The sequence below is a fragment of the Saccharomonospora sp. CUA-673 genome (assembly GCF_001942305.1).
GTDB lineage: Bacteria > Actinomycetota > Actinomycetes > Mycobacteriales > Pseudonocardiaceae > Prauserella.
Genome location: NZ_MKKE01000005.1, coordinates 57,672 through 115,342 on the forward strand (window position 1 = coordinate 57,672; position 57,671 = coordinate 115,342).

General features: G+C 70.9%; 44 protein-coding genes and 10 pseudogenes (1 of these 54 only partly in view). 19 read left to right on the forward strand and 35 right to left on the reverse strand.

The genetic code is table 11. The features are described 5' to 3' along the window. Positions 1-16 precede the first annotated feature (16 nt). The 4 genes and pseudogenes from BJF85_RS03175 to topA all read right to left on the reverse strand — a co-directional run bounded on the left by BJF85_RS03175 (position 17) and on the right by topA (position 7,246). Positions 17-1,207: a DNA polymerase III subunit delta' gene (locus tag BJF85_RS03175; RefSeq protein WP_075845687.1), complete on the reverse strand. Its 1,191-nt coding sequence runs from the start codon at positions 1,205-1,207 to the stop codon at positions 17-19. Continuing rightward, positions 1,204-3,372, reverse strand: a complete 2,169-nt coding sequence (locus BJF85_RS03180; protein WP_083665887.1) for a dTMP kinase — start codon at positions 3,370-3,372, stop codon at positions 1,204-1,206. Before BJF85_RS03180 ends, BJF85_RS03175 begins: the two co-directional genes overlap by 4 nt. A 275-nt stretch (positions 3,373-3,647) precedes the next feature. After that, positions 3,648-4,172 carry a hypothetical protein gene (locus BJF85_RS03185; RefSeq protein WP_075845688.1) on the reverse strand — a complete coding sequence of 175 codons (525 nt, stop codon included), beginning with the start codon at positions 4,170-4,172 and terminating at the stop codon, positions 3,648-3,650. A 185-nt stretch (positions 4,173-4,357) separates the two neighbouring features. Continuing rightward, positions 4,358-7,246 (reverse strand): annotated as a pseudogene (topA, locus tag BJF85_RS03190) (type I DNA topoisomerase). Positions 7,247-7,686: 440 nt separating this feature from the next. Here topA and BJF85_RS03195 point away from each other — a divergent pair. Next, positions 7,687-8,439, forward strand: a complete 753-nt coding sequence (locus tag BJF85_RS03195) for a MerR family transcriptional regulator (RefSeq protein ID WP_075845689.1) — start codon at positions 7,687-7,689, stop codon at positions 8,437-8,439. A gap of 120 nt (positions 8,440-8,559) precedes the next feature. On the opposite strand, the gene BJF85_RS03200 is transcribed toward BJF85_RS03195, so the two are convergent. The 5 genes and pseudogenes from BJF85_RS03200 to BJF85_RS03220 all read right to left on the reverse strand — a co-directional run bounded on the left by BJF85_RS03200 (position 8,560) and on the right by BJF85_RS03220 (position 13,655). Continuing rightward, the gene (locus BJF85_RS03200) at positions 8,560-9,774 is read right to left on the reverse strand and encodes a DUF418 domain-containing protein (RefSeq protein WP_075845690.1); all 1,215 of its coding nucleotides are present in this window, start codon (positions 9,772-9,774) and stop codon (positions 8,560-8,562) included. A 73-nt stretch (positions 9,775-9,847) separates the two neighbouring features. Then, positions 9,848-10,456, reverse strand: a complete 609-nt coding sequence (locus tag BJF85_RS03205) for a TetR/AcrR family transcriptional regulator (protein WP_075845691.1) — start codon at positions 10,454-10,456, stop codon at positions 9,848-9,850. 119 nt (positions 10,457-10,575) lie between these two features. After that, a complete protein-coding gene (locus BJF85_RS03210) occupies positions 10,576-10,788 on the reverse strand; it encodes a hypothetical protein (RefSeq protein WP_075845692.1) in 213 nt (70 codons plus the stop codon). Next, entirely contained in the window at positions 10,781-11,212 is a 432-nt protein-coding gene (locus tag BJF85_RS03215; protein WP_075845693.1) for a hypothetical protein, read from the reverse strand. The genes BJF85_RS03210 and BJF85_RS03215 overlap by 8 nt, the downstream gene beginning before the upstream one ends. A gap of 162 nt (positions 11,213-11,374) precedes the next feature. After that, positions 11,375-13,655, reverse strand: a pseudogene (locus BJF85_RS03220) (sodium-translocating pyrophosphatase). Positions 13,656-13,973: 318 nt separating this feature from the next. Here BJF85_RS03220 and BJF85_RS03225 point away from each other — a divergent pair. After that, a pseudogene (locus BJF85_RS03225) lies at positions 13,974-16,447 on the forward strand (DEAD/DEAH box helicase). On the opposite strand, the gene BJF85_RS03230 reads toward BJF85_RS03225, so the two are convergent. From BJF85_RS03230 to ssd, 8 genes and pseudogenes are all read right to left on the reverse strand, one after another. After that, positions 16,417-17,103, reverse strand: a complete 687-nt coding sequence (locus BJF85_RS03230; RefSeq protein ID WP_075845694.1) for a bifunctional DNA primase/polymerase — start codon at positions 17,101-17,103, stop codon at positions 16,417-16,419. The pseudogene BJF85_RS03225 and the gene BJF85_RS03230 sit on opposite strands and share 31 nt — an antisense overlap. A 290-nt stretch (positions 17,104-17,393) precedes the next feature. Next, entirely contained in the window at positions 17,394-17,900 is a 507-nt protein-coding gene (locus tag BJF85_RS03235; protein ID WP_083665878.1) for an Rv3654c family TadE-like protein, read from the reverse strand. Between the two features lie 6 nt (positions 17,901-17,906). Beyond that, the gene (locus tag BJF85_RS03240; RefSeq protein ID WP_369822059.1) at positions 17,907-18,296 is read right to left on the reverse strand and encodes a TadE family type IV pilus minor pilin; all 390 of its coding nucleotides are present in this window, start codon (positions 18,294-18,296) and stop codon (positions 17,907-17,909) included. Continuing rightward, positions 18,296-18,451 (reverse strand): DUF4244 domain-containing protein, encoded by a 156-nt coding sequence (locus BJF85_RS03245; protein ID WP_075845696.1) that lies wholly within the window; start codon positions 18,449-18,451, stop codon positions 18,296-18,298. Before BJF85_RS03245 ends, BJF85_RS03240 begins: the two co-directional genes overlap by 1 nt. Positions 18,452-18,600: 149 nt before the next feature. After that, complete coding sequence (locus BJF85_RS03250) at positions 18,601-19,215, reverse strand: type II secretion system F family protein (RefSeq protein ID WP_075845697.1); 615 nt, start codon at positions 19,213-19,215, stop codon at positions 18,601-18,603. Further along, positions 19,212-20,135: a type II secretion system F family protein gene (locus BJF85_RS03255; RefSeq protein WP_075845698.1), complete on the reverse strand. Its 924-nt coding sequence runs from the start codon at positions 20,133-20,135 to the stop codon at positions 19,212-19,214. Before BJF85_RS03255 ends, BJF85_RS03250 begins: the two co-directional genes overlap by 4 nt. Beyond that, a pseudogene (locus tag BJF85_RS03260) lies at positions 20,129-21,327 on the reverse strand (TadA family conjugal transfer-associated ATPase). Before BJF85_RS03260 ends, BJF85_RS03255 begins: the two are co-directional and overlap by 7 nt. Beyond that, positions 21,324-22,397, reverse strand: coding sequence for a septum site-determining protein Ssd (gene ssd, locus BJF85_RS03265; protein ID WP_075845699.1), 1,074 nt, complete (start codon positions 22,395-22,397; stop codon positions 21,324-21,326). Before ssd ends, BJF85_RS03260 begins: the two are co-directional and overlap by 4 nt. 383 nt (positions 22,398-22,780) lie before the next feature. Here ssd and BJF85_RS03270 point away from each other — a divergent pair. The 6 genes and pseudogenes from BJF85_RS03270 to BJF85_RS03295 all read left to right on the forward strand — a co-directional run bounded on the left by BJF85_RS03270 (position 22,781) and on the right by BJF85_RS03295 (position 31,213). After that, positions 22,781-23,625, forward strand: a pseudogene (locus BJF85_RS03270) (HAD family hydrolase). A gap of 668 nt (positions 23,626-24,293) precedes the next feature. Next, positions 24,294-26,171, forward strand: a complete 1,878-nt coding sequence (locus tag BJF85_RS03275; RefSeq protein ID WP_075845700.1) for a glycoside hydrolase family 3 protein — start codon at positions 24,294-24,296, stop codon at positions 26,169-26,171. Between the two features lie 5 nt (positions 26,172-26,176). After that, entirely contained in the window at positions 26,177-27,460 is a 1,284-nt protein-coding gene (locus BJF85_RS03280; RefSeq protein WP_075845732.1) for an exo-beta-N-acetylmuramidase NamZ domain-containing protein, read from the forward strand. 10 nt (positions 27,461-27,470) lie between these two features. After that, the gene (locus tag BJF85_RS03285; protein WP_369822061.1) at positions 27,471-28,847 is read left to right on the forward strand and encodes a serine hydrolase domain-containing protein; all 1,377 of its coding nucleotides are present in this window, start codon (positions 27,471-27,473) and stop codon (positions 28,845-28,847) included. Positions 28,848-29,183: 336 nt separating this feature from the next. Further along, complete coding sequence (locus tag BJF85_RS03290) at positions 29,184-30,203, forward strand: MurR/RpiR family transcriptional regulator (RefSeq protein WP_083665880.1); 1,020 nt, start codon at positions 29,184-29,186, stop codon at positions 30,201-30,203. 59 nt (positions 30,204-30,262) lie between these two features. Further along, positions 30,263-31,213: pseudogene (locus BJF85_RS03295) on the forward strand (N-acetylmuramic acid 6-phosphate etherase). A gap of 37 nt (positions 31,214-31,250) precedes the next feature. Here the strand turns inward: BJF85_RS03295 and BJF85_RS03300 are convergent. Together BJF85_RS03300 and BJF85_RS03305 are read right to left on the reverse strand one after the other, a co-directional pair. After that, complete coding sequence (locus BJF85_RS03300; RefSeq protein WP_075845702.1) at positions 31,251-31,982, reverse strand: oxidoreductase; 732 nt, start codon at positions 31,980-31,982, stop codon at positions 31,251-31,253. Beyond that, positions 31,979-32,485, reverse strand: coding sequence for a phosphoribosyltransferase (locus tag BJF85_RS03305; protein WP_255375357.1), 507 nt, complete (start codon positions 32,483-32,485; stop codon positions 31,979-31,981). The genes BJF85_RS03300 and BJF85_RS03305 overlap by 4 nt, the downstream gene beginning before the upstream one ends. A gap of 219 nt (positions 32,486-32,704) precedes the next feature. Here BJF85_RS03305 and acs point away from each other — a divergent pair, with 219 nt between their 5' ends. Then, positions 32,705-34,687, forward strand: a complete 1,983-nt coding sequence (gene acs, locus BJF85_RS03310; protein ID WP_075845704.1) for an acetate--CoA ligase — start codon at positions 32,705-32,707, stop codon at positions 34,685-34,687. Between the two features lie 111 nt (positions 34,688-34,798). On the opposite strand, the gene BJF85_RS03315 is transcribed toward acs, so the two are convergent. Beyond that, a complete protein-coding gene (locus BJF85_RS03315; RefSeq protein WP_083665881.1) occupies positions 34,799-35,377 on the reverse strand; it encodes a hypothetical protein in 579 nt (192 codons plus the stop codon). A 285-nt stretch (positions 35,378-35,662) separates the two neighbouring features. Next, positions 35,663-36,487: a L,D-transpeptidase gene (locus BJF85_RS03320; protein ID WP_139320437.1), complete on the reverse strand. Its 825-nt coding sequence runs from the start codon at positions 36,485-36,487 to the stop codon at positions 35,663-35,665. Positions 36,488-37,011: 524 nt separating this feature from the next. On the opposite strand from BJF85_RS03320, the gene BJF85_RS27040 reads away from it, so the two are divergent. Further along, positions 37,012-37,542: a DUF6319 family protein gene (locus tag BJF85_RS27040; RefSeq protein ID WP_222844430.1), complete on the forward strand. Its 531-nt coding sequence runs from the start codon at positions 37,012-37,014 to the stop codon at positions 37,540-37,542. Positions 37,543-37,555: 13 nt separating this feature from the next. On the opposite strand, the gene BJF85_RS03330 is transcribed toward BJF85_RS27040, so the two are convergent. Continuing rightward, positions 37,556-38,032 (reverse strand): OsmC family protein, encoded by a 477-nt coding sequence (locus BJF85_RS03330; RefSeq protein ID WP_075845706.1) that lies wholly within the window; start codon positions 38,030-38,032, stop codon positions 37,556-37,558. A gap of 29 nt (positions 38,033-38,061) precedes the next feature. On the opposite strand from BJF85_RS03330, the pseudogene BJF85_RS03335 reads away from it, so the two are divergent. Beyond that, positions 38,062-38,780, forward strand: a pseudogene (locus tag BJF85_RS03335) (VIT family protein). A gap of 9 nt (positions 38,781-38,789) precedes the next feature. Here the strand turns inward: BJF85_RS03335 and BJF85_RS03340 are convergent. Next, positions 38,790-40,297, reverse strand: a pseudogene (locus BJF85_RS03340) (peptide MFS transporter). 196 nt (positions 40,298-40,493) lie between these two features. Here BJF85_RS03340 and BJF85_RS03345 point away from each other — a divergent pair. The 5 genes from BJF85_RS03345 to BJF85_RS03365 all read left to right on the forward strand — a co-directional run bounded on the left by BJF85_RS03345 (position 40,494) and on the right by BJF85_RS03365 (position 45,628). Next, complete coding sequence (locus tag BJF85_RS03345; RefSeq protein WP_187346855.1) at positions 40,494-41,018, forward strand: phage holin family protein; 525 nt, start codon at positions 40,494-40,496, stop codon at positions 41,016-41,018. Positions 41,019-41,051: 33 nt separating this feature from the next. After that, complete coding sequence (locus BJF85_RS03350; protein WP_075845708.1) at positions 41,052-41,987, forward strand: alpha/beta fold hydrolase; 936 nt, start codon at positions 41,052-41,054, stop codon at positions 41,985-41,987. Between the two features lie 129 nt (positions 41,988-42,116). Beyond that, complete coding sequence (locus BJF85_RS03355; protein WP_075845709.1) at positions 42,117-42,836, forward strand: TetR/AcrR family transcriptional regulator; 720 nt, start codon at positions 42,117-42,119, stop codon at positions 42,834-42,836. A gap of 99 nt (positions 42,837-42,935) precedes the next feature. Then, positions 42,936-43,952: an ABC transporter ATP-binding protein gene (locus tag BJF85_RS03360; protein WP_083665883.1), complete on the forward strand. Its 1,017-nt coding sequence runs from the start codon at positions 42,936-42,938 to the stop codon at positions 43,950-43,952. Further along, positions 43,949-45,628 carry an ABC transporter permease gene (locus tag BJF85_RS03365; RefSeq protein WP_075845710.1) on the forward strand — a complete coding sequence of 560 codons (1,680 nt, stop codon included), beginning with the start codon at positions 43,949-43,951 and terminating at the stop codon, positions 45,626-45,628. The genes BJF85_RS03360 and BJF85_RS03365 overlap by 4 nt, the downstream gene beginning before the upstream one ends. A 49-nt stretch (positions 45,629-45,677) precedes the next feature. On the opposite strand, the gene BJF85_RS03370 is transcribed toward BJF85_RS03365, so the two are convergent. The 6 genes and pseudogenes from BJF85_RS03370 to nth form a co-directional block, all read right to left on the reverse strand. Further along, positions 45,678-46,538: an alpha/beta fold hydrolase gene (locus tag BJF85_RS03370; RefSeq protein WP_075845711.1), complete on the reverse strand. Its 861-nt coding sequence runs from the start codon at positions 46,536-46,538 to the stop codon at positions 45,678-45,680. Positions 46,539-46,575: 37 nt separating this feature from the next. Beyond that, positions 46,576-47,760, reverse strand: a complete 1,185-nt coding sequence (locus tag BJF85_RS03375) for a MarP family serine protease (RefSeq protein ID WP_075845735.1) — start codon at positions 47,758-47,760, stop codon at positions 46,576-46,578. 2 nt (positions 47,761-47,762) lie between these two features. Next, positions 47,763-48,470 (reverse strand): CoA pyrophosphatase, encoded by a 708-nt coding sequence (locus BJF85_RS03380; protein WP_075845712.1) that lies wholly within the window; start codon positions 48,468-48,470, stop codon positions 47,763-47,765. Next, the gene (locus tag BJF85_RS31035) at positions 48,467-48,862 is read right to left on the reverse strand and encodes a TlpA family protein disulfide reductase (RefSeq protein ID WP_369822063.1); all 396 of its coding nucleotides are present in this window, start codon (positions 48,860-48,862) and stop codon (positions 48,467-48,469) included. The genes BJF85_RS03380 and BJF85_RS31035 overlap by 4 nt, the downstream gene beginning before the upstream one ends. Further along, positions 48,859-49,122, reverse strand: coding sequence for a hypothetical protein (locus BJF85_RS31040; protein WP_369822064.1), 264 nt, complete (start codon positions 49,120-49,122; stop codon positions 48,859-48,861). Before BJF85_RS31040 ends, BJF85_RS31035 begins: the two co-directional genes overlap by 4 nt. After that, positions 49,119-49,801, reverse strand: a pseudogene (gene nth, locus BJF85_RS03390) (endonuclease III). The gene BJF85_RS31040 and the pseudogene nth overlap by 4 nt, the downstream one beginning before the upstream one ends. A gap of 282 nt (positions 49,802-50,083) precedes the next feature. Here nth and BJF85_RS03395 point away from each other — a divergent pair. The 3 genes and pseudogenes from BJF85_RS03395 to BJF85_RS03405 form a co-directional block, all read left to right on the forward strand. Then, positions 50,084-50,311, forward strand: a pseudogene (locus BJF85_RS03395) (hypothetical protein); the annotation flags it as partial. A 434-nt stretch (positions 50,312-50,745) separates the two neighbouring features. Continuing rightward, a complete protein-coding gene (locus BJF85_RS03400; RefSeq protein WP_030532150.1) occupies positions 50,746-51,420 on the forward strand; it encodes a Crp/Fnr family transcriptional regulator in 675 nt (224 codons plus the stop codon). A 594-nt stretch (positions 51,421-52,014) separates the two neighbouring features. Continuing rightward, entirely contained in the window at positions 52,015-53,280 is a 1,266-nt protein-coding gene (locus BJF85_RS03405) for an MFS transporter (RefSeq protein WP_075845713.1), read from the forward strand. Between the two features lie 67 nt (positions 53,281-53,347). Here the strand turns inward: BJF85_RS03405 and BJF85_RS03410 are convergent, their stop codons facing one another. From BJF85_RS03410 to BJF85_RS27045, 6 genes are all read right to left on the reverse strand, one after another. Beyond that, positions 53,348-54,133, reverse strand: a complete 786-nt coding sequence (locus BJF85_RS03410) for an MBL fold metallo-hydrolase (RefSeq protein WP_075845714.1) — start codon at positions 54,131-54,133, stop codon at positions 53,348-53,350. Positions 54,134-54,180: 47 nt separating this feature from the next. After that, on the reverse strand, positions 54,181-54,894 hold the full coding sequence (locus tag BJF85_RS03415) for an NUDIX hydrolase (RefSeq protein WP_075845736.1): 714 nt from the start codon (positions 54,892-54,894) through the stop codon (positions 54,181-54,183). Positions 54,895-55,081: 187 nt separating this feature from the next. Continuing rightward, a complete protein-coding gene (locus BJF85_RS03420) occupies positions 55,082-56,383 on the reverse strand; it encodes a hypothetical protein (RefSeq protein ID WP_075845715.1) in 1,302 nt (433 codons plus the stop codon). A 37-nt stretch (positions 56,384-56,420) separates the two neighbouring features. Beyond that, positions 56,421-57,050 (reverse strand): hypothetical protein, encoded by a 630-nt coding sequence (locus BJF85_RS03425; protein WP_075845737.1) that lies wholly within the window; start codon positions 57,048-57,050, stop codon positions 56,421-56,423. Between the two features lie 2 nt (positions 57,051-57,052). Continuing rightward, on the reverse strand, positions 57,053-57,508 hold the full coding sequence (locus tag BJF85_RS03430) for a RidA family protein (RefSeq protein ID WP_075845716.1): 456 nt from the start codon (positions 57,506-57,508) through the stop codon (positions 57,053-57,055). A gap of 8 nt (positions 57,509-57,516) precedes the next feature. Then, a protein-coding gene (locus BJF85_RS27045) for a DUF4177 domain-containing protein (protein ID WP_005466698.1) crosses the window boundary here: on the reverse strand, positions 57,517-57,671 show its 3' portion. 7 nt of this gene lie beyond the right edge of the window; 155 of the gene's 162 nt are visible here — the last part of the coding sequence; the start codon falls outside the window, past its right edge; its stop codon occupies positions 57,517-57,519.

The window sequence follows — 57,671 nt, forward strand, 5'->3', positions numbered from 1 at the left end:
CATGCTCCGCGGGAAGTCAGCCTTCGCGGAGGGTGGTGATCATGGCCTCGACGGCGATGCGGGGTTTGACGTTCCAGGTGATGGCGTCGCGGCATTCGAGGACGGCCTCGAGTCGGCGCAGGGTCGAGGCGGGGGTCCACTCGCGGGCGGCGGTGCGGCTCTGTTCGGCGTGGTCGGGGTGGTTGAGCACCGCGTTCGCGCCGCTGGCGGTCACGAGCACGTCGCGGTAGAAGCCGGCCAGGTCGATGAGCGCGAGGTCGAGGGTGTCGCGTTGGGTGCGGGTGGCGCGCGACTTCTGCCGTTTCTCGAGCTGCTTCACCGCGGCGTCGGCGGAGCGTTTGGCCGCGGCGACGCCCTTGCCGGTGCCGCCGGAGCCCATCGCGGTGCGCAGTTCCTCGGCCTCGCTCTCGTCGCGGGCCTTGCTCTCGTCGGACGCGTCCGATTCGGCGGTCTTGATCAGTTCGTCGGCACTGGTGAACACGTCCCCGCCGCGGCGAAGGCCCAGCGGGATGCGCAGTACGGCCTCCCGTCGGGTGCGCGCGGCCTCGTCCGTCGCGAGCCGGCGCGCCCTGCCGACGTGTCCGCCGCACACGGCCGCCGCCCACCGCGCGGTCGACTCGTCGACCCCGTCGCGGTCGACGAGCACCCGCGCGATCGCGTCCGGCGGCGGCGTGCGCAACGTGACGAGGCGGCAGCGCGAACGGATCGTCACGGACACGTCCTCGGGGTGGTCCGACGGCGCGCACAGCAGGAACACGGTCCGTTCCGGCGGTTCCTCGACGGCTTTGAGCAGCGCGTTCGACGCGCCCTCGGTCAACCGGTCGGCGTCCTCGATGATCACGACCTGCCACTGGCCGGTCGTCGGTCTGCGCGCGGCGGCCTGCACGAGCGAGCGCATCTCGGCGACCGAGATCGACAGGCCCTCGGGGACGACGAGCCGCACGTCGGCGTGGGTTCCGGCGAGTGCGGTGCGGCAGCCGGAGCATCCGCCGCAGCCGGTTCCGGTGGAGCACTGCAGCGCGGCGGCGAAGGTCCGCGCGGCGACGGAACGTCCCGATCCGGGCGGCCCGGTGAACAGCCATGCGTGGGTCATGCCGCCGCCGGTGGGCGTCTCCCCCGCCACCAGCGCGGCCGCGGCCCGCGTGGCCGACGTCAACGTCTCGACCGCCGGTTCCTGTCCGACGACCTGCGACCACACCGACGTCACGGCGCCGTCTCCTGCGCCTCCCGGTCGGCGAGGCGTTCGGCGGGCGGGCCGAGTGGCTGCATCGCCTCCGAACCGGCAGAACCGGACCCCGCCGATGCGCCGTCGTCGACCTTGCCGCGTTTCCACAGTCCTTTGACGCGTCCCGCGAGTGCGCACTGCACGGCGGTCTGCACGCGGGCGGCGACCTCGTCGGTCGTGCCGTCGGCGTCGACGACGACGTAGTGCTGGGGGTCGGACGAGGCCATCTGGGCGAGCAGCTGCTGCACGCGCCAATGATGCGCGGCCGTCGACGCACCGCCGACCTCGCCCCCGCCGGCGCTGCCGTCGCCGTTGTTCGCGGGGTCGGTGTCGAGCAGGACGGTCAGGTCGGGGCGCATGCGGGCCGTGGCCCAGTCGGCGAGCCCTTCGAGTTCGGAGGCGTCGAGGCCGGCGACGGCGGACAGGTGCGCCAGCGGCGAGTCGACGAACCGTTCCATCACGACGACGGCGCCGGCGTCGAGCGCGGGGCGGATGTCGCGTTCCACGATGTCGGCACGCACGGCCGCGGCTGCCAGCGCCTGCGCCCGCGCGCTGGTCAACGCCGCACCGGACACGAGTCCCTGGAGTCGGCGGTCGTCGAGGGCCGGGTCGGTTGCCAGTACGACCTTCCGGTCGCCGGTGCGCAGGACGTCGGCGAGCCGCGCGGCCTGTGTGGCCGTGTCGGTGGTGCTCGTCCCCTCGAGCGCGATGAGCACGCCGTTGACGCGCCGCGGACGTCGACTGATGACGTTGCGCAGGTCGGCGAGGATCGGTTCGCTGCGGCGCGAGTCCATCTGCCGGTAGGCGATGATGCCGACCAGTACCGCGAGCAGACCGCCGCCGAGCAGCACCGGACGCGTGCCGTCGATGGTCAGCACCGTGCCCCAGAGCTCGATCCGCCGCGGTTGCACCAGACCGATCAGCACGGGCACGGCGGCCGTCGCACCGAAGATGATGATCTTCAGCAACGACTGGTAGATCGCGTTGATCCGGCCGCGCATCGAGTCCTCGATCTGCGAGCCGATGATCGTGACACCGGTCAGGAAGCCTGCGCCCGCGCACGCACCGACGGCGGCGGCGGCGATGAGCGAGAACGACAGGTGCGGCGACAGCGCGACCAGCACCAGGGCCAGACCGGCCAGGACGATCCCGACGCCGAACAGCCGGTCGTGCGGCAGCCTGCGCGCGAGCTTCGGCACCATGGCCAGACCGCCCGCGGCGCCGACGAACACGGCGACGAACAGCAGGCCGAACGACGAGTCGCCGCCGCCGAGACTCGACGAGTACGGCTTGGCCGCGCCGATCACGGCACCGCCCGCGGCGAACGCACCCATCATGCCGATGAGCAGCCCGCGCACGAGTTTCGTCCTGCGGATGTAGCTGAAGCTCTGCCGCACCATCAGGAAGAAGCCGAGCTTCTCCTCCTCGGCGTCCTTCGCGTCCTTGGCGGCGTCGGCCGGCGACGGCTCGGGGCGGGCCGATTCGGGCACCGGGTGGACGTTGCGGAGCGAGAGCTCCGGGATCCGCGTCGCGATGAGGATCGCGCTGCCCAGGTACAGGAACGCGTTGATGAACACGACCGCGTTGGCGACGCCGAACTCGCCGAACACGTCCGGCGACAGTCCCAACGTGGTCTGCACACCGGTCAGCACGGAGTACAACCCGGCGCCGCTGACCACCGCGAGCCCGTAGGTCATGAACAGGCCGAGCTGGTTGGCCGTCTCCACCTGGTCGCGGCGCCGCAACAGGTTCGGCACCGCCGCGTCCTTCGACGGGATCCACATCATCGCCGCCGACCCGGCCAGGAAGTTCGCGATGAACAACCAGATGGGTGAGCCGACGATCGGGATCGAGAACAGCAGTCCCCACCGCGCGATGTCCGCGAAGATCATCACCTTGCGCCGGTCGAACCGGTCGGCGAGCAGACCGCCGAGCGGGGCGAACAGCAGGCCCGGCAGCAGCTGGGTCAGCACGACGCCGACGAACGCGAAGTTCTGCAGCAGGTAGTCGTTGGTGTACTTGGTGACCAGGCCGGTCAGACCGAGGATCGCGAGCCAGTCGGCGACGCTGCACAGATACGTGACGGCCCACAGCCTGCGGAACGGCCGGATGGCCAGCACCCCGCGCGCCCGGCGCAGGGTCGACATCTCCTGCTGCGGCGGATAGGCGTCCTGGGCCGGATCGTGCGCGGCGGGGTCCGCCGTCGACGCACCGTCAGCGGTTACGTCGACGTTCTGTGCCCCCTGAGCTGCCTCGCTGATGTGTCCCACCCCATGTGACCGGCGTCGCCTGCAACATCAGCGTATCGCTGGCAGGTGGCACCTCGCTGGCGGACCAGGAAGAACACCGCGGGTGAGCGGTCGCGGACCGCCCGTGCACGGTCGGCGGCGGCCGTTGCGGAAGCCGTGTCAGGGCGGGAACGTCAGGGCAGCAGGCTGGTGATGCTGTCGATGAAGCTGACGACGAACTGGATCGCCACGAGCACGAACACGATGCACAGCACCAGGGCGACGAACAGGCCGGTCGAGGCGTTCGACGGGCGACGCACCTGCGTCAGGCGTTCGTTCAGCGGCTTGGCGACGGTCGACTTCCGGCCCCGGCGCAGCATCGCGGGCATCAGCTGACCACGCAGGCGCGGCACGATCCGGCGCTGCCCCGGGGCGCCCGGCGTGGCGGCCTGCGGCTGGGTGGTCTCGTTCTCCGACGGAGCGCCCGGATCGGCGTTCTCGCCGGCCTCGGCGTCGGCCGGGGTCTCGCCCGAGGCCGCCTGCTGCAGGGCGTCCTCCTCGGCCAGGGCCGCGGCGACCTTGCTGCGGAGCGTCTCCAGGTCGGGGGCGGTCGGCTGCGGCGGAGGCTGGGTACCGGCCGGGTCCTGGCCGTGCCTCGGCTCCGAGCCGATCAACGCATCGCCCTCGTAAGCAGCCTGGGTGCCGTCACCGCTGGACACGCGTCCTCCTCTTGCCCGACCCGAATGTGTGCATCCCGGGTGTTCCGATGTCAGGGTAGCGGGCCGGTCACGACGTGCATCCACCAAGCAGGCGATGACGCATGTCACTTCCGGTGCATTCCTGCGCACATGCGAGCAGGGCCCGGGCGTGCCCGGGCCCTGCTCGCGGGGTCGTCCTCGTGCGGCTACTTCTTCGTGCTCGCCGCCTTCTTCGTCGTCGTGGTCGACTTCTTGCGGGCCGCGGGCTTCTTCGCGGGGCCCTTCGCGCGCTTCTCGGCGAGGAGCTCCTCGGCGCGTTCCTGCGTGAGGTCCTCGACGCTGTCCGACCGGCGCAACGACGCGTTGTACTCACCGTCGGTGACGTACGGGCCGAACCGGCCGTCCTTGACGACGATCGGCTTGCCGGAGACCGAGTCCTCCTTGAGCTCCTTGAGCGGCGGCTTCGCGGCGGCCTGCCTGCCGCGACGCTTCGGCTCGGCGTAGATCTTCAGCGCCTCCTCGAGCGTGATGTCGAAGATCTGCTCCTCGGTCGACAGCGACCGCGAGTCGGTGCCCTTCTTCAGGTACGGGCCGTAGCGCCCGTTCTGCGCGGTGATCTCGTTGCCCGACTCGGGGTCGGTACCGACGACGCGCGGCAGCGACAGCAGCTTCAACGCGTCGTCGAGGGTCACCTCGGCGATGTCCATCGACTTCAGCAGCGACGCCGTCCGCGGCTTGGGCTTGGCGGCCTTCTTCGTCGTCTTCTTCGCCGTCGTCTTCGCCGCGGTCTTGGTCCCCGACTTGGCCGTCGTCTTCGTCGCGGTCTTCTTGCCCGAGTCCGACTCGGCGTCCTCGGCCTTCGCTTCGGCCTTCGCGTCCTCGGCCGGCGCCTCCTCGGCGGGCTCCTCCGGCTCGGGCAGGATCTCCGTGACGTACGGACCGAAGCGGCCCTCCTTCGCCACGATCTCGTGCCCGGTCACCGGGTCGGTGCCGAGCACGCGGCCCTCCTGCGGCGTCGCGAACAGCTTCTCGGCGATGTCCAGGGTCAGCTCGTCCGGCGGCAGGTCGTCGGGCAGGTTCGCCCGCTGCGACGTGCCGTCGACCTCGCGCTCGAGGTACGGGCCGTACCGGCCGACGCGCACGACGATGTCGCGGCCGTCGCGTCGGTGAACATCGGGATCGAGTTGATCTCGCGGGCGTCGATGTCCTCGACGCCCGAGCCGACGAGCTTCTTGAGCCCGCCCATGCGGCCGACGGATCCGTCGACACCCATCTCGCCGCCGAAGTAGAACCGCGACAGCCAGCTGGTGCGCTGGTCGTCGCCGCTGGCGATGCGGTCGAGCTCGTCCTCCATCGCGGCGGTGAAGTCGTAGTCGACGAGCCGCTCGAAGTGCCGCTCCATCAGCCCGACCACCGAGAACGCGACCCACGAGGCACCAGGGCGGAGCCCTTCTTCCACACGTAGCCGCGGTCCTGGATGGTCTTGATGATCGACGCGTACGTCGAGGGCCGGCCGATGCCCAGCTCCTCGAGCTTGCTGACCAGCGCGGGCTCGCTGAACCGCGCGGGCGGCGACGTCGAGTGCCCGTCCGGGTCGAGCTCGGAGGCCGTCAGGCCCTGGCCCTCGCCGAGCTGCGGGAGGCGCTTCTGCTTGTCGTCGGCCTCGCCGCCCTCCTCGGTGTCGACCGATTCGACGTAGGCCTTCAGGAAGCCGGGGAACGTGATCGTGCGGCCCGAGGCCGAGAACACGCACGATTCCCCGCTCTCGGCGGCGCCGGTGATCTTCACCGACATCGTCGTGCCCTTGGCGTCGGCCATCTGCGAGGCGATCGTGCGCTGCCAGATCAGCTCGTACAGCCGGAACTCGTCGGTCTCCAGCTCGGAGGCCGCCTGGCCGGGCGTGCGGAACACCTCACCGGCGGGGCGGATCGCCTCGTGCGCCTCCTGCGCGTTCTTGACCTTGCGGTTGTACTGCCGCGGGCTCTTCGACACGTACTCCGAGCCGTACAGGTCGGTGGCCTGCGCGCGCGACGCCGACAACGCCGCCTCGGACAGCGTCGTCGAGTCGGTACGCATATAGGTGATGTAACCGTTCTCGTAGAGCCGCTGCGCGATGCGCATCGTGCGCTCCGACGAGAACCGCAGCTTGCGGCCCGCCTCCTGCTGGAGGGTCGAGGTCATGAACGGCGCGTACGGCTTTCGCGTGTACGGCTTCTCCTCGACGCTCGTGACCTCGAAGTTCGCGTTGCCCAGCGCCGTGGCCAGGCGGGTCGCCTCGGCCTCGTCGAGCACGCGCACCTCGGACGAGGCGGCCTTGAGCCGGCCGTCGGCGCCGAAGTCGCGGCCGGTCGCCAGGCGCGCACCGTCGACGCTGGTCAGCCGCGCCGGGAAGCTCCGCGGCGTCGCGTCGGCACCGGCATCCATCGTCGCGGAGATGTCCCAGTACGACGCCGACGTGAAGCGCATCCGCTCGCGTTCGCGCTCGACGATCACGCGCGTTGCCACCGACTGCACCCGGCCCGCCGACAACTTCGGCATGACCTTCTTCCACAGCACCGGCGAGACCTCGTAGCCGTACAGCCGGTCGAGGATGCGGCGCGTCTCCTGCGCGTCGACCAGGTCGGAGTCGAGTTCGCGGGTGCTCTCGGCGGCCGCGCGGATCGCCTCCGGCGTGACCTCGTGGAACACCATGCGGCGCACCGGCACCTTCGGCTTGAGCGCCTCGAGCAGGTGCCAGGCGATGGCCTCGCCCTCGCGGTCGGGGTCCGTCGCGAGGTAGAGCTCGTCGACGTCCTTGAGCAGGCCCTTCAGCTCGGTGACCGTGGCCTTCTTGTCCGTGGGGACGATGTAGAGGGGCTCGAAGTCGTTGTCGACGTCGACGCCGAGGCGCGCCCAGGACTGGCCCTTGTACTTGGCGGGCACGTCGGCGGCACCGCGGGGAAGGTCGCGGATGTGGCCACGCGAGGACTCGACGACATAGCCGTTGCGAGGTACGGCGCGATCTTGCGCGCCTTCGTCGGCGACTCGACGATCACCAGTCGCCGGTTGCCGCCCCCGGAGCCCTCGCCGCTCTTCTTCCTCGTCGTTGCAGCCACGCTGTCCCGCTTCCTCTGGGCCCTGTCTTCCGGTAGGCCCTGCTCTTTCCGGTTAGGCCCTGCTCTTTCGGGTAGGCACTGTGCCTTCCGCCTCGATGTCGGCCTTGGTGTCGGACCCGCCAGTGTGCACGCTGAACGTCCCCGATGTCTGCCCAGGTGCCGCAACACGCCGTTGCCGACGTGTCAAGCTGTGCGCCCGATTCTTCCCAGATGTTTCCATGCCGCCCGAAGGGCGCCACCCTGACACCCCCCACGCTGACGCTCCGCCGCCGGGCCGATGTGTGACATAGCACTCACCCGGCCGGGCGGGGGCTCGTCACGGTGGAGACGTCCGATGCGGCCCCGACATTCCCGTGGCGCCCGGCCCGCGAAACACCGGCACGTGCCCCTCGACGTTCGGACTTGCGGTTGACGCCGCGTCAAGCTCTACGGTCGTCGACATGGCCTACTCGATCGCACAGGTCGCCAGGATGTCTGGGATCACCTCGCGCACCCTGCGACATTACGACGACGTCGGCCTGCTGTCGCCCGCGTTCACCGGCGCGGGCGGCTACCGCTTCTACGAGGACGAGCAGCTGCTGAGGCTGCAGGAGATTCTCGTGCTGCGGGAACTCGACCTGGGACTCGGCGAGATCCGCGAGGTTCTCGACCGCGACACCGACCGGCTGGACGCCCTCCGCAAGCACCACGAGCGGCTCCTGGCCGAGCGGGAGCGCTACGACCGGCTCGCCAGGTCGGTGCAACACACCATCGACACCCTGGAAGGAGGGAGAGCAGTGAACGCACAGGAGTTGTTCACGGGCCTGGCACGGGACTCCGAGCAGGCCCGCGAGCTGGCCGACGAGGCGGAGCAGCGGTGGCCGGGCGCACGCGAGACGCACGCCAAGGTCACCGGCTGGTCCGACGAGAAGTGGCAGGCCGTGCAGGCCGAGGGCGCCGAGGCGTCCGAGCGCATCGCGGGCCTGCTGCGCGAGGGCGTCGCGGCCGACGACCCGCGCACGGTCGAGACCGTCGACGCGCACTACCGCTGGATCCTGCATTTCTGGACGCCGAACCGGGAGTCCTACACCGGACTCGGGCGGCTGTACGCCGACGACGAACGGTTCGCATCCGGATTCGAGCAGGTCGAGCCCGGCCTGGCCGCCTACCTCGCCGACGCGATGGCGGCCTACGCCCGGCACCGCCTCACGTAGGCCACGTGAGTGGTGCATAGCTGCCGCATGTGGGCGGTGGATGCCGCGTGTGGCCGTGCATAAATAAGGCCCTGTGCTGACAGGGCGCCTGTCTCGAGGAGCCGCGGATCCTCGAGACGGTCAGCGCCGGCGGGCCGGGATGCGGGACAGGACGGTGTGTTGCAGCGCCTCCAGCGGCCCCCGGTCGAACCGGCCCAGCCACCACGGCGCGGCGATCAGCAGGAACGCGCACACGGCCACCCACAGGCCGAACACCCACCACGGGCCGGTGCCGGCCAGGCTCGTGGCGAGGCCGAGTCCGAAGCCGTAGCTGACGACCATGCACAGGACGTTCTGCGTCACGTACCCGGTCAGGGCGGTGCGGCCGAGCGCGGATGTGCTGGTGAACAGCCACCCGGTGCCGCGGGCGCGGTCGACCAGCGCACCGACGAATCCGATGAGGCCGAGGGCGACGATCGGCGCGGCGACGTAGCGGTCCAGCAGGAAGTAGTCCGGTCCTGCCAGGGTCGTCGCGATGTTCAACGGCAGCCCCACGCCCAGGCCCCAGCGCAGCAGGCGTCCCCGGATGCGGCGTCCGTCGGCGTCGGGTTCGAACGCGCCCGCGCGGAACAGGCGCACCCCGAGCAGGAACAGGAACACCAGGAGGCCGAACGTGAGGACCGGTTCAAGGCGCAGCGGCACGAAGTTCGCCAGCCGGAAGGCGATCTGGTCGAGGTAGCTGCCCTCGGCGTAGAGGCGGGTCAGCTCGGCAGGAGACGTGCTGTCGAGCTCGTCGCCCACCGACACCAGCGCCGCGGTCAGCACCGACATGAGCAGCAGGTGCAGGCCCAGCTGGGTCCACATGACGACCGAGCGGACGCGCCGGGACCGCGTCAGCAACCACGCGACGAGCAGCGACACGACGGCGTAGCCCATGAGCACGTCCCAGGCGAAGACCAGCGTGAAGTGCACGAGGCCCTCGACGAGCAGGAACAACGCGCGCCACGGGTAGCGGCCGGGCCAGCGTTCGCCACGCCGTTCGGCCGCGCGGAACTGCACGGCCAGTCCCACGCCGAACAGCACCGTGAGCAGGGCCAGGAACTTGCCGTTGGCCACGAACCGGAAGAGCGCCTCCGCCACGGAGCCGGCCGTCGGATCGGCGAGCACGGCGTCCGCCGGCACGGCTGCGTCCGTCCCGAACAGCACGCCCGCCTCGGACGCGGGACCGGTGAACAGCCACACGTTCGTCGCGAGCGTGCCCAGGATCGCCACCCCGCGCAGCACGTCCAGCAACGGCAACCGCGCGCCCGACCGGACGGCAACCCGCCCACCCCCGGAGCTCTCGGCGTCAGTCATGTCAGTCCCCCTCGTGCTACTCCCGAGGGCCCCGTGGTCGCGTTGAACGCAACCACGGGGCCCACGGGGGCTTCTACTTAGTGGTGCCGTGGGCGGTGAAGAGTCGTTCGATGTGGTCGGCCAGGGCGCGGCGGATCGACTCGGCGTCGAAGATCGGCGCGGTGGCGAGGTGGTGCAGGGTCAGCCCGTCCACGAAGGCGACGAGGCTCGCGGCCTCGGCCGTCGCGTCGAGGTGGCCGGGCAGCTCGCCGCGCTGCTGCGCGGCCTCGACGGCCTCGGCGACGCCCTCGACGAGGCTGCGCGTGGTGTCGTTGTGGATGCGCGACATCTCCGGATCGGTCAGCGTCGCCGGGACGAACTCCAGCCACACCGCCAGCTCCGTACGCCGCTCGGCGTCCAACGGCAGCAACGTCTCCAGCAGGCGGAACAGCAGCGTGCGGATCGGGCCCACCAACTCCACCCCGCGAAGCCGCTCCTCGCCGCGCTCGTAGAGGTACTCGACGCCGAACCGGAGCAGGTCGGACTTGGTGCGGAAGTAGCGCTGTACCAGGCCCACCGAAACGCCGGCCTCCTCGGCGACGTCCACGAGCGTCGTCCGGGCGAGGCCGCGCGCGGCGACCGTGCGCAGCAACGCCTCGGCCACCTGTCGCCTGCGTTCGCCGTGGTCAGCCGTACGTGCCATAGAAATAATATAAGCATATTTTTCTAGACGGCGCGACACCCGGGCAGACAACTGCGCAGGGACGACCGCGGGCCCGAGCCGAGGATTACCGGGCCCACGGGGTGATCAGCGCCGAGTGGTCAGGGATTCGGGGCGATGCTGGTGCGACCGTCGGACGTGAGCTGGACGCACGTGTCGGACTGCGCACCGGCCTGACGCAAGGCGGGCACGTCGTCGAGACCACCGACGAGGTCGAGACCACCGATGCGGTCCAAGGTCTCGCGCACGGTGCCGACCGCGTCCTCGCCGTTGCGCTGCAGTTCGCGCTGCGCACCGTCGGCGTGGTCACGCACCTCGGTGTAGCTGTCGATGGTGGATTCGCGCAGCTGCTCGGCCCCTTCGGGCGTCCGCGGCGCCGAGTTCGTCGAGCCCCTCCAGCGCGGAGTCGAGACCGCCGATCATGACGGTGAGCAGTTCGCCCGAGGTGGCCGTCGTGCGCTCCGGGGTGCTCGTGTCGATGTCGGGCATGCGGCTGGCCGAGTGGACGACCTCGGCCGCGGCCCGGCAGTACCCGTCGACCCAGGCGACGCGCGCCTGTTCGTCGGCCGCCTCGTTGTCGTCGCTGGGCGTGGTGGTGCGTTCACCGTCGCCGGGCTGGTCCGCGGGTCTGGGGGCGGGTTCCTGCCCGCATCCGGCGAGCAGGACGACCCCGACGACGCCACTCACCAGCCCGACCGCCGCGAACCTCCGCGCGCCCACCTGTGCCCCCTTGGTCACCGTTCGCAATCTTGTCGGAGCGGACAGTACCGCCCGGACACCGTACGTCACCGACCACTACCCCGACCACGGTTCACGTCACACCCCGAGAAGCTCCCGAGGCCCCATAGTCGCGTTGAACGCGACTATGCCCTCGGGAGCCTTCACGGCGGTTACGCCGTGTTATGCGGGGGTTTTCGATTCGGCCGGGGTCTCGGTCATCGCCGAACCGCGGCGTTTCGAGATGACGATCGCCGCGACGATGATCGCCACGGCCGCGACCGCGAACGTGATCCGCAGCGCCGGCGAGGCGTCCTCGCCGACCGTCAACTGCACGACCGCGGGAGCGATCAGCAGCGACACCAGGTTCATCACCTTCAGCAGCGGGTTGATCGCCGGGCCCGCGGTGTCCTTGAACGGATCGCCCACGGTGTCACCGATGATGGTCGCCTCGTGCGCCTCGGAGTTCTTGCCGCCGTGGTGACCGTCCTCGACGAGTTTCTTCGCGTTGTCCCACGCGCCACCGGAGTTGGCGAGGAACACGGCCATCAACATGCCGCACGCGATCGCGCCGCCGAGATACCCGGCGAGCGCACCCGTCCCGAGACCGAAGCCCACCGCGATCGGCGCGAACACCGCCAGCAGACCCGGTGTCGCCAACTCCCGCAGCGAATCGCGGGTGACGATGTCGACGACCCTGCCGTACTCGGGCCGCGTCGTGCCCTCCATGATTCCGGGGATGTCGCGGAACTGCCGCCGCACCTCGTAGACCACGCGCCCGCGGCCCGTTCGACCGCGCTCACCGCCAGACCCGAGAACAGGAACACCACGGACGCACCGATGATCACGCCGACGAGCGTGTTCGGCGAGATGATCGTGTCGAGGAACGACTCCGGCAGCGCGTCGCCGGCCGCCCGGCCGACGTTGTCGAGCGCCTCGCCGATCGCCGACGAGTACGAACCGAACAGCGCCGTCGCCGCCAACACCGCCGTCGAGATCGCGATGCCCTTGGTGATCGCCTTCGTCGTGTTGCCCACCGCGTCGAGCTCGGTGAGGATCTGCACGCCCTCGCCCTCTTCGAGGTCACCGGACATCTCCGCGATGCCCTGGGCGTTGTCCGACACCGGTCCGAACGTGTCCATCGCGACGATCACACCGACCGTCGTCAACAGACCCGTGCCCGCGAGCGCCACGGCGAACAACGCCACCGCACCGCCGAGCAGGTACGCACCGAACACGGCCGAGCCGACCACGAGTGCCGTGTACACGGCGGATTCGAAGCCCACCGAGATACCCGACAGGATCACGGTCGCCGCACCCGTCTCCGACGTCTTGCCGACGTTCTGCACCGGCTTGTTCTCGGTGCCGGTGTAGTAGCCCGTCAGCCACAGGATCAGACCGGCCAGCGCGATACCGATGAGCACGGAGAACGTCGCGATCACCGCGGGGTTGCCCGGCGCGTCCGGGAACGAGCTCGGCAGGAACACGAACGCCGCTATCGCCGACAGCACCGCCGATATCGCCGCCGATATGTAGAACGAACGGTTGATCGTCGTCAGCGCGCTCTCGCCGGCCCTGGCCTTGGTGATGTAGATGCCGATCACCGCGGTGATCACACCGATCGCGGGGATGACGAGCGGGAACACCAATCCGTCCCCCGCCGCGCCGAACGCGGCGCTGCCGAGGATCAACGCGGCCACCAACGTCACCGCGTACGACTCGAACAGGTCCGCCGCCATACCGGCGCAGTCACCGACGTTGTCGCCGACGTTGTCCGCGATCGTCGCGGCGTTGCGCGGGTCGTCCTCGGGGATGTTCTGCTCGACCTTGCCGACCAGGTCGCGCCGACGTCGGCGGCCTTGGTGAAGATGCCGCCGCCGACCCTCATGAACATGGCGATCAGCGCGGCTCCGAACCCGAAGCCCTCCAGCACCTTCGGGGCCTGGCCCGCGTAGACGAGCACGACGACGGCCGCACCGAACAGGCCCAGCCCGACGGTGATCATGCCGACGACGCCGCCGGTGCGGAACGCGATCCGCATCGCCCTCTCACGACCGCCGGACTCCCTGGCGGCCGCCGCAACCCGGACGTTCGCCCGCGTCGCCAGCCACATGCCGAGGTAGCCGATCGAGAACGAGAACACCGCGCCGATGAGGAAGAACAGTGAGCGGCCTATCCGCTCGTTCCAATCGTCGGCCGGTAGGACGAGCAACAGCAGGAACACGACCACCCCGAAGACGGCCAGTGTCTTGCGTTGTCGGTTGAGATAGGCAGCGGCACCCTCCTGCACGGCGGTGGCGATCTCGCGCATCCGCTCGGTGCCCTGGTCGGCGGCCAGGACCTCCTTGAGCAGGACATACCCGAGTACCAGTGCAGCCAGGGCGATCACAGCGACCACGGCGACTATGCCGTAGTCACCTCCGGCCAGCTCCGCGGAGCCGGTCGCGAGGAAGTGCCGGGACATGCGTCCTCCTGAAACGTCGCCTACGCCAGCGGCGACGGCGGAAGGCCGCGAACCGTCCACGAACTCCACTGTGTCGACACTGACATGGGATGTGCACCACTTTTTGCGTTGTTCGACGGAGTCTATTGGTATTGGAGTCGATCACGGGACCCCTGTCGCGGGACGAATACCCGACGTAGGACTGTGTCGCCGATCACTATCGGGTGATCTTCGGACAGACGGGACACATTGGGGCCCCTCGCCGGCGTCTCCGGGCTCCTCGCCGGCGCCGCGCAGGTCTCCTTCGCCCCCGGGCGGACGTGTGCGATGCTCGAACAGATGAACGACGCCTCGCACACCCGCGCGCGCACGCTGCTCGCGCGCGCGACCGCGGGCATCCCCGACGACCGCAACCCGGTCACGCACGTCGCCGATCTGCCCGAACGTCCCGAACAGGTCACCGACTGGCCGTCGTGGGTCCCGGACGAGGTCGTCGCCGCGTTCCGGGCGACGGGGATCGAACGTCCGTGGACCCATCAGACGGCCGGCGCGTCGGCGGCGGCCGACGGCGACGACGTCATCGTGGCCACAGGCACGGCGTCCGGGAAATCGCTCGTCTACCAACTGCCCGTGCTGTCGGCGCTCGCCGGCGACCCGTCGGCGACCGCGCTGTACCTGGCGCCGACGAAGGCGCTCGGCGCCGATCAGCTGCGATCGATCACCGAGCTCGACGTCGACGGTGTCCGCGCGGCGTCCTACGACGGCGACACCCCGCGCGAGGAGCGCGAATGGGTGCGCAAGCACGGTCGCTGGGTGTTCAGCAATCCGGACATGCTGCACCGCGGCATCCTCAGCGGGCACGCGCGCTGGGCGGCGTTCTTCCGCAAGCTCCGCTACGTCGTGATCGACGAGTGCCACAGCTACCGCGGCGTGTTCGGTTCGCACGTGGCGTTGCTGCTGCGCCGACTCTCGCGGGTGGCCCGGCATTACGGGGCCGAGCCGGTGTTCGTCCTGGCGTCCGCGACGACCGCCGATCCGGCCGAGTTCGCCGAGCGGTTGACGGGCCGCCCGTGCACGGCGGTCACCGAGGACGCCTCGCCGCGCGGTCCGCGCACGGTGGCGCTGTGGGAGCCGCCGCTGCTGGACGATCTGACGGGTGAGAACGGTGCGCCGGTCCGCCGGTCGGCGGGCGCCGAGGCGGCGCGCATCCTCGCGGAGCTGGTGATCGAGGGGGCGCGGACGTTGGCGTTCGTGCGTTCCCGCCGCGGCGCGGAGCTGACGTCGCTCGGCGCGAAACGCATCCTGGCCGAGGTGGATCCTGCGCTGCCCGACGCGGTCGCGCCTACCGGGCGGGCTTCCTTCCCGAGGAACGTCGGCAGCTCGAGCGGGAGCTGATGGAGCGGCGACTGTTGGGCGTCGCGACGACGAACGCGCTCGAGCTCGGCGTCGACATCTCGGGCTTGGACTCGGTCGTGCTGGCCGGCTACCCGGGGACGTTGGCCTCGTTCTGGCAGCAGTCGGGCCGCGCGGGGCGGGCGGGTGACGATGCGCTCGTGGTGTTCGTGGCGCGCGACGATCCGCTGGACACGTATCTGGTGCACCATCCGGACGCGTTGCTGGACCGGCCGGTGGAGACGGCGGTGCTGGACCCGGCGAACCCGTACGTGCTGGCGCCGCAGCTGGCGTGTGCCGCGGCGGAGTTGCCGGTGAAGGCGGGCGAGCTCGACGTGTTCGGCGGGGACGAGGCGCGCGCGGTCCTCGAGTCGCTGGTCGCCGACGGCGTGCTGCGGCGGCGGCCGAGCGGTTGGTACTGGACGGCGCGGGACCGGCCGCAGTTCGATGTGGACATTCGCGGTTCGGGTGGCGAGCAGGTCGCGGTGGTCGAGGCGGAGACGTCGCGGATGCTCGGCACGGTCGATCCGGGTGCGGCGTGCGGCACGGTGCATCCGGGTGCGGTGTACCTGCACCAGGGTTCGTCCTATGTGGTCGACGACCTGGATCTGGATGCCGGGGTGGCGTTCGTGCACGCGGAGGATCCGGAGTGGAACACCTCGCCGCGGGAGGTCGTGGACATCGAGGTGTTGGCGACGCACCGCAAGGAGCGGTTCGGCGGGGTCACCGTGGGTCTGGGCGATGTGGCGGTCACGTCGCGGGTCGTGGGCTATCTGCGCAGGTTGCCGTCGGGCGAGGTGCTCGACCAGGTGCCGCTGGATCTCCCGGAGGAGCAGCTGCGTACGAGGGCGGTCTGGTACACGATCGGCCAGGACCTGTTGGACGCGGTCACGTGGCCCGGGGACGGGTCCGGTGGGAACGAACCCGGCGGGGCTGAGCCCGGTGGGGACGGGTCCGGTGGGGACGGGAGTTGCAGCAGGACGCCGGGTGGCGCCGGGGTCGAGGCGGCGCGCCTACCCGGCGCCCTGCATGCTGCCGAACACGCGGCGATCGGCCTGCTACCGCTGTTCGCTACGTGCGACCGATGGGACATCGGCGGGGTGTCGACCGCTCTGCATGCGGACACCGGGGAGGCGACGGTGTTCGTGCATGACGGTCATCCCGGAGGGGCCGGGTTCGCCGACCGCGGCTTCGCCGCGCTCGTCCCATGGCTGGTCGCTACGCGGGAGGCGATCGTCTCCTGCGAGTGTCCGGCCGGGTGCCCGTCCTGCGTTCAGTCGCCGAAGTGCGGGAATGGCAACGAACCGCTGGACAAGGCGGGGGCGGTGACCGTGCTCGACATCGTGCTCGGGGCGGTCGGCAGCGACGGCGAACACGGTCACGTGGGGGTTCATGCCACGGACGGGGCCGTGGCGGGCTGATCGAGCGGGTTGAGGTCGGCGACCGCGGCGGCCGGGGTGTCGGCGTGCTCCCCGAGGAGCGCACGCACGAGCACCTCGTGCACCGACGAGGCGGACGGCAGGCGCCAGCCCCAGATCGCCGGCTTCACGCGCCAGTGCACGACGCCCTGCCCGTAGGGCGTGGGCGGCAGCGGCACGTAGCTGCCCTCGCCGTGCCACGTGACGTCCGCGTGGTCGGCGAGCGCCCGGTGCACGGTGCCGGCGGAGGTGGTCAGGAACAGCCACCGCCCGTTCGGCATCGCGACGATCGGCGCCGGGTGTCCGGTGCCGCGCAGCAGGGATGCCGCGCGGCGGCCGAGCTCGTCACCGACCTCGATCGCGTCGACCATCGTGCCGGTGGCCACGAGCAGACTGCACTGCTTGCCCGTGAACCACGCCGCGATCTGCCGCGGGTGCGCACCGAGGCGCTCCGACCAGTCCGCGTGCAACGGCTCGGGGCGGGGCGAGTTCACTGCGCCCGCTGCGCCCACTGCCGTCACGTCCTCGGCGTCCGTGCCGGACGTCGGGACCGTGCCCGGGAGGATCGGCCAGCCTCGCTCGGCAAGGCTGATCGCCTCGGCGCGCAGCTCGATCCTGAACGAGCCGCGTAGCGCGTCGGGCCACTCCATGTCCACCATGTCTTGCTCAAGCCTCCTGTTTGGTGCTGCCGCATCGTTCGCGGCGTCTGACCTCACTTAACGGCAACCTGCAGCCGCGGCGACAGAGGCGCGCGACAACTGGCTCCTCCGGGGCGACGAGTGAGCATCGACACAACGGCGGGGCCGAAACTTGACCGCCGGTTATCGGCCGTGAACGTCGGCCCGCATGCCGTTCGTCGCGCTCCGTGGCCCTGTGCGGGCCCCTCGGGCCACCCGCGACCGCCGGTCCGACCACACCTCGACGAGGCCGCCACCTGGTGTTTTACCGCTCACCGCGCGGTACCGACCGGTCCCGCTCGTGCACGGGCAGTCACCGCGCCGAACGGCGCGAGCAACGGCGTCCGGTCGGCCTCGACCCGCACCAGCGCATCGGGAGCGCCGGCGCCGGGCCCGGTGCCCAATGCCGGATCGGGCGTATCCGGATCGCGGGCGCCCGGGCCGGACGCTCCCGGTGGGCGCAACCTGCAGTCGACGAGGCGCACCCGCATCCGGTCGGCGACGGTCTCGGCCGTCGCGCACGCCTCGTCGACTCCGTGGTCGGCCTTGCCGGCCGCGGCGAGGGCGGCGAGATCGGCGGCGTTGGCCGCGTCGGACCGCACCACCGCGCCGTGCCCGAGCAGCCACAGCATCCCGGCGAGCGCGAACAACGCCGCCGCGGCCACGGCACCCCACACGGTGGCGACCCCGTCGTCACCGGCCGGTAGCCGCCTCGGCCCGGTCGGCGCGACCGGCGCGATCGGCGCTGTCGTTCCGCTCGGCTCTCTCGGCGCCGGCATCGGCGTTCACCTCGCCTTCGAGGCCGGGTTCGGGAACGGCGTAGGCGTCGGCGGACACGTCGATGCCGGGCAGCATTCCGCCGGCCGCCGGGGCGTCGACGCGGACGGCGATGCCGGTGCGTCGTCGTCGACGGTGAGCGTCGCCCCGGCGGGTGCGATGCGGCCCACGGCCTCGTGGGCGTGCGTCTCGTCGCCGCGGGCCCACAGGCGGGCGGCCTCGCCGGCGGCGTCCACACAGCGCAGGTGATCCACCGTCGCGGCGATCCCGCCCGCGAGCAGACCGGCGACGGCCACGAGCGTGCCGAACGTGATCGCCGCCTCCAAGGTCACGGCGCCGCGATCGCCCGCGAGCGCGTGGGATTCGGGTGTGCGTCCGGACCCGTGTCTTCGGAACATCACAGGTCCACCGACAGTGCGTTCTCGATGACCGACGCCAGCATGGTGGCCACGGAGTCTCCGGTGACGACCATGTAGAGCACGGCGGCGAGTGCGGCCGCGGCGAGGGTGCCGATGGCGTATTCCGCGGTCGACATCCCCTCGTCGCCGACCATTCGACCGTCCCTTGTGGACCTACCCAGGACGTGGGACAGAGCTGCGTAGACGTTCATCGTTGTGTCCTTTCCGAGGATTGCTGCTTTCCGGGTACTGCTGGAACGTGGTGGTGTTGCGCGGTTTCCGGGTCGTCAGAAGACAGGGTTCGTCAGAAGACCGACAGGGAGCCGGCGAGGCCGATGACGACGGGTGCGATGCCGAGGCACAGGAAGGCCGGCAGGAAGCACAACCCGAGCGGACCGGCGACGAGCACGCCCGCCCGTTGGGCCCGCGCCTCCGCGACATCCCCCACGGTCGCGCGGGCGCGGGTCGCGAGGTCCTCGGCGACGCCGGCGAGGGCACTGCCGGAGCGGGCGGCCCGCCGGGCGGCGGTCGCGAGTTCCGTCGTCGCGGGGCACCGCTGCGCGGGCTCCCATGCCTCCCGTGGTTCGGCGCCGAGTGTCAGCAGGTCGGCTGTCGCCCGCAGCGCCTCGGCGGCATCGGGTTGCGCGGTCGGTGCGACCGCACGCACCGCCGTCGGCACCGGCATTCCCGCGCGCAGGCAGGCGGCGAGCAGATCGCCCGTGACGGCCATGCGCAGCGGGTCGGGCCGCGGCTTCCGCCCACCGAGCCGGATCCGTCGCCACCACACCGGTGGCAGTGGCCGGCGGGTCGACATCGGCCCGTCGCGCGCGGGTGGGAACACCGCGCGCCATCGGGCGGTGCGGGTGGCCGGCAGGATCAGCAGGGCCGCGCCGAGCACGGCGCACACGGTCGCGCTCATCGGGGCGTCACCCGTCCCGTGATCGCGGCCGTCCAGCCCACACCGGCGAGCAGCAGACCGGCGCCGACCACGAACAGCACCTGACCGGCGGCAGTGGTCGACAACACCGTCAACGGTGCGGCTCCCATGCCCTCGCCGAGCAGTACGCCCAACACCGGCAGTGCGGCCAGCATGAGCGCGCTGGCCCGCGGGCCGGCCATCCGGGCGTCGAGTTGCGCGGCGAGCCGGGCCCGCGATTCGACGTCCCGCTGCACCGCGTCGACGACGTCGGCGAGCGGCAGCCCGTGCCGCCGCGCCAACGACCATGCGGCAGCGAGCCGCCGCAACGCCGCTGCGCTCACCGTCTCCCGGTCGGGCACGGAATGCGACGCAGACGAGTCCGACGTCGTCCTGCCGACAGCACCGGCGGCGGTTCCCACGGCAGCATCCGTTGCGACGTCGGGTGCGCGGCTGCGTACGAGTTCCGGTTCGCCGCCGAGTCGCGCGGTCGCCGCGGTGGCGGCCAGCACGGCGGCGACGTCCGGGTCGGCATCCTGCGCGGCGGTTTCGGCGGCGTGCGCCGGATGCGCACCGGCCCGCAGGTCGCCCGCCATCGCGCGGAGGGTCTGCGCCGTCCGCGCCATCGCCCGCACGTCGCGGCTCGACCGCCGCCGCGTGCGGACGTGCACGGCGATCGCCGCGCCGACCAACACGGCCGCCGTCGCCGGGCCCGCACCCGTCCACGGGGTCACGCCCAGCATCACCGCGCCGAGCGCGAGGGCCCGCACGCGTCGCCGGCCGAGCCGGGTCCGCCAGCCGCGGATCCGTTCGACGACGCCGGGCCCGCCGAGAGTCGCCAACCGGATCCGCGCCTGCGGCCCCGGCCACAGCATGAGCGCGATGCCACAACACGCGACCGAGGAGGTCCACGATGTCACCATGGCGGCTCGACTCCCCGCGGACGGAGCATCGCGGCCAGCAGCTCGCGCTCGCCGGTCCACCCGTCGGCTCGCCACACGGCACGGACCTGCACGCCGTCGGCGCCCCGTTGCACGGCGCCGATCTCCGTCAGCCGCCTGCGCCCGCCCGCATCGCGCGCCATGTGCAGCACGACGTGGACCGCGGCCGCGAGCTGGCTGTGCAGTGCTCCGCGAGACAGCCCGCCGAGCGCGGCGAGGGCCTCCAGCCGGGCGGGCACCTCGCTGGGCGAGTTGGCGTGCACCGTGCCCGCACCGCCGTCGTGTCCGGTGTTCATGGCGCCCAGCAGTTCCACGACCTCGGCACCGCGCGCCTCGCCGACGACGATCCTGTCGGGTCGCATCCGCAGCGCCTCGCGGACCAGGTCGCGCATGCTCACCTCACCGGCGCCTCGACGTTGACGGGACGCGCGACGAGGCTCACCAGCTGCGGGTGCACCGGCTTGAGCTCCGCGGCGTCCTCGACACTCACGATGCGTTCCTTCGGGGAAACCCCGCCCAGCATCGCGGCCAGTAACGTCGTCTTGCCCGATCCCGTCGCGCCGCTGACGAGGAACGCCAGTCGTGCGGCGATGATCGCCTCCAGCACCGCGAGCCCGGTGTCGTCCACTGTGGAACTTCGTCGCAGGGACCGGAGATCGTGCGCCGCCGGGCGCAGCACCCGGAGGGACAGGCACGTTCCGGCCGTGGCGATCGGCGGCAGCACCGCATGCATGCGAACGCGGCCGTGCGGACCCGAGCCGGGCAGCCAGCCGTCGACGAACGGCTGTGCGTCGTCGAGCCGACGGCCCGCGGCGAGTGCGAGCCGTTGGGCGAGCCGGCGCACCGCCTCCTCGTCGGCGAAGGTCACCTCGGTGCGCCGGAGCCCGTGCGATCCGTCGACCCAGACCTCGTCGGGTGCGGTCACGAGCACGTCGGTGACCGATGCGTCGTCGAGCAGCGGCTCCAACGGCCCCGCGCCGACGAACTCGTGTCGCAGCAGCCGGAGTGCGTCGAGTACGTCCAGATGTCCTGCGACACCGGAACTTTCGGCGCGCACGGCGTCGGCGACCGACTGCGGATCGGTGGCCGACCCGGTGTCGGCGATGCGTTGCCGCACCCGTTCCACGAGTCCCGGCGCATGCACGGTCGACTCCTGTCCTGTGTGGACTGTCATGCCGGAACCCCCTCCAGTGCACGGAGAACATCGCGGGCCGCGGTGGCCAGCTTGCGCCGCCGGAGGAGGGAGAACGTGCCGCGTTCGACGTCCCGCGCGACGCGCCGCTCCGCGCGGGTCCACGTCAGCAGCGGTGCGCCGACGGCAGCGGCGATCTCGTGCGGGGCCAGACCGTCGGGAGACGGCCCGCGCACGAGCACCCGGACCCGCGAGGTCGCCCGCCCCAACCGCTGCAGCACGCGCGCGGCCGCGACGCAGGCCCGCAGCTGCGCGGGCACGACCAGCACGACGAGGTCTGCCGCGCTTACCACGCGGTGCCCGGACGGTCCGATGTCCCGCGGCAGATCGCAGACCACCAGCCGTCCGGCGCGCACCCCGGCGTCGACGACCGCCTCGGCGGCCTCCGGTGTGGGGCCGCTTCCGGCGCGGTCGCAGGACAACACGGCCACGCGACCATTGCCGTGTGTGGCCGCGGGCAGCGCCTCGTCGAGCGCGGACATCGCGACCCGGCCGGCCCGCAGGCGGACGTCGGGCCAGCGGAGTCCGTCGGCGGTCTCGCTGCCGAGGACCAGGTCGATGCCGCCACCGAGGGGGTCACAGTCCACGAGCAGCGGATGCGCTCCCGACCGGGCGGCCCCGACGGTCACGGCCGCCGCGAGCACGGACGCCCCGGCGCCGCCGCATCCGCCGAGTACCGCGACGACCCGACCACGATCGGGACTCGGCGCCTCGGCGAGATCGGCGAGCACACCCAGCAGCGTCCCCGCGGTGTCGGGCAGGGACACCACGTCCTCGACCGCGAGTCCGACCACCCGCCGATACAGGCCGGCCGGCGGCTTTCCGCGGCACAGCACGTACACGCCGTCCCGTCGCGGCATCCCCGGCGACGCCGGGACCACCTCCTCGTCGACGAGGACGAGTGGGGCGTCGTGCCAGTGCTCCGCGGCGGCCGCGAGATCGGGCACGACCCGCAGCTCGCACTCGACCGCCGCCGCGTGCCGGGTGATCTCGTCGAGCACCGGCCCGTCGCCGGCGACGACGAGTCCACGCGGCGGGCCACCGGTGCGCACAGAGCCCACGGGCGCCACAACTGCCGGCCCTGTCGATACCGCTGTCGATTCCACTGGATCCCCCTCGAAGTTCGGGTACGGATCCACGTTCGCGGCGCCCGCGGCATTCGAGGAAGACCCAATTCGCCAACCTGTGGACAACTGGGTCGATGTGGATAACTCGGGGGAGGCGGTCCCCGCCAGGGGGAGGAGTACGGGGACCGCCGAGCTCGGCCGGGGGTGGGCCGAGCCGCGTCCGGTAGGACTGCCGGACCACTTCCAGAATAGCTCCACCGACAGCGCCGAAACACCGCGTGAACAGGCAATTCGATAACGGCCCGATCGCGGGTGAGCCCATCCGGTGCCGGTCCGGCCGGTTCGGGCCGATCGCCTACGGTGAACAGGTGGCCCAACCCAGTCCCACCCAGCCCGAACCCGCCCAGCCCGGACGTGTCGCCGCGTTCTTCGATCTCGACAAGACGATCATCGCGTCGTCGAGCGCGCTGGCGTTCAGCAAGCCGCTGATGCGCGAGGGCATGATCAGTCGCCGCGCCGCGCTGAAGAGCGCCTACGCGCAGCTCGTCTTCGGGCTCTCCGGCGCGACGAGGAACGCACGGAACGCCTGCGCGCCGAGATCTCCGCCCTGTGCACCGGATGGGACGTCGAGCAGCTGCGTTCGATCGTCGCCGAGACGCTCCACGATGTCGTGACACCGCTCGTCTACGCCGAGGCCGAGGCCCTCATCGCGGGGCACAAGACCCAGGGCCACGACGTGATCGTGCTGTCGGCCGCCGGCGAGGAGGTCGTCACCCCGATCGCGGAGATGCTCGAGGTGGACCACAGCGTCGGCACGCGCATGAGCGTCGTGGACGGCCGCTACTCCGGAGAGATCGACTTCTACTGCTACGGCGAGGCGAAGGCGACGGCCGCCCACCGGCTCGCCGCCGAACGCGGCTACGACCTCGCGCACTGCCACGCCTACAGCGATTCGAGCACCGACCTGCCGCTGCTCGAGGCGGTCGGGCACGCGCACGCGGTGAACCCGGACCGGCCCCTGCGCCGCACCGCGACCGAACGCGGCTGGGAGATCCACACGTTCGACAAGCCGGTGTCGATCCGTTCGCGCATGACCTCGCCCGCGACCGTCGCGGTGGGTCTCGGCATCGGGATCGGTGTCGGTGTGGGCGTCGCCGGCGCCACGGCGTACGGGGTGTCGCGGCTGTCCCGGCGGCGCAAGCAGGACGACTGACCCATAGTCCCGACCCCGGGTCAACACCCACACGGCGGCCGATTTTCCTTGACATGGCCAGAAAACCGCTGTTTCCAGGGGAACCGGGCGGCCGAAGACGAATCTGTACCGGTGCACTCGCGGAAAGACCGAAGAAACCCTTGAAGTGACGGGCGTCACTGCGCCACACTGATGGTGCGGACGTCGCGACGGCCCGGGATCCGGCGAAGATAAGCCCGATCCACCCCGTTCGATCTCCGTGCGCGGGCTCCGGGTACCCACGCTCGGCATGCCGCGGGAGGCTTAGTCGCCGTGGGACTGCGTTACGGGACGCCGAACGCCTAGTACCCCAAAAGATGCGACACACGTTGCAGCATGGTCACCCAGACGCTCGCGCGAGGCGGGGCCCGTCGGTATCAGCCGACGGGCCCCGCCTGTATGTGCGCGCTCCGCGATCCCTCCCGCCCTGACGGCCCTCTCCCCGCGCCGAAAATCCCTGTCACGAATGGACCTTTCGCGCCGCGGGCAGGGTCCCTCGATCGGCCTATCTTCGCCTGATTCCGGCGCGAACGGTCCGTTCGCGCGACCCGCGACGTTCGTCCGTTGACGGACCTACTCCGCTCGCTTAGCTTTCGGGTGCTGGCGTATTTGTGGATTTCTCACCGCCACCGGCCCACTGGAGGGATTTCGTGACATCACCTGCTTCCCGGCGCAGGAGGAACAGTTATGCCGCTGCGACGCTCACCGGTCTGCTCGTCGTGACCGGAGGTATCAGCGCCTCCGCCGGAGCCGACCCGGCGCCCACGCGTGCTCCCGGCGCCGCCGGTTCGCCGCAGCAGGTCGACCCGCGCTCGCCCGGGTGGGCCGAGGAGACGTTGCAGAACCTGACCCTCGAGCAGAAGGTGGGTCAGCTCTTCGTCGCCGACGTGTGGGGCCACGCGCCGAACGAGACCCACGAGGGCAACCAGGAGAAGTACGGCGTCGGCACGCCGGCCGAGGTGGTGGACAAGTACCAGCCCGGCGGCGTCATCTACTTCAACCACAGCGGCACCGACAACATCGACCAGCCGCGCCAGGTCGCGAAGCTGTCCAACGGACTGCAGCGCGCCGCGCAGTCGACGGAAGCCGGCGTGCCGCTCATCGTGTCGGTCGACCAGGAGGGCGGCCGGGTCACCCGCGTGGGAGAGCCTGCCACCGAACAGCCCAGCGCGATGGCCTTCGGGGCGACCCGGGACACCGCCGCCGCCGAACGGTCCGCGGCCATCACCGGTTCCGAACTGCGCGCGATGGGCATCAACCAGGACTTCGCGCCGACGGCCGACGTCAACTCGAACCCGGAGAACCCGATCATCGGTTCGCGGTCGTTCTCCTCCGACCCGCAGCTCGCGAGCGAGTTCGTGGCCGCCCAGATCCACGGTTTCCAGGATTCGGGCACGCCCACCGAGACCGTCTCGAGCTCGGCCAAGCACTTCCCCGGACACGGGGACACCTCCACCGACAGCCACGTCGACCTGCCGGTGATCGACCGGACCGAGGAGGAGTGGCGCAAACTCGACCTGCCGCCGTTCCAGGCCGCCATCGACGCGGGCATCGACTCGATCATGACCGCGCACATCCAGTTCCCCAACCTGGATCCCTCCGGTAACCCGGCCACGCTGTCGAAGCCGATCATGACCGGCCTCCTGCGCGAGGAACTCGGCTACGACGGCGTCGTCGTCACCGACTCGCTCCAGATGCAGGGCGTGCGCGAACTGCACCCCGATTCGGAGATCCCCGTGCTGGCACTCGAGGCGGGCGTCGACCAGATGCTCATGCCGCCGGACCTCGACCTCGCGATCGACTCGATCCTCGAGGCCGTCGAGAGCGGCCGGATCACCGAGCAGCGCATCGACGAGAGCGTGCTGCGCATTCTGAAGCTCAAGCAGAAGCGCGGGATCCCGGAGGCGCCGATGGTGAACGTGGGCGCGGTGAAGGACAAGGTCGGCACCGACGACAACCGCGCCGAGATGCAGGCGGCGACGGACAAGTCGCCGACCGTCCTGCGCAACGAAGCCGGTCTGCTGCCCCTCGACGCGGCCCGGGACGACTCCGGCGCCGGGAACGTGCTCGTCACGGGCTGGAACAACAGCGAGTACCCGGGATACCCCGCGGAACCGGTGGACGCGCTCGCCGAGCAGCTCGGCGATGCGGCGACCGCCCTGCCGACGGGTGCCGAGCCCGACGCCGAGACGATCAAGAAAGCCACGGACGCGGCGCGCGACGCCGACACGGTGGTCGTACTGACGAACGGGCTGGCCACTGACCAGGCACAACGTGACCTGCTCCACGAGTTGATGGCGATCAACCCGAATGTCGTGGCAGTGTCGGTTCAGGAGCCCTACGACCCCGGCCATGCCGATGTTCCGACGTGGCTCGTCACGTACGACTGGCGCGACGTCACCATGACGTCGCTCGCGAAGGTGCTGCTCGGCCAGCAGGCGCCGCAAGGGAAGTTGCCGGTGATGATTCCGACCGGCGATGACCCCGACACGACCCTTTACCCCTTCGGCCACGGGCTGACCTGGTGACTGACATGCCATTGAACCGACGCACGTTCCTGGGCGCGAGCGCCCTCGCGACTCCCCTGCTCACCTCGGGGTCGCTGGCCGCCGCGGCCCCGCAGGCGACGACGTCCCCCGCGACCTCACAGGCTCCGGGCCGCACGGTCCGGCCGGGGGCCGACGTCCTCGCCGCCGACGGCTGGAGCCGCCTGTCCGGACGCCGGCTCGGCGTCCTGTCCAACCCCACAGGGGTCCTGGCGGGCGCGGACCACATCGTCGACTCCCTGGTGGCCGCGGGCATGACCCCGGTCGCGGCGTTCGGCCCCGAGCACGGTTTCCGCGGCAGTGCACAGGCCGGCGGTTCGGAGGGCGACTACGACGACCCGCGCACCGGCATCCCGGTGTACGACGCCTACGGCGCCACGACCGACGAACTGGCCGACATGTACCGCAAGGCCCGGGTCGAGACCGTGGTGTTCGACATCGCCGACGTGGGTTCGCGCTTCTACACCTACATCTGGTTCATGTACGAGGGCATGGTCGCCGCCGCCAAGGCGGGCGCCGAGTTCGTCGTGCTCGACCGCCCGAACCCCATCGGTGGGGACGCGTTCGGGCCGACGCTGTACCCGGAGTACAGCTCGGGTGTCGGCCTCAAGCCCGTCCCGTTGCAGCACGGCATGACGGCGGGCGAACTCGCGCGACTGTTCAACGAGGAATTCCTGCCCGACGACGGCGGGAAGCTGGAGAATCTGGACGTCGTCGAGATCGAGGGCTGGAATCGCGATCAACTGTTCGCGGAAACCAACCTCGTCTGGACTCCGCCGAGCCCGAACATGCCCACGCCGAACACGGCGTTGGCATACCCGGGAACCTGCCTGTTCGAGGGAACCGTGTTCTCCGAGGGCCGGGGCACCACGAATCCGTTCGAGATCGCGGGCGCGCCCGGGGTCGACTGGACGTGGCGTGAGGCACTTCAGGAACAGAACCTGCCCGGAGTGGTGTTCCGGGAACTGTACTTCGTGCCGACGTTCGGCAAATTCGCCGACGAACAATGCGGTGGCGTCCAACTGGCCATCACGGATCCGCACGCGTTCGACCCGATTCGCACGGGCATCGCCATGATCGTGACGGCGAAACGCGCGCATTCCGATCTGTTCGGCTGGCGCGAGGACAACTTCATCGACAAGCTCTACGGTTCCGACCGGCTCCGCAGCATGGTGGACGCGGGTGCGGGCGTCGACGAGATCATCGGGTCCTGGTCCGAGGAGATCGCCGAGTTCCGCCGGAACCGCGAGCAGTACCTCATCTACCGGTAGGAGCACGCGCGTGCGATCGAGAATCGCGGCGTTGACCGCTGTCCTCGTCCTGACAGGCACGACCTCGGCGGCAGCGGCGACATCCCCCGAGGCCGGCCGGGCCGACATGGTGACGTCCCCGGCCGCCGGAGCACTGGCAGACGCGAACCCGAAGGACGCCGGAGTGGACCCGAGGCCCATCCGCGAGGCCCAGCGCAAGCTGGAGGACTGGACGGCCGCCGACGCCGTCGACGGCCACCCGCTGTACTCCGGCGCCACCGGCGTCGTCGCCCACGACGGCAAGGTCACGGGCAAGTTCGCCGCGGGCGGGGCCGTCCGGTTCGACCGCGACGGCAACGAGCTGCCCGCCGACGAGCAGGTCCCGGTGCGCGAGGACACGATCTTCGACATGGCCTCGGTGTCGAAGCTGTTCACCGCACTCGCGGTGATGCAGCTGGTCGAACGCGGCGACGTCGAGCTGTCCGCACCGGTGACGCGCTACCTGCCCGCGTTCGGCTCGCACGGCAAGGACGAGATCACGGTCGAACAGCTCCTGGTCCACACGTCGGGTCTCGAGGCGACCATGCCGCTGTGGAAGGACTACCCGGACCGCGATTCGCGGATCGGTGCGGTCCTGGGCGCCGAGCCGGTCAACGAGCCCGGCACCGAGTACGAGTACTCCGACCTCAACCTCATCGTGCTGGGCGAGCTCGTCGGCAAGCTGACGGGCGAGCGGCTCGACTCCTACATCGAGCACCAGATCACCGGCCCGCTGGGCATGCACGACACCGGATTCAACCCGCCCGAGTCGAAGTACGACCGCATCGCGGCCACCGAGTACCAGTCCGAACCCGACCGCGGCATGATCCGTGGCGTCGTGCACGACGAGAACGCCTGGTCGCTCGACGGCGTCGCCGGCCACGCGGGCATCTTCTCGACGGTGCGCGACATGAGCGTGCTCGGCCAGACGCTGCTCAACGGCGGCGCCTACGGCGACACGCGCATTCTTTCCGAACGCAGCGTCCGCGACATGCTGACCAACCGGAACCAGCAGTTCCCCGACCACTCGCACGGCCTCGGCTTCGAACTCGACCAGGACTGGTACATGGGTGAGCTGTCCTCTCCCACGACCGCAGGGCACACCGGGTTCACCGGCACCTCGTTCGTGATCGACCCGCACACGCAGTCGATGGCGATCCTGCTGACCAACAAGGTCCACCCGACCCGCGAGTGGGGCTCGATCAACGAGGCCCGCGAGACCTGGGCGACCGCCCTGTCCCGCTCGCTGAGGGTGAAGCCGAACGCCGGTGCGGACTCCTGGTACCGCGACCCCGCATCCGACGACCGCGACTCGAGCTCCGACCGCGGTTTCGCGCCCACGCCGGTCACCCACCGGCCGATCGGCTGAGCGCAGGGGTCTGTTCGGCCCACCCGGCGCGTATCCCACCCGCCATCGGGGAACCCGGCCGACGAGGCCGGTCCGCGCCCCCTGGCGGTGAAAAACTCTCACAGCGAGACAACACACCACCGCGGACCATGGCGGGAAAGTTCGCAAATCGGATTAATCGCTCTCCGCTACCGGCGCATCGCCGCAGGTGACGATGCCAAGTCGTTAAGCGCCGATGTTTAACGTTCCCTAGGCGGTTAGCGACTTTCTGAGCAACGATGAGATTTAGCGACCGGGGCAATCGGGGGTGCGCGACGGTTGCGATCAACCTGGAGGGTGTGGGTAACCTTGTCGCAGATGCGAGCAGTGAGGAATTTTCCAACGGACGATCAGGGTGCGTCAGAAGCTGTCGGCGGCCGGGGCGGACCCGCGGCCGACGGGGGTGCGCGCGTCCAGGGTCAGGACGCCGGCGCTCCCACACACGAGGGGGACGGTAGCCCGCTCGTCCGCATCCGGTCACTGCTACCCGGCCTGGCGAAGGCGGAACAGCGCGTGGCGAAGGTCGTCCTGGACGACCCGACCACCGTCTCCCGCCGCAGCATCACCGAGGTCGCGCTCGCGGCGAACACCAGCGAGACCACGGTGACCCGCTTCTGCAAGGCCATCGGCGTCGGCGGCTACCCACAGCTGAGGATCGCGCTGGCCGCCGACACCGCACGCTCGGCGGCCCGCACACCCCAGGTCCACGGCGGCGACATCGCCTACGACGACGACCTCGCCTCCATCGTCGGCAAGATCGGCTTCACCGATGCGCGCGCGGTCGAGGAGACCGCGGAGCAGCTGGACGTCACCGAGCTCCAGCGCGTCATCGACGTGCTGGCGGCCGCGGGCCGGGTGGACGTCTACGGCGTGGGGGCGAGCGCGTTCGTCGCCGCCGACCTGCAGCAGAAGCTGCACCGCATCGGCCGGGTCAGCTTCGCCTGGTCGGACACGCACATCATGCTGACCTCGGCTGCCGTGCTCGGCGAGCAGGACGTCGCGATCGGCGTCTCGCACTCGGGCGCCACCACCGACACGGTCGAGGCCCTGCGCGCCGCCAAGGAGCACGGGGCGACGACGGTCGCGGTGACCAACTTCCCCCGCTCGCCCATCGCCGAGGTCGCCGACCACGTGCTGACCACGGCGGCCAGGGAGACGACGTTCCGCTCGGGTGCCACGGCCAGCCGTATCGCCCAGCTCATGGTGGTCGATTGCCTGTTCATCGGCGTCGCGCAGCAGCACATGGACGAGGCCGTGCAGGCCCTCGACGCCACGCGCGACGCGGTGGGCAACCACCGGATGGGCACGCGCCCCGACGGACGACGGAGAACGCGATGAGCACACGGCCGGCAAGTGGCCGTGGCGGTAACCGCGAGTAGCGGAGAACGGTGAGACACATGGGATCCCGCACGACGAACGCGGGCTTGCAGTCGGTGACCACGGTCGTGCACGTCGACTCGCCCACCGAGCAGCGCAACGCGCGCACGACCGACATCGACACGATGTCCACCCGCGAGATCCTGTCGGTCGTCAACACCGAGGACGCGCTGGTCGCGGGTGCTGTGCGGGCGGTGCTGGGCGAGATCGCCCAGGCCGTCGACAACGCCGTCGCGGCGCTGCGCGGCGGCGGCCGGGTGCACTACGTCGGCGCGGGCACATCGGGCAGGCTCGCCGTGTTGGACGCCGCCGAGCTCGTGCCGACCTACACGTCCCGGCCGACTGGTTCCTCGCGCACCACGCCGGTGGTGAGGCCGCGCTGCGGCTGCCCGTGGAGAACGCCGAGGACGACGCGGCGGCGGGCGCGCGCGAGGTGGCCGAGGCGCTGCAGCCGGGCGACTTCGTGCTCGGCCTGACGGCGTCCGGGCGCACGCCGTACGTGCTCGGCGCGCTCGAGGAGGCCAAACGGCTCGGCGCCAACACCGGACTCCTGTCGAACAACCCGTCGCGCCCGTGCCGGACGCGGTCGACACGTCGATCGTCTCGACACCGGCGCCGAGGCCATCGCCGGTTCGACGAGGATGAAGGCGGGCACGGCGCAGAAGATGGTGCTGACCGCGTTCTCGACCACGACGATGGTCAAGCTCGGCCGCACCTACTCGAACCTGATGGTCAGCATGCTCGCCACGAACGCCAAGCTGCGCGGCCGCACCCTGCGGATCCTGCAGGAGGCGACGGGCGCGACCGAGCAGGCCTGCGACGCGGCTCTGACCGCCGCGGGCGGCGACCTGAAGATCGCCCTGGTGCACCTGCTCGGCGACGTGGACGTCGACATCGCCGCGACGGCCCTCGACCACTCCGGGGGCCACGTGCGCGCGGCACTGGACGAGGTTCGCCCGCGCGCCTCGTAACCGCCCGCGCGCCTCGTAACCGCCCGCGCGCCCCCGTTCAGGCGGCGGCGTCGGCGATGCTCTGCGCCTCGCGGGCGCCGGCCTCGAATGCGGAGCAGCAGAACAACAGCCACTCGCGGATCCCGTCCGCCTCGCCGGACGCAAACGCTTGCGCAGTCTCGACGTACCGCTGCTGCCTGCGGAAACAGGCGACCTCGGGCACGGTGAGCGACTTCGGGTCGAGCCCGGTGGCGACCATGGTCAGCCGGGCGGCCGCCCTGGCCACGACACCGTCGGCGGTACCGAACGCGCCGAGCGCCAGCAGCTCGCCGTGCACGACGGCGGTCACGACGGGACCGGGCGCCTTCGTGCCGCCGGTGACGAGCTGACCGAGCAGTTCGATCCGGGGAGCGGCCGCCGGATCGGGCCGGCCGAGGCTGTCGGGATCCGAGGTCAGGTCGGCGGCCGCGAGCACGTGGATCCGCGCGAGGGCCTGCAGCGGCGCGCGGCGCCACGTCGGCAGCAACGATTCGGTCGCCTTGGCGACCCGCAGCGCACCGGCCAGCACCGGGTCGCTGACCTCGCCCTCGTCGGGGATCTCCGGGTCGACGCCCTCGACGCCGGCCGACGCGCGGGCGGCCCGCACCGACGCCTCGGCGGCCGTCGCCGAACCCTCGCGCAGGTTGACGCCGTAGCGGTGCACCTTGAACACGGCGTCCTGCGCGGCCGCGGCCGCGTCGGCGACACCGTCGAGCTCGACCAACGGGCCGAGCGGATCGGTCTGACTCATGCGTCCAGCACCTGGCCTTCCCTCGTCACCACGGGTGGCTGCGTCGACCAGGGGAAGTTGATCCACTTGTCGGTGCGGTGCCACACGTACTCGCAGGACACGGTCGACGTCGGCTTCTCGTACACCACGGCGCAGCGCACCTCGGCGACCGCGTCGGCGCAGAAGTCGCGCACGAGCTTGAGCGTGGCGCCCGTGTCGGCGACGTCGTCGGCCACCAGGACCTTCGCCCCGGCGAGGTCGACGGCGTTCGGCACCGGCGGGAGCATCACGGGCAGGTCGAGCCGCTCGTCGACACCGGTGTAGAACTCGACGTTCATCACGTGCAGGTTCTTCACGTCCAGGGCATAGCCGAGCGCACCGGCCACGAACAGCCCTCCACGGGCGATGGACAGGATCAGGTCCGGCCGGAACCCGCTGTCGGCCACGGCCACGGCCAGTTCACGGCTCGCCGTGCCGAACAGCTCCCACGTGAGTTCCTCCCGCACCGGTTCACTCTCGACCACCTGATCCATCCTCCCGCTCTCGTGTCGCCCTCCTACCCGGGGAGCATATGCGCCGACCGTTCGTCAGCCGTTCATCGCCCGCTCGCACCGCAACGACCGCGGGCCCTTGTGGCCGGCCGGTGGTCGCTGCAACCTGTGAGCTGCGGTACTAACTTCACAGGCAGGCGCGCGCACGCCACTCACGGGCGCGCGTGAGGCAATGACCAGGAGGCCTTGCACATGACGACAGAGCAGTCGCCGGCACTCGACAACCTGCTTACCGAGAGCCGGAGCTTCCCTCCGCAGCCGGAGTTCGCAGCGGCCGCGAATGCGACCGCGGACTGGTACTCCGAGGCAGACGCCGACCGCGAGGCGTTCTGGGCGAAGCAGGCCGAGCGCCTGCACTGGGACACCCCCTGGACACAGGTCCTGGACTGGTCGAACGCACCGTTCGCGAAGTGGTTCGTCGGCGGAAAACTGAACGTGGCCTACAACTGTGTCGACCGGCACGTCGAGGCCGGCCACGGCGACCAGGTGGCCATCCACTGGGTGGGCGAGCCGGGCGACACCCGCGACATCACCTACGCGCAGCTCAAGGACGACGTCTCCAAGGCCGCGAACGGCCTGCTGTCGCTGGGGGTCACCGCGGGCGACCGGGTCGCGATCCAGTTGCAGATGATCCCCGAGGCGATCGTGGCGATGCTGGCGTGCGCGCGGATCGGCGCGCTGCACAGCGTGGTGTTCGGCGGATTCTCGCCGAGCGCACTGCGGCAGCGGGTGGACGACGCGGACGCGAAGGTGGTCATCACCTCCGACGGGCAGTACCGGCGGGGCAAGGCCGCGCCGATGAAGGCCAACGTCGACGAGGCGCTCGAGGGTGCCGGCAGCGTCGAGAAGATCGTGGTGGTGCGCCGCACCGGCGACGACCTCGAGGGTGACGTCCCGTGGAGCGACGGCCGCGACGTGTGGTGGCACGAGCTCGTCGACGCCCAGCCGGCCGACCACGAGCCGGAGGCGTTCGACTCGGAGCACCCGCTGTACATCCTGTACACCTCGGGTACGACAGGGAAGCCGAAGGGCATCCTGCACACCTCGGGTGGCTACCTGACGCAGGCGGCCTACACCCACAACGCGGTGTTCGACCACAAGCCGGGCCAGGACGTCTACTGGTGCACCGCCGACATCGGCTGGGTCACCGGCCACTCGTACATCGTGTACGGCCCGTTGGCGAACCGGGCGACGCAGGTGGTCTACGAGGGCACGCCGAACACCCCGCACGAGGGCCGGCACTGGGAGATCATCCAGAAGTACAAGGTGTCGATCTACTACACGGCGCCGACGCTGATCCGCACGTTCATGAAGTGGGGCGCCGACATCCCGGCGAAGTACGACCTCTCGTCGCTGCGACTGCTGGGTTCGGTGGGCGAGCCGATCAACCCCGAGGCGTGGATGTGGTTCCGCGAGAACATCGGCGGCGGCAACGCCCCGATCGTCGACACATGGTGGCAGACCGAGACGGGCGCGATCATGATCTCGCCGCTGCCGGGTGTCACCCACGCCAAGCCGGGTTCGGCGCAGCAGCCGCTGCCGGGCATCTCGGCGAAGGTCGTCGACGACACGGCCGCTGAGGTCGGCCGCGGCGGCGGTGGCTACCTGGTGCTGGACAAGCCGTGGCCGTCGATGCTGCGCGGCATCTGGGGCGACGACCAGCGGTTCAAGGACACGTACTGGTCGCGGTTCTCCGAGCAGGGCTTCTACTTCGCCGGTGACGGCGCGAAGTACGACAACGACGGCGACGTGTGGCTGCTCGGCCGCGTGGACGACGTCATGAACGTGTCCGGGCACCGCATCTCGACCACCGAGGTCGAGTCGGCGCTGGTGTCGCACCACACCGTGGCCGAGGCCGCGGTCGTCGGCGCCAGTGACGCGACGACGGGTCAGGGCATCGTGGCGTTCGTGATCCTGCGCGGCGACGCGGCGGAGGCCGGCGACGAGGCGATCCAGGAGCTGCGCAACCACGTGGCCAAGGAGATCGGCCCGATCGCCAAGCCCCGGCAGATCATGGTCGTGCCGGAGCTGCCGAAGACACGCTCGGGCAAGATCATGCGCCGGTTGCTGCGGGACGTCGCCGAGAACCGCGAGGTCGGTGACGTGACGACGCTGGCCGACAGCACCGTGATGGACCAGATCTCGAAGGGCCTGTCGTCCGGCTCGGACGACTGACCGACAACACACAGCGGCCTCCACAGTGGATCGTCCACTGTGGAGGCCGCTGTTTCAGTTGCACCCCGGTTGTTGTTGCTGTCCGGGAGTTGTCGCTACCCGCGGGAGACGTCAGCCGGTGACGTCGAGGTGGCCGGGCTGCGGCTCGGGCGTCGGCGCGGCACCGTCGGGGCCGGCCTGGTCGCCGCCGCCGTCACCGGCACCGTTGTCGTCGCCGTTGTCGCCGCCGCCGTTGCCGTTGTCGCCGCCGTTGTCACCACCGTTGTCGCCGCCGTTGTCACCGTCGCCGTTGCCGTCGTCGTCGGACTCCGAGCAGGTGGCCGAGGCGATGTCGATCGTCTGGCCGGCGATGTCCGACAGGCCCGGCAGGCCCTGCAGCAGCTCGATGCTGACGGCCGTGACCGTGCTGCCTTCCTGCTTGTTCAGCGTCACCTGGGCAACGCCGCCGAGCTGCTCGGGCAGGATCGTGGTGTTGGGCGCGAGGTTCTCGACCGGAACCTCGTTGCCGGCGATGCTCAGCGTGGTGATGTTCGAGCTCAGCGCACCGTTGTCGCAGGTGGCGCTGATGGTGCCGCTGGCCTCGACCAGGGGACCGGCACCCGTGAGGACGCCCAGGTTCGCGACGTCGGCGTGGGCGTAGTTCGGCGAGGCCTCGGCGTTGAGCACCGTGGCGTCGGCGAGCTCCGGCACCTCGGTGCGACGAGCGTCTCGGACGCGTCACCCTCGGCGTACGGGGTCTGCGGGATGTTGATCAGGCCGCTGGCGGAGATGCCGAAGGCCGAGTCCTCGGCCTGCGCCACGGCGGACGGGGCGAACATGACGCCACCGACGAGAGCGGCGGACATGAGGCCGGCGCCGAGCGCGGCAGTCTTCTTCTTGGACAAGGAATTGCCTTTCATGGGTTACCGGTCGTGCTTCGGGTCGGGAAATGGGCGGGGGCCCACACCGATGGGGACCGGCCGCGAGGAGCGAGGGTCAGACGATCTCGACCATCGTTCCGAGCGGCAGTTTGACGAGCTCGTCCAGCGCCTCCTGGGTAACTCTGAGGCAGCCGTCGCTGTCCGCCTGGCCGACGAAGCTCTCGTCGGGCCAGGTGTGAATACCGACGGTGCCGGGGCCACCGCCGTAGGTCTCGTGCGAATCCGAGTGGGAACTCAACGGAAGCACGATGGGGCTGTAGTCGTTCACCTGCTCCTCGATGGAAGCGATGATGTACGCCCGCCCCTTCGGCGTCGGGTGCTCGTCCGACCCGATGCCGATGGTCCATTCGCCGATCTTCTCGCCGTTCTCACGGATCTCGAGCGAGAAGTCGTCACGGTGCACGAGCACCGCGAAGTTGTTGGTGGCCGTCTCGACGGTGGCCTCGTTGACGTGCACCCAACCGCTCGCGCCGTTGGGTCGCGTCGGCAACAGGACGTGCGCCCAGTCGCCGCGCTCCTCGATCACCGGCACCCACGTGGGGGAGCTGATCTGCTTGCGGGGCAGCTTGGCGAACGGGTCGCCGCCGGGCTCGTCGTAGACCGCGATCGCCCGCTTGGGGTGCAGGACCGTGCCGGTGCCGTTCTCGGAGGCCGAGGTGTCGTCGGGCGACGGGTCGGCCGGGGCGTCCTCCAGGGTGCCGAAGGTCGTCGCGTCGGGGAGTTCGCCGAGCTGTTCCTGGGTCAGGGCGACGGGTTGGGCGTTGCCACCCTGGCCGTCACCGGATGCGTCCTCGCCGCCTCCGCAACCGGAGACGAGGAACGCCAGCAGCGCCGCCGTCGTCAGGGACAGCAGCGCACGCGTCGTACTGCGCCTTTCCATCAACCACGTCCTGCAACTAGGCACGCGAGGGTGCGAGATGTGAAGCATTCGGTCGTGCGTCGGTACGCCTCGCGCACCCCCCAGTGCAGCTCTCGCCGCACGGACATGGGGTAACTGTTCGCGCACGAGGCGGATCGCATTGTTATCGGCGTCGAGACGCGCGATCAAACCCGTTGCTTATTTTCGGCAACGGCACTAGCTGCACAAACGTGGCGTTTCCCCAGGACACAGCCCGATCGTGGGATCACTCCATCGAGCTACTGATTTGTCGAATTTGTGCCGCTCGTGCGCCACTGACCTGCTGTTCACCGTGCGTGACATGAGGGTCGCTCGCGTTCGCGATGCGTCCGTCCCCGGATCGCGTGTCACCCCGCCGGGAGACCTGACCCACACTTCGGGGGAAGTTGTTAACGCCGAGCGTCACTGTAGCGAATGTTGACCCGGCTCGACACAGGGTCGAACGAATGTTCTACACTACGGCTGCCACTAGCCCCACTCCGGACGTTCGAGGAGCCACCGCCGCGATGAATCCCGAACCCACCGCCGAGTCGACCGACGAGACCCCCGCCGAGGCCACCGCCCAGTCCGGTGCCACCGGCACGACCGAGACCGGCACGACCGACCCTGGCACGACCGAGGCGCAGTCGGCCACCAGCGCCCAGGACGGCACGTCGACCGAGTCCGCAGCTGCGGAGTCTGCGGAGTCTGCGGAGTCTGCGGAGTCTGCGGAGACCGAGAGCAAGCCCAAGCGCGGCCGTCCGAAGGGCGGCGCGAACGCCCGCAAGACGCGCACCGTCGAGCTCACCCTCACCGTCACCGGCACCGCCGACGGCGAATGGCAGGCCGAGCTCAAGCACGGCAGCAAGTGGGTGACGCGCGGGCTGGCCGTCACCGCCTCGGCCGTGTCGCGTGCCGCCAAGGAGCTGCACGACGAACTGTCCAACCCGATCGACGAGGTCATCAACGCCGCCAAGGAACAGCAGGCGGCGAAGGTCGCCGAACTCGAGGCGCAGCTCGAGGCGGCCAAGAAGCAGCTCGCCGAACTCGAGGGGTGAGTCGGCGCGCCCGTCAACCGGCGGCGACCTCGATACGCGGATCGTGACGCACGGGGAAGTTGACCGACCGGGCGATGAAACAGAACTCGTGGGCGGGCTCGTGCAACGCGCGGGCCCGCTCCACCATGTCGGGGTCGGCGACCGTGACCACGGGACGCAACAGCACCGACGTGAACTCGCCGACGCCGAGCGACTCGGTCATCGTCCCCACCGCCTCGTCGGTGTAGCCGGTGACGACGACGCCGTCCTTCGCGCACTGGGCCAGGTACGACAGCATGTGACACTGCGCCAGCGCCGCCAGCAGCAACTCCTCGGGATTCCACCGCTCGGCGTCCCCGCGGAAGAACGGATCGGCCGACCCGGCCAGGGGCGGTTTGCCCTCGGCGACGACGTCGTGCTCGCGCCCGAACTCGCGATACCCCGACGTGCCCGTCCCCCGGTCGCCCGTCCACAGGACCGTCAACGCGTACGCGTGCTCCCGCTGTCGCATACCTCCTTGATACCGGCCACAGTGGAACAGTGGGCGAAGCGAAGCATCCCGATTCGACGAATCACCGCGACGACAGCCTGGGCGAGCGGACGAACTGGCTGCGCGCCGCGGTGCTGGGCGCCAACGACGGCATCGTGTCGGTGGCCGGCCTCGTCGTCGGTGTCGCCGGCGCGACGACCGACCGCACGGCGATCCTCATCGCGGGCGTCGCCTCGCTCGTCGCGGGTGGACTGTCGATGGCGGGCGGCGAGTACGTCTCGGTGAGCACGCAACGCGACGCCGAGAAGGCGTTGCTACGCGCGGAGAAGTGGGAGCTGGCCGCCATGCCCGCCGAGGAGGAACGCCAGCTCGCCGAGATCTACGAGAGCAAGGGACTCTCGCCGGAACTGGCCGCGCGCGTGGCGCGGGAGCTGACGGACAAGGACCCGCTCGGTGCGCATGCCGACGTCGAACTGCGCATCGACCCCGACCACCTGACCAACCCGTGGCACGCGGCGCTGGCGTCGATGGGCGCGTTCGTCGTGGGTGCGCTGCTGCCGTTGCTGGCGATCGTGCTGCCGGGGCCGGACCTGCGGGTGCCCGCGTGCGCCGCTGCCGTGTTGGCGGGACTGGTCCTGACCGGCGCGACGAGCGCCACCCTCGGCGGCGCCCGCCGACTGCCGGCCGTGCTCCGCAACGTCGCGTCGGCGCACTGACCATGACGGTCACCTACGGCGTGGGCCTCCTCTTCGGCGTGTCCACCGCCTAGGACGAAAGCTCACCGGACGCCGGACATGAGTTTGCGGATGAACGGGGAGAGGGCGGCGATGGTGATGCCGATGGCGATGGTGACCGCGCCGACGGTGCCGAAGTAGGAGCCCTCGCTCTCCGGGGTGTAGTAGCCGGCGAGCGTGCCCGACAACGCGGTGCCGAGCGAGACGGACAGGTAGTTCAGCGCCACCATCTGCGCGAGGAACGCCTTCGGCGCCAGCTTCGTCGACAGCGACAGGCCGACCGGCGACAGGAACATCTCCGCCACGGTGAACATGACGAGGATGCCGACGACGGCCAGCAGCGGACTCGTGTTGCCGGTGCCGCCGGCCATCGGCAGGAAGCACAGGAACGCCACGCCCATCACGCCGGTGCCGATCGCGAACTTCATCGGCGTCGACGGCTGCCGGTCGCCGAGCCGCGCCCACGCCGCGGCGAACACGGGCGCCAGCAGCAGGATGAACGCGGGGTTGATCAGGTTGACCCAGGTCACCGGCATCTCCCAGCCGAACACCTCGCGGTTGAGGCGTTCGTCCGAGTACACCTCGAGCACCGTGAACTGCTGCTGGAACAGCGCGAAGAACGCGGCGCTGGCCACGAACATCGGGATGAACGACAGCACCCGCCTCCGCTCGATGCCGTTGACCTTCGCGCTGGTCAGCAGCATCACGAACAGCACGAGGGCGGCGGTCGCGACGATCCACACGACGACGTCGCCGAGGTTCTCGGCGGTGACCAGACCGGTCAGGACGAGCAGCAGGATCACCGCGACGATGCCGGCGAACACGAGCGCCACCAGCGGCCGACGGGAGACGGGCAGCGGGTTCGGCACGACCCGCGAGGCCGCGCCGAGGTTGGATCGGCCGATCGAGTACTGGATCAGACCGATCGCCATGCCCGCGGCCGCGAGGCCGAAGCCGACGTGGAAGCCGACCGTGTGCTGGAAGAAGCCGGTCAGCGCGGTGCCGACGAGGGCGCCGAGGTTGACGCCCATGTAGAAGATCGTGAATCCGGCGTCGCGCCGATCGTCGCCCTCGCCGTAGAGCGTGCCCAGCACCGCGGTCGCGTTGGCCTTGACGCCGCCGCTGCCGAGCGCGACGCACACCAGGCCGACGCCGATGCCGGCGTAGTCGGGCAGCACGGCCAGCGCGAGGTGGCCGATCATGATCAGCACCGCGCTGTAGAACAGGGTCCGTTCCGGGGCGAGCAGCCGGTCGGCGATCCAGGCCGCGAGGATCGTCGAGAGGTAGACGAGGCCGCCGTAGGCGCCGACGATGCCGAGCGCCGTGCTCTTGTCCATCCCCAGGCCGCCGTCGGCGACCGAGTAGTAGAGGTACAGCGGCAGAATGCCGAGCATCCCGTAGAACGAGAAGCGCTCCCACATCTCGACGCCGAAGAGGTTCGCGAGCCGCGGGGGTGCCCGAAGAACGTCTTCTGGTTCCGCTCGGCTGTCTGCGGGCCGTTCGGCTCGCCGTCAGGATCGGTGTCGACCGGTCCGGTGTGGGTACCCGACATGTTCGATCTTGTCCGTTCGTGCGTAGTTCAACCGGGATGTCCGGCTTTTAAGCCCAACAGGCAACAATACTCCACAGGAGCTACGCAACGTAACCGGACAACGGATTCCATCACCGCGGTCGGGCAAGCCCGCCCCGAAACCGCCCCGACACCGTGCGTGCGCCCATGCGACCGTTACGTCCATCCACATGGCACGATGAGGCCCGTGAGCAGCCCGAAGCATGAACTCAACGACGGCGGCAACAGCGGAGACTGGGTCCCCTATCTCCCGTTGTCGGAGGAAAGCGCGGCCCAGTCCGCCGGCGATGCGTCCATCGGTTCGCTGGTCAAGGACGCGACGCAGCACATGTCGACGCTGTTTCGCGCCGAGCTGGAGCTGGCCAAGACCGAGACCGTCGGCGAGGTCAAGAAGGCGGTCAAGGGCAGCGTCTTCTTCGTGATCGCCGCGGTGATCGCGCTCTACAGCTCGTTCTTCTTCTTTTTCTTCCTCGGCGAACTGCTGTCGGAGTGGCTCCAGCGGTGGGCCGCGTTCGGCATCGTGTTCCTGCTGATGCTGGTGGTCGCCGGCATCGCGGGCTTCCTCGGCTACCGGAAGTTCAAGAAGGTGCGCGCGCCGCAGCGCTCGATCGACAGCCTCAAGGAGTCGGCGAACACGCTGAAGCCGAAGCCCAGGACAGAGGACCCGCTCGCGGCGACCACCGAGTCGCTGCGCCGGTCCTGACGCGCCTGACAACCGAACCGGCACATACCGGAAGTGACCCCGCCCGACCCGTCGACCGTCCGAACTCCCGGGCCGTGGACGCATCGCGACGTGTCGGCGAACGGCATCCTGCTGCACGTGGCCGAGGCTGGCCAGGGCGAACCCGTGTTGCTGCTGCACGGGTTCGGCGGCCTGTGGTGGTCGTGGCATCACCAGCTGCGCCACCTTGCCGACGCCGGATACCGCGTGGTGGCCGTCGACCTCCGCGGATACGGCGACTCGGACAAACCGCCGCGCGGTTACGACGCGTGGACGCTCGCCGGTGACGTCGCCGGGTTGATCCGCGCGCTCGGCGAACGTTCGGCCCACGTCGTCGGCCACGCCTGGGGAGGGCTGCTCGCCTGGTCGGTGGCCGCGATGCGGCCGCGTGTCGTGCGGTCGGTGAGCGTGCTCGGCGCCGCCCATCCACTGGCCCTGCGCACCGCGGTGAGCCGGGTTCCGCTGGGCAGGCGCGGCGCGCAGGCCCGCGCGATGCGGCACCTGCTGCGGTTCCAGGTGCCGATGGCGCCCGAGAAGTGGCTGACCGCCGACGACGCGGCCAACCTCAGCGCCCTGCTGCGGCGCTGGGCCGGGCCGCAGTGGCGCGACACCGACGATTTCGTCGCCACGACCGAGCCGCTGCGCCACGCCATGGGCGTTCCGGGGGTCGCGCACAGCGCGTTGGAGTACTACCGGTGGGCGTTCCGCGCCCAGTTCCGCGGCGAGGGCAGGCGGTTCCGCAAGGACGTCGACACCCGCGTGACGATGCCGGTGCTGCAGCTGCACGGCGAGGCCGATCCGTGCGTCCTGCCGGCGACCGCGCGCGATTCGACGCCGTGGCGCGGTCCGCGGTCGCGGTTCGTGTCGCTGCCCGACGTCGGGCACTTCCCGCATCTCGAGGCGCCCGAGCGCACGTCGGCGGAGCTCGTCGACTTCCTCTCCGGCCTCTGACCGGCCCACCGCCCAAGACCTCTCACACGCGCGTTCCCCCGCGTCCGACAACCCTGCTGACCTGGCATGACCCAGTCGTGTCGCCAATTCACTTGCGTTCGTGGTGAACACGCATTTACCGTGGTTTACATGCGTTCACCACAGGGCGTTCCGGACACCCGGACCCGCATCCTCGAGGCCGCCGTCGACCGGTTCGGCAAGGACGGGTTCGACGCCTCGCTGCGCGCGATCGCGGCCGACGTCGGGGTGAGCGCGCCGGCGATCCTCAAGCACTTCGACTCCAAGGAGGACCTGCGCCGCGCCTGCGACGAATACGTCGTTGACGTGACCCAGCTGTACAAGACCGAGGCCATGCGCTCGGCCGATCTGCGGGCCACGTTCCTGACGCAGATGGCGATGCTGGACGAGTTCCAGCCGCTCATCCGCTACATGGTGCGCAGCCTCATGACCGGCGGCGATGCGGCACGCAACCTCCTGACCGACATGTACGACGAGGCCGAGCGCTGGATGGCCGAGGGCGTCCGCACCGGGATCATGCTGCCCAGCCGGGACGAACGGGCCCGCGTCAAGCTCACCTTCTCGGTCTCGCTCGGCTGGATGCTCCAGTCCGTGCTGATGGCCGACAAGGAGCTCGGCGACCTCGACGCGGCCTTCTGGCGGGAGACCACCCACGAGCTGATGCTGCCGGCCCTCGAGCTGTACACCCAAGGACTGCTGACCGACAGCACCCTGCTCGACACCTACATGGCCGGCAACGAGCCGCTCAGCGACAGCGACCCGCCCGCAGGCCCCGGCACGGACGCCTCCGATACCGCCAGAACCGCTACCGCCGGTTCCGACAGCGCCTGACCCGGCAAGGCCCGACTCACGGGCAGGCGCACATCCACAGACCACGCGAGACGCCTCGCGAACATCACCAGAGACTTCACGTCAGAAAGAAGGTCGACAATGTCGTCCACCGGACCGGCCAGGGGCGAGGCCCCGGCCATCGACATCTCCGGCGTCACCAAGACCTACGGCAAGGTGACCGCCCTCGACAGCCTCGACCTCGAGGTCGCGCGCGGGGAGGTGCACGGCTTCCTGGGGCCCAACGGCGCCGGGAAGTCCACCACGATGCGGATCCTGCTGGGGATCCTGCGCCACGACTCCGGCACCGTGCGCATGCTCGGCGGCGACCCGTGGACGGACGCCGTCGCGCTGCACCGCAGGCTGGCGTACGTGCCCGGCGACGTCGAGCTGTGGCCCAACCTCACCGGCGGGGAGGCCATCGACCTCTTCGGCCGACTGCGGGGCGGGGTCGACACGGCCAAGCGCGACGAGCTCATCGAGCGGTTCGACCTCGACCCGCGCAAGAAGGGCCGGACCTACTCCAAGGGCAACCGGCAGAAGGTCGCGCTGATCTCCGCGCTGGCCTCCGACGTCGACCTGTTGCTGCTCGACGAGCCCACCGCGGGCCTCGACCCGCTGATGGAGGTCGCCTTCCAGGAGTGTGTCCGCGAGGCCAAGGACGCGGGCGTCACGGTGCTGCTGTCCAGCCACATCCTGGCGCAGGTCGAGATCCTCGCCGACCGGATCTCCATCATCCGCAAGGGCACGGTCGTCGAGTCGGGCACGTTGCAGGACCTGCGGCACCTGTCCCGGACGACCGTGACCGTGCTGACCGACAAGCCGCTCGGCGAGCTCGCCCGCCGGCAGGGTGTGCACGACCTGCACTCCGAGGGTCAGCAGACCCGGTTCGAGGTCGACGCCGAGCACCTGCCGGTGATCATGCGCGACCTCGCGGCCCACGACGTGCAGGCCCTGACCGCCACGCCGCCGACGCTGGAGCAGCTGCTGCTCCGGCACTACGGCGACGAACTGGGCGGCGCCGCCGGCAACGGCAACGACGGCAGCCACGGTGCCGGTACCAACGGTTCCGGCACGCTCGACAAGGCCCGCTCGTCCAGGAACGAGGTCGCATCATGACGACCACCACCGAACGCTCCGGTGGCGCCACGGCGCCACCGGAGGCCACCGCCCGCCAGCACGGCTCGCTGACCGGAACCGGGACCCTGCTGCGCTTCATGCTGCGCCGCGACCGCGTGCGCCTGCCGGTCTGGGTGCTCGCGTTGACGGCGCTGTGGGCCTACTTCGCCAACGCGATCGCCGCCGTCATGGACGCCGAGAGCCTGGCCGGGATGGCCACGATGGCCGCCAACCCGGTGATGGCGCTGATCGGCGGGCCCGGTTACGGGTTCGACGACATCACCGTCGCCCGGCTCCTGGCGGGGTTCTACGTCCTGTACCTGATGCTGGGCACCGCGTTCATGTCGATCACGACGCTGTCCCGGCACACGCGGGTCGAGGAGCAGACCGGACGGGCCGAGCTGGTGCGCGCGAACGTGCTCGGCCGGCACTCCCAGCTCACCGCGGCGCTGATCATGGCCACCCTGATGAGCCTGCTGGTCGCCGGGTTGACCGCGCTGGTCACGATGGGGTCGACGATCGAGCCGGCACCCGAGGCGGGACCGTCGCTGCTCATCGGCGCCGGCATCGGCGCGGCGGGTCTGGCGTTCGCCGGCATCGGCGCGATCACCACGCAGCTGTCGGCGTTCTCGCGCGCCGGGTCCGGCATCGCCGGTGCGGTGCTCGGGGCGGCGTTCGTCCTCCGCGGCATCGGCGACATGTCGACCGCGCAGGACGGCGGTCTCAGCTGGCTGTCCTGGCTCTCCCCGCTGGGGTGGTCACAGCAGACGGCGCCGTTCACGCTGGACCGCTGGTGGCCGCTGCTGTTGTCGGTCGCGCTCGCCGTCGCCGGCGCCGCGGTCGGCTACGCCCTGCAGGCGCGGCGGGACCTCGCCGCAGGCGTCCTGCCGGACCGGCTCGGCGCGGCACGTGCGGCCACGTGGCTGAGCAGCCCACTCGCGCTGGCGTACCGGCTGCAGCGTCCGTCGATCATCGGCTGGTCCGTGGCCATGGTGCTCGCCGGCCTCACCTTCGGTGCCTTCGCCGAGCCCATGCGCGAGGGCGCGGCGGACATGCCCGAGGAGATCGTCTCCATCATGGGCGGGGCCGACGGCCTCCTCGAGGGCTACCTGGGCTTCATGGGCATCTACTTCGCCCTGATCATCGCCGCGTACGTGATCGTGTCCGTGCAGTCGCTGCGCGGCGAGGAACAGGGCGTGCGCGCCGAACCGGTCCTCGCCACGGCCGTGAGCCGCACGTCCTGGCTGGGTTCGTGGACCGTGGTCACCGCGGCCGGCGCGCTGTGGTTGCTCGTGCTCGCCGGCATCGCCCAGGGGCTCGGTGCGGTGATCGGCACCGGCGACTGGAGCCTGCTCGGCCCGGTCGTCCTCGGGAACGCGGTGCACGTCGCCGCGGCGTGGCTCTTCCTCGGCCTGGCGATCGCCCTGTACGGACTCGCGCCGCGCCTCGTCGGGCTCGTGTGGATCGTGTTCGTCTACGGCACGGTGCTGAGCCTGTTCGGCGAGATGCTGGAGTTCGACCAGGCGATCCTGGACACCTCGCCGTTCCAGCACGTCGGCCAGCACCCGGCCGAGGACGTCGCGTGGCTCGCGGTGGGCATCCTGACCGGCATCGGCGCCTTGCTCGTCGCCGCGGGAGCCGCCGCGTTCCGCCGCCGGGACCTCACCACCGCCTGAGCAGACACCGCCTGAGCAGACGCCGCCGCGCCGGGCCCCGCCACCGGGGTCACGGCGCGGCGGTGTCGGCGGCGCCGGTGCCGGTCGGGTCGGCGAGGAAGTCGAGCAGGAGGCGGTGGAACACCTCCGGGTTGTCCTGATGGGCCTGGTGGCCGGCGTCGGGGATGACCTCGGAGCGCGCGTCGGGGTCGCGCGCGACCCAGTGCGCCGCCGTCAGCGCGGTCAGCCGGCCGGCGCCGCTGGTGTCCCGCTCGCCGCGCGTGATGAGCTGCCGGACGGTGATGCGGCGTCCGCCGAGGCCGCGGCCCGCGTCACGGGAGGCCTCGACGAGCCACCGGAAGTCGTCCTTGGTCACCCGGTCGACGACGGACCGCACGTAGTCACGCGCCTCCGGCGTGACGGCCGTACCCGTGACCAGCCGGCTACGGATCAGCGACGTCGGTAGCAGCCCGGTGACCAGCCCCGAGACGCGCCACAGCATCGCGGCACGCCTGCGGAGCCGGTCGTCGTCCGGATTGATGCACGGCGCGCCGATCGTGACGAGTCGCGCGACGCGTTCCGGTGCGGTCAAGGCGACGTGCTGGGCGATCATGCCGCCGAGGGGCTGTCCGACGAGGACGGCCGGTGCGGTGTGGCCGGTCGCCTCGAGCACGGCGAGCAGGTCCGCGCTCAGCTCCGCGACCGACGGCCGGTGCGGTCCGCGGGCGCCCGACTCGCCGTGTCCCCGCAGATCCCACGTCAGCACCGGATGACCCGCTCCGACGAGCGGTCCGATCTGGCCGTCGAACATGTGCCGGTCCAGGAAACCGCCGTGGACGAACGCGACCAGGGGGCCGGCCCCGGCGCCGTGGAGGTAGGCCTGCAGCGCCACGCCGCCGCGGGTCACGGTCAGCGGATCACCTGTCGTCATCGACGCATTCTCCTCGCCCGCGCGAGGGATGACCAGTTCAGGACGTGCAGGGGCCGGTGCTGACCTCGCCGCTGTATGCCGGCGCACGCTCGTACTCCTCACGCACCTCGTCGGCGGTGAGGATGAAGCCGGTGTCCGGGTCCTCGACCGACGCGCCGAACACGACGCCGATGACATTGCCCTCGCGGTCGATCATCGGCCCGCCGGAGTTACCGCTGCGGACCTGGCCGCGCACGGTGAACACGTCGCGCACCACGGTGTTGGCGTCGTAGATGTCGGGGCCCTGCAGGTTGATCCGCTGCCGGATGCGCAACGACGACGCGGTGTACGGGCCGTCGAGCGGATAGCCGAGCGCGATGGCGTCGTCACCCTCCACGGCGGACTGCTCGCGCAGGTCCATCGTCGGCGCCTCGAGCCCCGGCACCGAGAGGACGGCGAGGTCGGTACCCGGGTCGTAGTGCACGACCGTGGAGTCGATCCGGCCCTGCGGCGTCTCGACGGCCACCTGGTCGGTGCCGGCGACGACGTGCGCGTTGGTCATCACGCGGTCGGGCGCGACGACGAAACCGCTGCCCTCGAGGGAGCGGGCGCACGTCGAGGCGACGCCGCGGATCTTGAGCACGCTCGGCTGCGCCTCGCGCACCACCTGGCTGGCCGGCAGGTTCTCGTCCGGCGGCGAGATCTCCCGCACCGGAGCCTGCTGGAACGGATCCACAATGGATGGGAATCCGGAGGCGTCGAGAAGTTGCCGCAGCTCGCCGGGCAGTCCCTGCGCGGCGTCGGGCATCAGGTTGTTGACGCCGCCGAGCACGGACGAGTCGTTGATCGCCCTGGCCAGTCCGGGCATCGCGGCGACGCTCGTCAACGGCAGCGCGATCAGCCACGCCACGACGAACACCACGACACCCTGGACGATCGCCCCCAACGTGCTGTCCACACTGGACAACTTGGGTGAACGCACCCGGTTCTTGAGCTGACTGCCCGCCAACACACCCAGGGTTTCGCCGAGTGCCACGAGGAACACCACGGTGCCCACGGCGATCGCCACCCGCGCGGCCGGCTCGTCGAACGAGTCCACCAACATCGGCGCGAGCTCGATACCCAGCAACGCGCCGGCCACGACACCGAGGAATGCGGGCAGCGCGACGAGAACTCCCTGCCGGGCGCCCGACACCGCTGCAAGCAGTGCCAGCACGACCACCAGCACGTCGACCCAGTTCACCGTCACTCCCGGCTCGTTCCACGCTCCATGTGCCGCGCCCACGCTACGTCAAGGTCTCGCACGTCCTTGTCATCCCATGGGCGTTCCCAACCACCGAGTCGGAGTAATGCGGACAAGACGCCCGCCGTGAACCCCCACACGAACAGCTCACCGACCGTGAACGCCGGGCCCTTGAATCGGCCGTCCGGGCTGCGCACCAGGAAGCGGTTGGCGGGATCGGCGAGCTCGGCGACGGGCACGCGTGCCACGGCGGCCGTCTCACCCGGATCGACCGCGTGCACCGGCGACGGCTCCGCCCAGTGGGCCAGCACCGGCGTCACCGCGAACCGCGACACCGGGATGTACAGCCGCGGCAGCAACGCCACGGGCCGGATCCCCGACACCTCGACGCCGGTCTCCTCCTCCGCCTCGCGCAGGGCCGTGCCGATCGGGCCGTCGTCACCCTCCTCGGCGCCGCCGCCGGGAAACGCGACCTGACCCGCGTGCGAGCCGAGCGTGTCGGCGCGGCGCAGCAACAGCACGTCCGGGCCGTGGTCGGCGTGCTCGCCGAACAGCACCAGCACGGACGCGGCGCGCGGGTCCTCGCCGTCCGGGACGGTCAGCCGGGTGAACGCGGCGGCCTCGGTGCCGGCGGTCGCCTCGACGAGCCCGGCCAGCCAGGTCGGCACGTCCGCCGGGTCGACGAGCGGTCCCGTGGTCTCCAGCGTCATCGGCCGCCCTGCCCGGCGCTCTCGGCGGACTCTGCGCCATCCACAGCATCTGCGTCCTCGACAGCATTCACGGCCTCGCGGATCTGCTCCGCGTTGGTGAACAGCCTCGGATCGCGCACGAGCTCCACCCGCCCGTCCGGCGTCACCAGGTACGACGCGGGCAGCGCGCGGGGCACCGACAGCGCCTCGCGCACGGGACCGCTCTCGCCCTCGCCGTCGAACAGGCCGGGCAGGTCGACGTCGAGCTCACGCAGCAGTTCGAGGCCCTCCCGCTCACCGCTGGCGACCTGCACCGTCAGCACGCGCGCGGCGCCCGGCTCGTCGGCGTAGTCGTCGAGCAGCGGCAGTTCCTCGCGGCACGGCTGGCACCACGTCGCCCAAAAGTTGATCACGTCGGGCGGCCGTCCGCGCCGGCGACGTCACCGGCGTCCACGGTCGACCCGTCCTCCAGGCACACCGCCTCGACCCCGCGCAGGTCCCGCGCCGGCACCTCGCCCTCCGGGCACGGCTGCACGTCCACCGCCGCGCGCACCGGGCCGAGGTCCTCGCCCCCGCCCCGCTCGTCGGACGAGTTCACCACCGGCAACAGCGCGGCGAGCGTGGCCAGCGCCAGCACGCCGACCACGAGCGTCCATCGAATCGCCGGGGTCACGACGACGACACCAACGCCAACAGGTGCTCGCGCTCGTCACCCTTGACCAGCGCCGCGGCCTCGTCGAAATCCGTGGGTCCCTCGCCGAAGGCGGGGCAGTCGCGCGCGAGCGGGCACGCGCCGCACGCGGGCTTGCGCGCGTGGCAGATCCGCCTGCCGTGCCAGATGACGCGCTGCGAGAGCATCGTCCAGTCCTTGCGCGGGAACAGGTCCCCGACGGCGAACTCGACCTTGACCGGGTCCTCCTCGGCGGTCCAGCCCCAGCGGCGGACGAGCCGGCCGAAGTGCGTGTCCACCGTGATGCCCGGCAGCCCGAACGCCTCACCCAGCACCACGTTGGCGGTCTTCCTGCCGACCCCGGGCAGCTTGACGAGCTGGTCGAGCTTGTTCGGCACCTCGCCGTCGTGCCGCTCCACCAGCGCCGCGCCCAGCCCGAGCAGCGACGTGGCCTTGTTGCGGTAGAAGCCGGTCGGCCGGATGTACTCCTCCAGCTCGGCGCGGTCGCGCCCGCGTAGTCGGCGGCCGTGCGGTAGCGCGCGAACAGCGCAGGCGTCGTCCGGTTCACCCGCACATCGGTGCACTGCGCCGACAGGATCACGGCCACCAACAGCTCCAGCGGCGTCGTGAAGTCCAGCTCGCACTCGGCGTTTGGATACGCCTCGTCGAGGCAACGCTTCATACGTCGCGCGCGGCGCACCAAGGACAGCCGGCTCTCCTCGGCACGCGAGCGCGCACGGGCAGCACTCTTTCGGGGACTCCCCTTCGGCGGGCGATCGGCCTGCGCGCTTTCAGCCTTTCGGGGGTGGTCCGGAACCGCTGACGACACATCGTTAGCCTACGTGCGGCCTCCGACAGGATGGGCATGCGCTTGATTAGGCTCGGTCCAGGCCGGGTCAGCCGTGAGGCCGAGGAGTTTCCGGACTCGCAGGACGTGCCCCAGACCGCCGGATTATGGAGAGACATGACCGTCTGGTTCGTCATCGCGGTGCCCGTGGCGGTCATGCTGTTCGCACTGGGCATGGAACGCGTCGAAACCCGACTGCAGCACGTGTCCGTGCGCGGCGAGGAGGTCGAGGAGTTCCTCGAGCAGGCCAAGCCCGAGGAGGTGCGAGCCCTCTACGGCCACGGCATCGGCCGCGCGCTCGAGCTGTTCCGCCTCCGGCGGTTCGGTGGTCGCGCCGGCGGCCGGTTCGGCAAGAACCGGCGCGGCAGATCCGGCGCGCAGGCCGACCCGGACGGGTCCGACTCGGCCGCGGGGTCGACAGCGCAGTCGACCCGGTCGCCGGACTGACGCACCCGACCGGGAAGCGGCCCTGTGACCTGCCCGTAGTCGGTTCACCACCCGCTGTGCCCTCGCGACACCCGGGCGGAGGCGGTGGCCGGGGACAGTTACGCCAGGGTTAAACTTTCCGGTCGGAGATCGCCCTTGTACGGTCTCGACGAGCTGTGTCAGGCAGCGCCCAGCGCCGGGTGATGCCGTGTACGTCACCCAGGACGGGGGACCACTACGGCGCATCGGCGAGCCGGGAAGCGATCTTGAGGGCACGCCCTACACTGCACGTAGTGACCGGCGCCACGCTCCCGCCGATGGGTGCGATGGTCGCTTCTCAAAGGAGGCACGAGGTGGACGAGACCCTGGCCAGGGCGGGCATTTTCCAGGGCGTTGAGCCGGCTGCGGCCGAAGCGCTCGCGCAGACCCTGGAGACCGTGGACTTTCCGCGTGGCCACGTGATCTTCAACGAGGGCGAGCCCGGCGACAAGCTGTACATCATCAAGTCGGGCAAGGTGAAGATCGGCCGCAAGTCGGCCGACGGCCGGGAGAACCTCTTCCAGATCATGGGCCCGTCGGACATGTTCGGCGAGCTGTCGATCTTCGATCCGGGGCCGCGCACCTCGACGGCGACCACCGTCACCGAGGTCAGCACCGTGACGATGGACCGCTCCGCCCTGCGGCAGTGGATCTCCACGCGCCCCGAGATTGCCGAGCAGCTGCTCCGCGTCGTCGCCCGCAGGCTGCGCCGCACGAACAACATGGTCGCGGAACTGATCTTCACCGACGTTCCTGGCCGTGTGGCGCGTGCGCTGCTGCAGCTGGCGCAGCGCTTCGGCAGCCAGGAGGCCGGTCTGCTGCGGGTCACCCACGACCTGACGCAGGAGGAGATCGCCCAGTTCGTCGGCGCCTCGCGCGAGACGGTCAACAAGGCGCTCGCCGACTTCGCCCACCGCGGCTGGCTGCGCCTCGAGGGCAAGAGCGTGCTGATCCTCGACCCGGAGCGGCTCGCGCGACGCGCCCGCTGACCAGGGATTCGACCAGCCGCACCGGCGGACGGCGCATACTCGGTACATGAGTCGTTCGCAGATGCACACCCGCGACACGCAGACATGACAAAGGGCCGGGCGCCACCCCCGACGTGGCGCACCGGCCCTTTGCCTGTGCGTGGACCATCCCCCGACAGCCCACGCTCCCCGCCCTCCGGTTGAAAGGCCCCGACCCGAAACCCGGAGGGAGACTGTGGCCGCAGCTGCGAGCAGCTGCTGGTATCCAGTTTATGCAGTTGGCGACCCTGTGCGGGCGCTGTCTCGACCTCGTCCAAGCAATGGACTTAGCCTCGAGCCGACGTCTCCGCCGTCATGGGTGGGACTCGTGATTTCGAGCCTCATGACGCGAGACTCGCCGACTGATTCAACGATCGCACGACCCCCACCCTGCTGTTCAAGGGTCTTCACCCTCAAGGACGCTCAAGGGCGGCGATAGATGCCCGAAATCGCTGTTCTGTTACCCAACCGAGATATGGATACCCGGATCGGGCGGCTTATGCACCTGATTTTCGGGGTGACCGGTTGGACCCGGTCCAGACAGCAGTCTGGTACGGGCGTGCCATACTGGTACGCGTGTCCCACTCCGAACGGGAGAGCCGTCCCGAATCCCACGGCCGCACATCGCTGGCCGACTACCGCCGCGCGCTGACCACACCGCGTTCGCGCAGGCCGGCGGTGGCGTCGATCTTCGCCAGGCTGCCGATCGCGATGATCGGCATCGCCGCGCTGCTCTACGTCCAGCACGAGACGGGCACCTTCGCGGTGGCCGGTCTGGTGTCGGCCGCAGTGCTCGTCGGCGTCGCGTTCGGCTCGGTCGTGCAGGGGCGGATCATCGACCGCTTCGGGCCGACACGCCCACTTCTGGTGGTCACCGCATTGTTCGTGGCCGCGCTGACACTCCTCGTCGTCACCATCGAGCTGCATGCACCCGTTCCGGTGATGATCGCGTGCGGTGTCGCGCTGGGCCTGTTCCAGCCCGCAACCGGATCGGCGTCGCGTGCCCTGTGGGCCAGGCTCGTGCCCGCGGGACCGGCGCGCGAGGCCGCCTTCTCGTACGAGGCCATCAGCATGGAGACGTTCTTCATCCTGGGCCCGGGCCTGGCGGGGCTGCTCATCGCGCTGCCGTGGCCGGGCACGGGTCTCGTGATCGGCGGCGTGTGCATGGCGGTCGGCTCGGTCGTGTTCGCGCTCAGCCCCGCGGTGCGCGAGTGGGGGCCGAACCGGCAGGCCGGGACGTCGATGCTGGGCGCGCTCGCCAGCCCCGGGATGCGCACCCTCGCCGTGGCGGTGCTGGGCTTCGGGGTCGTGATCGGCTTTGTCGAGGTCGCGGTGCCCGCCGCGGCCGACGCGGAGGGCAACGTGGCGCTCGGCGGACTGTTGCTGTCGCTGTGGTCGGTGAGCTCGGTGGCGTTCGGCGTGGCCTACAGCCTCCGGCCCTGGCCGCGGACGTTGCCGGTGCGGGTGCCGACGTTGCTGGCGGCGTTCGGCCTGCTGGTGGGGTTCATGGCGTGGCCGTCGACGTTGTGGGGCCTGGCGCTGGCGATGCTGGCCGCGGGCGCGGTGATCACACCGCAGTCGACGACCCACTCGACGACGATCGAGGTCACCGCGCCCAAGGACACGGCCGCCGAGGCGTTCGCGTGGGTGTTGACGTCGGTGACGCTGGGCATCGCGTTCGGCCAGTCGGTGAGCGGCTACCTCGTGGAGCACGCGGGTCCGCCCGCCGCGTTCCTCGCCGCGGGCGCCATCGCCGTCGTGTTGGCGGCCGGCGTGGCCCTCTTCCGCCGCACCATCCGCCCCCACACCCCCACCCGGGAGGACACCCTCGTCAACGCCTGACGGGGGAAGCTCCCGAGGGCCCATGGTTGCGTTCAACGCGACTATGGGGCCTCGGGAGCACCTCGGGTCAGGGGCGGAGGTAGGCGAGTTGGGCGGTGACGCTGCTTTCGGCTGCCGGCCACAGGGAGCGGTCGACGTCGGCGTAGACGTGCTCGACGATCTGCCTCGGCGACGCGTCCGCACCCAACGTCTCCAGTGCCGTGCGGATCTCGTCGAGACGCTGCTGCCGGTGCCTGCGGTACTGCTCCACCGTGTCGACCAGGTCGGGCCGCTCCGGGCCGTGCCCGGTCAGCCCCAGCGCACCGGCGGGCAACGTGCCGAGCAGGTCGAGCGACCGCAGGTAGTCGCCGATGTCCTCGACGACGGTCGTCCCGCGGCCCAGCACCGTGTCGCCGGTCAGTACGTGCGTCGTCCCGTCGTGGTCGAACCGCAGCGTCACCGAATCACCGCAGTGCCCCGGCGTGTGCCACACGGTCAGCTCCAGCCCGGCCGCGCGGACGACGTCGCCGTGCCCCAGCGGATCCCCGTCCCGGCACAGCCCCGGGTCGAACGCACGCACCGGCGCGCCCGTCCGCTCGGCCAGCCACGGCGCACCGTCGGAGTGGTCCGGGTGGTGGTGGGTCAACAGGATCAGCTCGACGTCGCCCGCCGCGGCCACGACCCGTTCGAGGTGCTCGGTGTCCAGGTACCCGGGATCGACCACCACGCTCGCCTCCGCGGCAGGTGCCCGCAGGATCCACGTGTTCGTGCCCTCGAGCGTCATGTGCGACGGGTTCTCCTCGAGCACCACCGCCGCCGCCGACGTCACCTCCCGCCGCGTCCCGTACGCGGGATGCACGACACCACCAGTCATCGAACCTCCGTTCACAGAGCCACTTCCGGTCCCGGTCCCACACCGGACTACAGCTCGACCAGCACCATGCCACCGCCGCTGCCCTCGACGGGTGTCGGCATGAGCTTGGGTACGGGCGTCCGGTCGACGGCGAGCGCGTCGGCGACCGTCGCGCAGCGTGCGAGGTCCTCGAGCATCGCCCACGTCGGTGCCATCAACATGCTCCGGCCGGCGCGGCCATCGGCCATCGCGCCCTCCGGGGTGCGCCATCCCGATTCGGACGCCTCCGACGTCGCACCGTCGGCGACCTGCCCGTCGGGCAGCGCGGCCACGAAGAACCGGGTGTCGTAGCGGCGCCGTTCCTGTTCGGGCGTGACCCAGTTCGCCCACGGGCGCAGCAGGTCGGCGCGCACCGTCAGGCCGGCGTCGGCGAGGAAGGCCGCGAGCGACAGCTCGCCCGCGACGAGGGCCGCCCGCGCGTCGGCGTAGCCGGAGGTGTCGGCGACGATCCCGTCCGGGCCCGGCCCGGCGAGCAGTACGCCGACCTCCTCGAACGTCTCTCGCACGGCCGCACACACGAGCGCCCGCGCCATCGCCTCGTCGCAGCCGAACCAGTCCGCCCACCGCGCGGGCGGCGGTCCGGCCCACGAGAGGGAGGCGTCGGCGTCGCGCTCGTCGACCCCGCCGCCGGGGAACACGGTCATGCCTGCGGCGAACTTCATCGCCGCGACCCGTCGCTGCAGGAACACCTCGACGCCGTCCGGGGTGTCCCGCACCAGCATCACCGTCGCGGCGTCCCGCGGGACGACAACATTCCCGGGAGCGACATCCCCCGGAGCACCGTTCCCCGAGGCACCGTTACCGGAGACGTCGCTCGAGGAGGCGGCACCATCGCACGCAGCACGGTTCGTCGACACGTCCTGCAACATACCGCCGGACGCGCCCGCTGTGACCCACGTTCGGCGTGGGTCAGCTCCCGTTCGCGGCCGGGCCGTTCGTGCCGTTGGAACGCTGCCGCTCGGCCTCCGCGCGTTCGCGGTGCGCCAGTTCGGCGTGCAGTTCGCGCAGCAGCTTGCGGTCGCGGTCGGTGAGCTGCGGGTCGTCGAGGTTCAGGTCCGGGATGTTGGCGAGGTCGTCGGTGCTCAGGTCCGCGGACGCGAGGGCCTTGCCCTTGTCCTTGTCCTGTGCGATCGCCGCGCGCAGCTGGGCGACCTCGGCGCGGGACATCTCCGTGGTGTCGGCCGAGCGGTTGTCCTCCTCGGCCTCCGGCGACGGCTGGGGGAACGCGACGACCTGACCGCCCTGGTCCTCGGCGGGCAGCTGTCCGCCGGACGCGTCGCTCAGATCGCCGCCGTGGCCGAGGTCGCCGCTGTCCTCGGTGCGCAGCGAACGACGGCCCTCGCGACGGCCGCCCGACGACGGGGGCGCCGCGGTCCAGCTGGAGGAGGAAGAAGACGGTGCCGGCGTCGAGACCGCGGGCTCGGGCACCGGTGCCGGTTCGGGGACCGGGGCGGGCTCCGGCTCGGCGGGCGGGGGCGGGGGAACGCTGGCGGGTCCGGTGGCCCGTGCCGGCTCAGAACGAGCCGGCTCGGCTCTTACCAAGTCTGCCCTCGCGGAGTCCCGCGCCGTGTCGGGCCCGGCGAGCCACACCGGAACGCCGGAGGAGAGCGCGCCCTCGTGGTAGGCGCTGCGCTCGGAGCCGGCACCGGTGACCTCGACGACCGCGCCGATACCGGCCTTGCGCAGCGCGTCGGCGACGCGGAACGCGACGGCGGGCGGATGCGCCTCGGGACCGATGTCGACGAGCACGACCCGCTGCGGCAGCGGGCCGGGCACGGCGCCTGCGGGCGTGTAGCGCCACACGGCGTGCACCGAACGCAGGTCGGGCAGCACGCGCAGCACGCGGTCGAGCGCCTCGCCGATGCCGGCGTCGGGCTCGTCCTCCCTGCTGAAGCGGTGCTCGGTCGCGGCGATGTCGTCGACGACGGTGAGCTGGTCGGCGAGCGTGGGCTCGGACCGGCTCATCTCGAGCAGCTGCGCCAGTTCGCGCTGTTCGCCCGGCCGCACCGGGATGCGACCGGCGATCAGCGAACCGACGGTGAGCTCGGCGGCGTCGTCGAGATGTGAGCGGGCGACGAGTTCTCGCGCCTCGGACAGCGCGCTGTCGTCGAGCCTGCCGGCGAGGCCGAGCAGGACGTTGTACAGGCGCAGCGGGACGCCGAAGCCGTCGTGGTCGCCGGGGAACCCGGTCGACCCTGGAACGTCCACCATTCGCCGCTCCTCCCTCTCGCCCGCCGGCCGCGAGCGCTTATGCGGGTACCAGTTGCTGACCGGCGCCGGCCGCTCCCGCGCACACGAATCTCGAGTTCGCGAGCGCTTCGGAGTGGTAGGCCGGAAGCTCGAACTTGACGGGAAGCACCTCCACGCACGGGGCTTCGTCGCCCAGCACGCGCAGGACCCGCTGCAGTTCGCCGGTCAACCGGGGCAGTCCGGACACCGCGGTGACGAGCAGGATTCGCTTCGCCCCCTCAGGGCCGGTCCCGCGCTCCTGTCGCCATGCTTCCCGAACTTCACCCACTTCGGGACGCCGTCGCAACGTTGCGTCGATCACGGCGCCTGCCGAATCGACGGAGTTCACCCAATTAGGTGTACTCGCGGTGAATGTGTACCCGCTCTCTGACGGTGCGTCTACCCCGAGCGTGGAACTGACCTGGTGCCAGTCCGCCCCGTGCGGGATCAGCCCGGCCACCATCAAGCGGTACTCCGCCTGGTCCAGGTCGACTCTGTGCTTGAGCAAAGTCTTCGGCAGGACGCGCGCGAGCGTGCTCGCCGCACCCTCGCCCAGCCAGTCGCGGAACCGCCACACGAGGTTGTCGGGCAGCCGACCCGACAACCGCAGCAACAGCTCGTGACACGCCTGCTCGACGTCCGGATCCAGCATCACGCCACCTCCACGATCAGTTCGACCTCGACCGGGGCGCCGAGCGGGAGCTCCGCGACGCCGACGGCCGACCGGGCGTGCGCGCCCGCGTCGCCGAAGACCTCGCCGAGCAGCTCGGACGCGCCGTTGATCACCGCGGGCTGGCCGTTGAAGCCCTCCGCGGAGGCGACGAAACCCGTCACCTTCACGACGCGGGTGACCGCGTCGATGCCCACGAGGTCGTGCACCGCGGCCAGCGCGTTCAGCGTCGCCGTCCGCGCGTGCGCCTTGGCCTCCTCGGGGCTGACCTCCCCACCGACGTTGCCGGTGGCCGCCAGCGCGCCCTCGACGAACGGCAGCTGGCCGGACGTGTACACGTGCGCGCCCGTGCGCACGGCAGGGATGTAGGACGCGACCGGGGCCGCGACGGCCGGAAGCGTGATGCCGAGTTCGGCGAGCTTGCTGCTGGCGGTCATGGCCGGCCTCAGTCCTTCGGGCGCTTCAGGTAGGCGACGTGCTGCTCCCCGCTCGGGTTGGGCAGGACGGTCACCAGTTCCCAGCCGTCCTCGCCCCACTGGTCGAGGATCTGCTTGGTCGCGTGGATCAACAGCGGAACCGTGGCGTACTCCCACTTCGTGG

Excerpts from the sequence above, each read along its gene's own strand:
- BJF85_RS03330 (WP_075845706.1), bottom strand. The coding sequence starts at position 38,032 with ATGCGACAGCGGGAGCACGCGTACGCGTTGACGGTCCTGTGGACGGGC.
- BJF85_RS03300 (WP_075845702.1), bottom strand. The coding sequence starts at position 31,982 with ATGAGTCAGACCGATCCGCTCGGCCCGTTGGTCGAGCTCGACGGTGTC.
- BJF85_RS03360 (WP_083665883.1), top strand. The coding sequence starts at position 42,936 with ATGTCGTCCACCGGACCGGCCAGGGGCGAGGCCCCGGCCATCGACATC.
- acs (WP_075845704.1), top strand. The coding sequence starts at position 32,705 with ATGACGACAGAGCAGTCGCCGGCACTCGACAACCTGCTTACCGAGAGC.
- BJF85_RS03345 (WP_187346855.1), top strand. The coding sequence starts at position 40,494 with ATGAGGCCCGTGAGCAGCCCGAAGCATGAACTCAACGACGGCGGCAAC.
- BJF85_RS03290 (WP_083665880.1), top strand. The coding sequence starts at position 29,184 with ATGCGAGCAGTGAGGAATTTTCCAACGGACGATCAGGGTGCGTCAGAA.
- BJF85_RS27040 (WP_222844430.1), top strand. The coding sequence starts at position 37,012 with ATGAATCCCGAACCCACCGCCGAGTCGACCGACGAGACCCCCGCCGAG.
- BJF85_RS03410 (WP_075845714.1), bottom strand. The coding sequence starts at position 54,133 with ATGACTGGTGGTGTCGTGCATCCCGCGTACGGGACGCGGCGGGAGGTG.
- BJF85_RS03205 (WP_075845691.1), bottom strand. The coding sequence starts at position 10,456 with ATGGCACGTACGGCTGACCACGGCGAACGCAGGCGACAGGTGGCCGAG.
- BJF85_RS03320 (WP_139320437.1), bottom strand. The coding sequence starts at position 36,487 with ATGGAAAGGCGCAGTACGACGCGTGCGCTGCTGTCCCTGACGACGGCG.
- BJF85_RS03355 (WP_075845709.1), top strand. The coding sequence starts at position 42,117 with ATGCGTTCACCACAGGGCGTTCCGGACACCCGGACCCGCATCCTCGAG.
- BJF85_RS03245 (WP_075845696.1), bottom strand. The coding sequence starts at position 18,451 with ATGGTCGGCGACGAGGGGATGTCGACCGCGGAATACGCCATCGGCACC.
- BJF85_RS03380 (WP_075845712.1), bottom strand. The coding sequence starts at position 48,470 with ATGACGCTGGAGACCACGGGACCGCTCGTCGACCCGGCGGACGTGCCG.
- BJF85_RS03235 (WP_083665878.1), bottom strand. The coding sequence starts at position 17,900 with ATGCCGGCGCCGAGAGAGCCGAGCGGAACGACAGCGCCGATCGCGCCG.
- BJF85_RS03430 (WP_075845716.1), bottom strand. The coding sequence starts at position 57,508 with ATGACCGCCAGCAGCAAGCTCGCCGAACTCGGCATCACGCTTCCGGCC.
- BJF85_RS03240 (WP_369822059.1), bottom strand. The coding sequence starts at position 18,296 with ATGTTCCGAAGACACGGGTCCGGACGCACACCCGAATCCCACGCGCTC.
- BJF85_RS03365 (WP_075845710.1), top strand. The coding sequence starts at position 43,949 with ATGACGACCACCACCGAACGCTCCGGTGGCGCCACGGCGCCACCGGAG.
- BJF85_RS03230 (WP_075845694.1), bottom strand. The coding sequence starts at position 17,103 with ATGGTGGACATGGAGTGGCCCGACGCGCTACGCGGCTCGTTCAGGATC.
- BJF85_RS03180 (WP_083665887.1), bottom strand. The coding sequence starts at position 3,372 with ATGTCGACCCTGCGCCGGGCGCGCGGGGTGCTGGCCATCCGGCCGTTC.
- BJF85_RS03420 (WP_075845715.1), bottom strand. The coding sequence starts at position 56,383 with ATGGTGGACGTTCCAGGGTCGACCGGGTTCCCCGGCGACCACGACGGC.
- BJF85_RS03250 (WP_075845697.1), bottom strand. The coding sequence starts at position 19,215 with ATGAGCGCGACCGTGTGCGCCGTGCTCGGCGCGGCCCTGCTGATCCTG.
- BJF85_RS03195 (WP_075845689.1), top strand. The coding sequence starts at position 7,687 with ATGGCCTACTCGATCGCACAGGTCGCCAGGATGTCTGGGATCACCTCG.
- BJF85_RS03370 (WP_075845711.1), bottom strand. The coding sequence starts at position 46,538 with ATGACGACAGGTGATCCGCTGACCGTGACCCGCGGCGGCGTGGCGCTG.
- BJF85_RS03200 (WP_075845690.1), bottom strand. The coding sequence starts at position 9,774 with ATGACTGACGCCGAGAGCTCCGGGGGTGGGCGGGTTGCCGTCCGGTCG.
- BJF85_RS03255 (WP_075845698.1), bottom strand. The coding sequence starts at position 20,135 with ATGGTGACATCGTGGACCTCCTCGGTCGCGTGTTGTGGCATCGCGCTC.
- BJF85_RS03280 (WP_075845732.1), top strand. The coding sequence starts at position 26,177 with ATGCCATTGAACCGACGCACGTTCCTGGGCGCGAGCGCCCTCGCGACT.
- BJF85_RS03415 (WP_075845736.1), bottom strand. The coding sequence starts at position 54,894 with ATGCTGGTGCGGGACACCCCGGACGGCGTCGAGGTGTTCCTGCAGCGA.